39 protein-coding genes, 1 tRNA gene, 1 other RNA gene and 2 pseudogenes are annotated in these 44,021 nt (G+C 64.3%); 19 read left to right on the forward strand and 24 right to left on the reverse strand.

Annotated features, from left to right (window positions below; all coding sequences use genetic code 11):
- Window positions 1-711 precede the first annotated feature (711 nt).
- The 10 genes and pseudogenes from IV498_RS11575 to IV498_RS11620 form a co-directional block, all read right to left on the reverse strand.
- Window positions 712-1,584, reverse strand: coding sequence for a triose-phosphate isomerase family protein (locus tag IV498_RS11575; RefSeq protein WP_269046766.1), 873 nt, complete (start codon window positions 1,582-1,584; stop codon window positions 712-714).
- A 26-nt stretch (window positions 1,585-1,610) separates the two neighbouring features.
- The gene (locus IV498_RS11580; protein ID WP_269046767.1) at window positions 1,611-2,948 is read right to left on the reverse strand and encodes an MFS transporter; all 1,338 of its coding nucleotides are present in this window, start codon (window positions 2,946-2,948) and stop codon (window positions 1,611-1,613) included.
- Between the two features lie 230 nt (window positions 2,949-3,178).
- Window positions 3,179-3,946 carry an SDR family NAD(P)-dependent oxidoreductase gene (locus IV498_RS11585; RefSeq protein ID WP_269046769.1) on the reverse strand — a complete coding sequence of 256 codons (768 nt, stop codon included), beginning with the start codon at window positions 3,944-3,946 and terminating at the stop codon, window positions 3,179-3,181.
- A gap of 87 nt (window positions 3,947-4,033) precedes the next feature.
- Window positions 4,034-4,984 carry a 3-hydroxyacyl-CoA dehydrogenase family protein gene (locus IV498_RS11590; RefSeq protein WP_269046771.1) on the reverse strand — a complete coding sequence of 317 codons (951 nt, stop codon included), beginning with the start codon at window positions 4,982-4,984 and terminating at the stop codon, window positions 4,034-4,036.
- A gap of 4 nt (window positions 4,985-4,988) precedes the next feature.
- Window positions 4,989-5,501, reverse strand: coding sequence for a ribose-5-phosphate isomerase (locus tag IV498_RS11595; RefSeq protein ID WP_269046773.1), 513 nt, complete (start codon window positions 5,499-5,501; stop codon window positions 4,989-4,991).
- Window positions 5,498-7,225 (reverse strand): dihydroxyacetone kinase family protein, encoded by a 1,728-nt coding sequence (locus IV498_RS11600; RefSeq protein WP_269046775.1) that lies wholly within the window; start codon window positions 7,223-7,225, stop codon window positions 5,498-5,500. Before IV498_RS11600 ends, IV498_RS11595 begins: the two co-directional genes overlap by 4 nt.
- 40 nt (window positions 7,226-7,265) lie before the next feature.
- On the reverse strand, window positions 7,266-8,282 hold the full coding sequence (locus IV498_RS11605) for a sugar phosphate isomerase/epimerase family protein (RefSeq protein ID WP_269046777.1): 1,017 nt from the start codon (window positions 8,280-8,282) through the stop codon (window positions 7,266-7,268).
- Between the two features lie 132 nt (window positions 8,283-8,414).
- Window positions 8,415-9,104, reverse strand: a complete 690-nt coding sequence (locus IV498_RS11610; protein WP_269046779.1) for a GntR family transcriptional regulator — start codon at window positions 9,102-9,104, stop codon at window positions 8,415-8,417.
- Between the two features lie 179 nt (window positions 9,105-9,283).
- A complete protein-coding gene (locus IV498_RS11615) occupies window positions 9,284-10,249 on the reverse strand; it encodes an NAD(P)-dependent oxidoreductase (RefSeq protein WP_269046781.1) in 966 nt (321 codons plus the stop codon).
- A gap of 25 nt (window positions 10,250-10,274) precedes the next feature.
- Window positions 10,275-11,714, reverse strand: a pseudogene (locus tag IV498_RS11620) (four-carbon acid sugar kinase family protein).
- Window positions 11,715-11,879: 165 nt separating this feature from the next.
- Here IV498_RS11620 and IV498_RS11625 point away from each other — a divergent pair.
- Window positions 11,880-12,581 carry a FadR/GntR family transcriptional regulator gene (locus IV498_RS11625; RefSeq protein ID WP_269046782.1) on the forward strand — a complete coding sequence of 234 codons (702 nt, stop codon included), beginning with the start codon at window positions 11,880-11,882 and terminating at the stop codon, window positions 12,579-12,581.
- A 59-nt stretch (window positions 12,582-12,640) separates the two neighbouring features.
- Here the strand turns inward: IV498_RS11625 and IV498_RS11630 are convergent, their stop codons facing one another.
- The gene (locus IV498_RS11630; RefSeq protein ID WP_269046784.1) at window positions 12,641-12,835 is read right to left on the reverse strand and encodes a hypothetical protein; all 195 of its coding nucleotides are present in this window, start codon (window positions 12,833-12,835) and stop codon (window positions 12,641-12,643) included.
- A gap of 117 nt (window positions 12,836-12,952) precedes the next feature.
- Window positions 12,953-15,502: an ATP-dependent DNA ligase gene (locus tag IV498_RS11635; RefSeq protein WP_269046786.1), complete on the reverse strand. Its 2,550-nt coding sequence runs from the start codon at window positions 15,500-15,502 to the stop codon at window positions 12,953-12,955.
- A 70-nt stretch (window positions 15,503-15,572) separates the two neighbouring features.
- Between IV498_RS11635 and ku the strand changes: the two genes are divergently transcribed.
- The 3 genes from ku to IV498_RS11650 all read left to right on the forward strand — a co-directional run bounded on the left by ku (window position 15,573) and on the right by IV498_RS11650 (window position 17,872).
- The gene (gene ku, locus IV498_RS11640) at window positions 15,573-16,442 is read left to right on the forward strand and encodes a non-homologous end joining protein Ku (RefSeq protein WP_269046788.1); all 870 of its coding nucleotides are present in this window, start codon (window positions 15,573-15,575) and stop codon (window positions 16,440-16,442) included.
- Between the two features lie 64 nt (window positions 16,443-16,506).
- Entirely contained in the window at window positions 16,507-16,719 is a 213-nt protein-coding gene (locus IV498_RS11645) for a hypothetical protein (protein WP_269046790.1), read from the forward strand.
- Window position 16,720: 1 nt separating this feature from the next.
- The gene (locus IV498_RS11650) at window positions 16,721-17,872 is read left to right on the forward strand and encodes a baeRF2 domain-containing protein (RefSeq protein WP_269046792.1); all 1,152 of its coding nucleotides are present in this window, start codon (window positions 16,721-16,723) and stop codon (window positions 17,870-17,872) included.
- Between the two features lie 29 nt (window positions 17,873-17,901).
- On the opposite strand, the gene IV498_RS11655 is transcribed toward IV498_RS11650, so the two are convergent.
- The 3 genes from IV498_RS11655 to IV498_RS11665 are packed head-to-tail and all read right to left on the reverse strand — an operon-like array spanning window position 17,902 to window position 20,342.
- A complete protein-coding gene (locus tag IV498_RS11655) occupies window positions 17,902-18,153 on the reverse strand; it encodes a hypothetical protein (RefSeq protein ID WP_269046794.1) in 252 nt (83 codons plus the stop codon).
- 58 nt (window positions 18,154-18,211) lie between these two features.
- Window positions 18,212-19,162 (reverse strand): glycosyltransferase family 9 protein, encoded by a 951-nt coding sequence (locus tag IV498_RS11660; protein ID WP_269046796.1) that lies wholly within the window; start codon window positions 19,160-19,162, stop codon window positions 18,212-18,214.
- A gap of 10 nt (window positions 19,163-19,172) precedes the next feature.
- A complete protein-coding gene (locus IV498_RS11665; RefSeq protein WP_269046798.1) occupies window positions 19,173-20,342 on the reverse strand; it encodes a glycosyltransferase family 9 protein in 1,170 nt (389 codons plus the stop codon).
- A gap of 161 nt (window positions 20,343-20,503) precedes the next feature.
- Here IV498_RS11665 and IV498_RS11670 point away from each other — a divergent pair, with 161 nt between their 5' ends.
- Window positions 20,504-21,469, forward strand: a complete 966-nt coding sequence (locus IV498_RS11670; RefSeq protein ID WP_269046800.1) for a glycosyltransferase — start codon at window positions 20,504-20,506, stop codon at window positions 21,467-21,469.
- Window positions 21,470-21,684: 215 nt separating this feature from the next.
- On the opposite strand, the gene mptB (IV498_RS11675) is transcribed toward IV498_RS11670, so the two are convergent.
- Window positions 21,685-23,433: a polyprenol phosphomannose-dependent alpha 1,6 mannosyltransferase MptB gene (gene mptB / locus IV498_RS11675; protein ID WP_269046802.1), complete on the reverse strand. Its 1,749-nt coding sequence runs from the start codon at window positions 23,431-23,433 to the stop codon at window positions 21,685-21,687.
- A 321-nt stretch (window positions 23,434-23,754) separates the two neighbouring features.
- Here mptB (IV498_RS11675) and IV498_RS11680 point away from each other — a divergent pair, with 321 nt between their 5' ends.
- Both IV498_RS11680 and IV498_RS11685 read left to right on the forward strand, forming a co-directional pair.
- On the forward strand, window positions 23,755-25,062 hold the full coding sequence (locus IV498_RS11680) for a glycosyltransferase 87 family protein (RefSeq protein WP_269046831.1): 1,308 nt from the start codon (window positions 23,755-23,757) through the stop codon (window positions 25,060-25,062).
- Between the two features lie 28 nt (window positions 25,063-25,090).
- Window positions 25,091-26,350 (forward strand): annotated as a pseudogene (locus tag IV498_RS11685) (glycosyltransferase 87 family protein); the annotation flags it as partial.
- Here the strand turns inward: IV498_RS11685 and mptB (IV498_RS11690) are convergent.
- The gene (gene mptB / locus IV498_RS11690; RefSeq protein WP_269046804.1) at window positions 26,237-27,961 is read right to left on the reverse strand and encodes a polyprenol phosphomannose-dependent alpha 1,6 mannosyltransferase MptB; all 1,725 of its coding nucleotides are present in this window, start codon (window positions 27,959-27,961) and stop codon (window positions 26,237-26,239) included. The pseudogene IV498_RS11685 and the gene mptB (IV498_RS11690) overlap by 114 nt on opposite strands.
- A gap of 137 nt (window positions 27,962-28,098) precedes the next feature.
- Here mptB (IV498_RS11690) and orn point away from each other — a divergent pair, with 137 nt between their 5' ends.
- The 8 genes from orn (at window position 28,099) to IV498_RS11725 (ending at window position 34,269) form a co-directional block, all read left to right on the forward strand.
- On the forward strand, window positions 28,099-28,701 hold the full coding sequence (gene orn, locus IV498_RS11695; protein WP_269046806.1) for an oligoribonuclease: 603 nt from the start codon (window positions 28,099-28,101) through the stop codon (window positions 28,699-28,701).
- Between the two features lie 115 nt (window positions 28,702-28,816).
- Window positions 28,817-28,889, forward strand: a tRNA-His gene (locus IV498_RS11700).
- 183 nt (window positions 28,890-29,072) lie between these two features.
- Window positions 29,073-30,227: an acyl-CoA dehydrogenase family protein gene (locus IV498_RS11705; RefSeq protein ID WP_269046807.1), complete on the forward strand. Its 1,155-nt coding sequence runs from the start codon at window positions 29,073-29,075 to the stop codon at window positions 30,225-30,227.
- Between the two features lie 32 nt (window positions 30,228-30,259).
- On the forward strand, window positions 30,260-30,832 hold the full coding sequence (def, locus tag IV498_RS11710) for a peptide deformylase (protein ID WP_269046808.1): 573 nt from the start codon (window positions 30,260-30,262) through the stop codon (window positions 30,830-30,832).
- A gap of 146 nt (window positions 30,833-30,978) precedes the next feature.
- Window positions 30,979-31,290 carry a hypothetical protein gene (locus IV498_RS18915; RefSeq protein WP_330059528.1) on the forward strand — a complete coding sequence of 104 codons (312 nt, stop codon included), beginning with the start codon at window positions 30,979-30,981 and terminating at the stop codon, window positions 31,288-31,290.
- Between the two features lie 12 nt (window positions 31,291-31,302).
- Window positions 31,303-31,551 (forward strand): dienelactone hydrolase family protein, encoded by a 249-nt coding sequence (locus IV498_RS18920; RefSeq protein WP_330059530.1) that lies wholly within the window; start codon window positions 31,303-31,305, stop codon window positions 31,549-31,551.
- A gap of 66 nt (window positions 31,552-31,617) precedes the next feature.
- Window positions 31,618-32,466 (forward strand): acyltransferase domain-containing protein, encoded by an 849-nt coding sequence (locus IV498_RS11720; RefSeq protein WP_269046810.1) that lies wholly within the window; start codon window positions 31,618-31,620, stop codon window positions 32,464-32,466.
- Between the two features lie 180 nt (window positions 32,467-32,646).
- A complete protein-coding gene (locus tag IV498_RS11725) occupies window positions 32,647-34,269 on the forward strand; it encodes a peptide chain release factor 3 (RefSeq protein ID WP_269046811.1) in 1,623 nt (540 codons plus the stop codon).
- 29 nt (window positions 34,270-34,298) lie between these two features.
- Here the strand turns inward: IV498_RS11725 and IV498_RS11730 are convergent, their stop codons facing one another.
- From IV498_RS11730 to IV498_RS11745, 4 genes are all read right to left on the reverse strand, one after another.
- Window positions 34,299-34,487, reverse strand: coding sequence for a hypothetical protein (locus IV498_RS11730; RefSeq protein WP_269046813.1), 189 nt, complete (start codon window positions 34,485-34,487; stop codon window positions 34,299-34,301).
- Between the two features lie 59 nt (window positions 34,488-34,546).
- Entirely contained in the window at window positions 34,547-35,320 is a 774-nt protein-coding gene (locus tag IV498_RS11735; protein ID WP_269046815.1) for an HNH endonuclease family protein, read from the reverse strand.
- Window positions 35,321-35,996: 676 nt separating this feature from the next.
- Window positions 35,997-36,387, reverse strand: an RNA gene (gene rnpB / locus IV498_RS11740) — RNase P RNA component class A.
- Window positions 36,388-36,502: 115 nt separating this feature from the next.
- A complete protein-coding gene (locus IV498_RS11745; protein ID WP_269046817.1) occupies window positions 36,503-38,005 on the reverse strand; it encodes a glyceraldehyde-3-phosphate dehydrogenase in 1,503 nt (500 codons plus the stop codon).
- 423 nt (window positions 38,006-38,428) lie between these two features.
- Here IV498_RS11745 and IV498_RS11750 point away from each other — a divergent pair, with 423 nt between their 5' ends.
- Complete coding sequence (locus tag IV498_RS11750; protein WP_269046819.1) at window positions 38,429-39,193, forward strand: YaaA family protein; 765 nt, start codon at window positions 38,429-38,431, stop codon at window positions 39,191-39,193.
- On the opposite strand, the gene IV498_RS11755 is transcribed toward IV498_RS11750, so the two are convergent.
- The 3 genes from IV498_RS11755 to IV498_RS11765 all read right to left on the reverse strand — a co-directional run bounded on the left by IV498_RS11755 (window position 39,190) and on the right by IV498_RS11765 (window position 41,579).
- The gene (locus tag IV498_RS11755; RefSeq protein ID WP_269046821.1) at window positions 39,190-39,657 is read right to left on the reverse strand and encodes a VOC family protein; all 468 of its coding nucleotides are present in this window, start codon (window positions 39,655-39,657) and stop codon (window positions 39,190-39,192) included. The two genes, IV498_RS11750 and IV498_RS11755, sit on opposite strands and share 4 nt — an antisense overlap.
- Window positions 39,648-40,385 carry a zinc ribbon domain-containing protein gene (locus IV498_RS11760; RefSeq protein ID WP_269046822.1) on the reverse strand — a complete coding sequence of 246 codons (738 nt, stop codon included), beginning with the start codon at window positions 40,383-40,385 and terminating at the stop codon, window positions 39,648-39,650. Before IV498_RS11760 ends, IV498_RS11755 begins: the two co-directional genes overlap by 10 nt.
- 81 nt (window positions 40,386-40,466) lie before the next feature.
- Window positions 40,467-41,579 carry a Nif3-like dinuclear metal center hexameric protein gene (locus IV498_RS11765; protein WP_269046823.1) on the reverse strand — a complete coding sequence of 371 codons (1,113 nt, stop codon included), beginning with the start codon at window positions 41,577-41,579 and terminating at the stop codon, window positions 40,467-40,469.
- 101 nt (window positions 41,580-41,680) lie between these two features.
- Here IV498_RS11765 and msrA point away from each other — a divergent pair, with 101 nt between their 5' ends.
- The 3 genes from msrA to epsC all read left to right on the forward strand — a co-directional run bounded on the left by msrA (window position 41,681) and on the right by epsC (window position 43,963).
- Window positions 41,681-42,205, forward strand: a complete 525-nt coding sequence (msrA, locus tag IV498_RS11770; RefSeq protein ID WP_269046825.1) for a peptide-methionine (S)-S-oxide reductase MsrA — start codon at window positions 41,681-41,683, stop codon at window positions 42,203-42,205.
- A gap of 72 nt (window positions 42,206-42,277) precedes the next feature.
- Window positions 42,278-43,213 (forward strand): cysteine synthase A, encoded by a 936-nt coding sequence (gene cysK / locus IV498_RS11775; protein ID WP_269046827.1) that lies wholly within the window; start codon window positions 42,278-42,280, stop codon window positions 43,211-43,213.
- 117 nt (window positions 43,214-43,330) lie between these two features.
- Window positions 43,331-43,963, forward strand: a complete 633-nt coding sequence (gene epsC / locus IV498_RS11780; protein ID WP_269046829.1) for a serine O-acetyltransferase EpsC — start codon at window positions 43,331-43,333, stop codon at window positions 43,961-43,963.
- The last annotated feature ends 58 nt before the right edge of the window (window positions 43,964-44,021 follow it).

A 44,021-nucleotide genomic window follows, 5' to 3' on the forward strand; every position in this document is an offset into this window, starting at 1 on the left:
CGTATAACCACCATCGGTAATCAACGCAACAGCATCGCGCTTGTACTCCTCGGTAAAGCTCCTGCGGGTGGAACCCATAAAAGTAGTCTCCTACACTCGGGAACCCGGACAAACCCAACCGTGTCCACTAAACCGGGGACGCTCCAGCGAAGCCTGCAACCAAGCAAAAGAAGCCCCCGGCTGGTCAGCCCAACCCCAACCCGGCCCCCGACACACCATCCAAACCCGCACCCCCACCGGACACACCTACCAATCCACCGCACCACCCCCACCCGGCACACCCCTGACCAACAACCCGAGAGAGGTCTTCGAAGCAGTCGGCGAAAGAGCCGCCGGTGACTCGAAAGCGGTTCGCTTGCACGAACACCACAGCAGAGCTGTTCGCAGCCGGCGCGCGCACCAAAACGCCCTCCGCAAACGGGCAGCGAATGTCACGCACAACGCCACGGCCAGATACAAGTCCGTGGAGTGAACGCCGAGCTGGTTCCGTGCACAGGCCAGAGACACGCTCGATGTCAGGAGACTGGAGCCGTGCCCAGGAGCCCGAAATGGCAGTCAATTCTGGTGAACACCGGGCCAACACTCAGCTTTGCCGTCAGGTGCCGGCAGTCGAATCTGGCAAACATTGGGCCAGCATTCATCTCGCCTGGCGGCCAAGTGCCAGCCATCGATCACCCTGCGCGCCAGTCAGACGTACCCGCAGGATCCGATTCAATGACTGGCCAGCGCCTCGTCAAGAACCTTTGCAAAATTGGCCGGATCGTGGGCAAACCGCCCGAGGAAGAGCCCATCCGTCTCTCCGAGTTGTGGCAGGAGCCCGGGTCCGGCACTTCCGCCGTAGATGATGACCGCATCAGTGCCTGTCTGCTCCTGGAGGAGTGCGCGCAGGGCCTTGACGGTCTCGTTAACGTAGACCGGATCCGCGGGGGCGGTTGCCCCGATGGCCCAAATGGGCTCGTACGCCAGCAGCATCGAACCGAGCTGTGCGGTTCGGGAAAGGGGCTTCGGCACTGTTGGCTGGGGCTCTGGCGGCTGGGGCTCCGGTGATTGGGGCTTTGGTGGCTGAGGCTCTGCTGGCTGCTGGTATTCCAAGGCGGACAGCACCTGAGCGGTGCAATATCGGGCCGCGTCCGGCGGCGTCATTCGTTCCGGCTCGCCGATGCACAGCAGCGGCGTAATGCCGGAGTCGAGGGCAGCCGTTGTTTTTCGGGCGATGACGGCGTCATCCTCACCGAACAGTTCCCGCCGTTCTGCATGGCCGATTTCGACCAGCTGCACGCCCATCTCGGCCAGCATGCTGGCGCTGGTCTCGCCGGTGAATGGACCGGCACTCCAACCGCAGTTTTGCGCGCCCAAGAGTACCGGCACCCCATCCAGGATGCGGTGGGCGCTTTCCAGCACGGGAAATGATGGAATCACGAAGACCCGCACAGGCCCGCCCGCCACGAGGGCGGGACGGGCCTGGACGATGCTCCGTATCTCTTGCAGCCACCGCAGGCTGGCCTGGTATCCGAGATACATCTTGGTGCTGACGCCGATGTAGCGGGTTCCGGTCCGGCCTGCGGCGGCGGAGCTGGGGAGCATATCTCTTCAATTTCCTTAGATCGGCGTCAGAGCAGTTCGTCAGCCTTGTTCCTGAACTTTTTGGTAAGGAACATCATCAGTGCCGCCACGAAGGGCAGTACCCCAAGGGCATAGACACCGGCTGATCCGGTGGGCGAATTGGCGATGTCGTTGACCGCGGTGCGCAGGATCGGGGCCACGAAGCCGCCCAAGTTACCGAGGGAGTTGATCAGGCCAATGCCAGCGGCGGCTGCCGTACCCGTCAGGAATGCCGTGGGATAGGACCAGGTAATCGGTCCCACGGCCAGGAAGCTGCAGACGGCCAGGGTGATGAAAATCAGTCCCAGGACCGGCAGGTGGTTGGTGCCGGCCCAGGCTGATCCAAAGATGCACACACCGGTGGAGATGAACAGCGCGGTGCCGAGGTTCCGGCGCCGGGTGACTGTATGGGCGGCACGGCCGAGGTAGTAGCAGGCAAAGATGCCGAAGAACCAGGGGATGCCGACCAGCAGACCCACCTGGATACCGACTTTTTGCCCGGTCAGCTCCGCTACCTGCTGCGGCAGGTAGAAGGTGACGCCGTAGACAGCAACCTGCAGGCAGAAGTAGATGATGGTGAAGTACCAGACCTTGGCGTTGGACATCGCGGCCAGGATGCCCCGCGGCCCGGTCTCCTCCTTGACGTTGTCCTCCAGCGCCATGACTTCCTTCAGGGCGTACTTTTCGTCCTTGCTGAGGAATTTGGCGTTCTCGGGTCCGTTGATCAGGAAGAACAGGCAGGCAATGCCCGCCAGCACAGCCAGGACGCCCTCCACGAAGAACATGACCTGCCAGCCGTGGACGCCGGGAATCTGGTCGCCGATGTTGATCAGCCAGCCGGAGAGCGGGCCGCCGATCATCTGCGAGAACGGCTGGGCGAGGTAGAAGATGGCGAACATCTGCACGCGTACTTTATTGGGGAACCACTCGGCCAGGTACATGATGATGCCGGGGAAGAGGCCCGCCTCGGTCACGCCCAGCAGGAAGCGCAGCAGTACGAAGGAGGTCTCTCCTTGGATGAAGGCAAAGCAGGCGGCAACAATTCCCCAGGTAATGGCGATGCGGGCCAGCCAGATCTTGGCGCCGACCTTGCGCAGCAGCAGGTTGCTGGGAATTTCGAAAATGGCGTAGCCGATGAAGAAGATCCCGGCGCCCAGGGCGAAAGCGCCGGCGCCTACGCCCTTGTCCGCATGTAGTGCCGCCTGTGCAAAACCGACGTTGGTGCGGTCCAGGAATGACACGACATACAGGATGACGATCATCGGCATGAGCCGGCGCGCCGCCTTGGAGATGGCCGACTTGAGCACGGGCCGGGCCAACAACTCCTTGGATGTTGGAATGGACATCAAAACTCCTCTTTGAGTGATTGCGGGGGGTGATGCATGGAAAATCGCCTGCACCTGCAGGCAAGGTGTGCCACAGCCCCATTGACAGCGCTGGTCAAGCGGGAGAATAACGCTTAGTGCGATCCGGCGATCAGGTAGATGCCGAAGGCGCACACCACTATGCCAAGTGCTAGGTACAGCAGGCGGGTGCGGCTCCATTTTGGTGCTGGTTCGGGTGCCATAGCTGGTCCTTAATGCATGTAGAGTCCGCCGTCGACATTAAGCGTCTGGCCGGTTATGTAGCCTGTGTCTTCGCTGATCAGGAAGGCGATGGCGGCGGCGATGTCCCGCGTCGAGCCCACCCGGTTGACCACCAGGTCTTTAACCAGGTCATCCTTGCGTTCCTGGCTGAGCGTTCCGCCCATAATGTCGGTGTCAATGGGCCCAGGCGAGATGGCGTTCACGGTGACATTGAAGGGACCGAGCTCGCGGGCCACGGAACGGGTCAGGCCAATGACGCCGGCCTTAGCCACCGAGTACGGTGTCTTGCTGAACGTGCCGCCACCGCGCTGGGCGGACACAGAGGAGATGTTCACAATCCGCCCAATGCCGTTTTTGACCATACTTTCGGCCACGCGTCGGGTGGCATAGTGCACGCCATTGAGATTGATGTTCAGCACCCGGTCCCATTCGGCCGCGTCCAGCTCCAGATAAGGCACCGGCGAACTGACGCCCGCGACATTGGCCAGCGCCACGATCTGTGGCAGGGCTGCTTCCAACTGGTCGACGGCGGCACGAACGGATGCTTCGTCCCCCACGTTGGCGCCGGCGCCAGCGGCCTTAATGCTGTACTTGTCGCTCAACTCGCCGGCCAGTTCCTTACTTGCAGCATCATCAAGATCGATGATGCCGATGTTCCAGCCCTGTTCGGCCAGAAAGTTCACGGTGGCGCGGCCGATGCCGCGGGGAGACACGGCTCCGGTGACGATAACGGTGCGTTCGGTGGGAAATTCACCCATTGTGGTTCCTTCTCCAATTGCTCGGTTCATGTTGGTTGGTTCATGCCGAATGATTTTTCGCGGCGAAGCGGGCCGGGTCGCAGCGGGCTATTTGATGGGTGCTGGGCCCAGATCTTCGATGAGCTTCTGCATCAGTACGTAAGCCTTGTTCCGGTAGGCAATCAGTTCCGGGATCCTCTCGGCCGGCACATCGAGGAAACCGGAACCGGTCTTGGTCCCGAGCTTTCCTTCGGAGACGAGATCGGTGAGGATCTTCGGCGTGGCGAACCGCTCCGGGAATCCGGTTTGCAGTGACTTGTAGCAGAAGTCGTAAACGTCCAGGCCGGCCATGTCCGCTATCGCGAAGGGGCCAAAGAACGGCAGCCTGAATCCGAAGGTGGTGCGCACCAGGGTGTCGATGTCCTCCGCTGAGGCGGTGCCGTCTTCCACCAGCTGGGTGGCCTCGTGGAACAGCGCATACTGCAGCCGGTTGAGTACGAATCCAGTGACATCCTTCACGACGGCTGTGGACTTACCGGCTTCGTGCACCAGTTCGCAGGCGGCGGTGATGGTTGCGGCATCGGTGCCGGCGTGTGGAATGACTTCCACGCCGGGAATGAAGGGCGATGGGTTGGAAAAATGCACGCCCAGGAAGCGTCCCGGGTTGGCCACTGCGTCTGCCATGTCCCCGATCGAAATGGTGGAGGTGTTCGAGCCGATAATGGCATCGGGGCGTGCGGCGGCGCTGATTTGCGCGAGCGTGTCCCGCTTAATGGCCAGCACCTCAGGCACGGCCTCTTCGATGAATTCGGCGCCGGCCACGGCTTCGGCCAGACTTGCAGCGGGCCACAGGTTCTTTTCCAGCGTTTCGGTGGCTCCTTCCGGAAACAGGCCGTCCCGCACAAAGTCCCTCGACTCGGCAATGAGCCGGTTGAAGTTTTGCTCGGCCACCTCGGCGCTGACGTCGGCCAGGGCCACCCGGGCACCGGCCAAGGCAAGCACCTGGGCAATGCCGCCGCCCATGTAGCCTGAACCGATTACTGCAATATTCCTGCTCATTGTCTTAGCTCTCTTTCGATGCTGTCGGCGGCTGCGTGCTGGTCATGTCCGGCTCATAGGAGCAGATCGCGTCCACTTTGGCCGCGGAGGATGAGCTGGGGTCGAAGCGGTATCCGAGCCATTCGTGGACCAGCCGCTTGGCCAGTTCGAGGCCGATCACGCGCTGTCCCATGGTGAGCACCTGGGCGTCATTGCTGAGTACGGAGCGCTCAACCGAGTAGCTGTCGTGGGCGGTCACCGCCCTGATGCCGGGTACCTTGTTGGCCGAGATGGCCACACCCAGTCCGGTGCCGCAGATCAGCACGGCGCGGTCGGCTTCGCCGGCAGCTATTTTGCGAGCCGCCGCGACAGCCAGGTGCGGGTAGGCGGTTGAATCGTTGGCCGCTACGCCGATGTCCTGCACGGAGGCGACCCGTTCGTCCGCCTGCAGGAGGGCCAGCAGTGCGGTCTTGTACTCCACCCCGGCCTCGTCGTTGCCGATGACGATGCGCCATCCGGGCGTGCTGACTGCGGTCATAGTGATGCTCCTGTTTCAGTTACTTCCGATTCAAAGGTGGCGGCGACGCCCTCGGCGATCAGGCCAAAGGACACCGCGCCGGGGTCCGGGTGGCCAAGGCTTTTTGCCGCCAAAGGCCGTGCGCGGCCCTTTTTGGGACTCAATTCCGCCGTATTGCCTGCGGCCTCGGTGGCGGCCTGCGCGGCCTTCGTCAGCGCATGTGCCGCGTCCGCCCCGCCGTCGAGCTCGCTGCGGAAGCTGCGCGCGAAGGGCAGCAGCGCATCGACCATGGTTTTGTCCCCGAGCTCGGCCCGGCCCAGTTCGGTGACGGCCATGGCGAACGCCTCGACGCCTGCGGCGGCATCGGCGGAGGTGTAGCTGTCCTTGTTGCCGAGGGCATTGCCGGCGGCAATCACGGCCGTCCCCCACAGCGCACCCGAGGTGCCGCCAGCCTTTTCGCTCCAGGCCTCACCGGCGCGGGTGAGTATGTTGCGCACGCCCGTACCCGCTGCGGCACACGCCGCATCAGCGGCCGCATCGGCGCCACGGCGCATGCCGATCCCGTGATCACCGTCGCCGGCAATGGCGTCCAGCTTGCCCAGCGCGTCCTCATGCTCGACGACGACAGCCCGCACGGTCTCGAGGGCCTGCACGGCTAGATGGCCCACCCGGATGGCGTCCTCCGTGCCTTGCTCCGCGGCTTCGGCAGCCTCGCTCAGCTGCCGGGTGTCCCGCTGGGCCCGCGCCGTGAGGTTGCCCTTGCGGTAAGCGGGACTATCCGCCGGCGCTGCCCAGAAACCGGCAATTTCCTGGTCCAGCCACAGCAAGGTCAACGAGAGTCCGGACATGTCCAGACTGGTTACCAGCTCCCCGCATTCGGGTTCCACGACATCCAGTCCGGCGGCGATCAGCAGTTTTTCGATTTTTCCGTACAGCAGGAACAACTCGTCATACTTGACCGTTCCCAGGCCATTGAGGATCGGCACTACGCGGGTGCCGGCGTCGTCGGGCTTATCTTGGAGCAGCTTGTCGACCAGCAGCTGCGCCAGCTCGGAGGCGGAGGGCAGGTCGTGCTCAGAAATGCCGGGCTCACCGTGGATGCCCAGTCCCAGCGACATCTTTCCCTCCGGAACGGTGAAGAGCGGTTCGGATGCCCCCGGCAAGGTGCAGCCGGCGAAGGCAACTCCCAGCGAACGCGTCCGGTAGTTGGTCCGAATGGCCAGCCGCTCCACCTCACCCAGCGGCAGGCCTGCCTCAGCTGCCGCCCCGGCGACTTTAAACACCGTCAGGTCGCCAGCGATGCCCCGGCGCTGGTCCAATCGGTCGATCGGCGCGCTGGCGATGTCATCGCTCACCACCACCGTGCGGGTCTCGATGCCCGCGGCGTTGAGCCGCTGCTGTGCCTGGCCAAAGTGCAGCACGTCGCCGGCGTAGTTGCCGAAGCACAGCAGCACTCCCCCGCCCAGCTGTGCGGCTTTGGCCACTCGGTAGACCTGGCCGGCCGCCGGCGAGGCAAACAAGTTGCCGCAGGCGGCGGCCGCCGCGAGACCGGTACCCACCAGACCGGCGAAGGCCGGGTAGTGCCCGGAACCTCCACCAATGACCAGGGCGACCTGGCCGGCGTCCATCTCGGTTGAGCGGATCACGCCGCCGTCCACTCGTGCCACGTAGGCCCGATTGGCCGCGACGAAGCCGTCAAGTGCCTCATCGGAGAAGGCGGCGGGATCATCAAATATTGACGTCATAATTCCTCAAAAGTCCTGATGCGGAGTCAGTGCCGGGTTCTCACACGGAATGCGCTGCGGGAACAGGCTGCTGCCGGCGTTGGGCGACTTTGCTGGTGCCCAGGGCGTAGTCACTGGTCTTGGGCAGCACCCTGTTACGCAGATAGGCCTGGTTGCTGGCCGAGACGCTGAGGCCGTCGCCGCCATAGTGCTCGGTGCAGATGATGCCCTGGAATCCGACCGAGATGGCGGTCCGGAAGGCCTCGCGGTAATTAATCAGACCACTTTCCATCGGCGCCGGGACGGCGGTGTAGTGCCCGCGCGCCTGATCTTCATCCCGGGAGTAGTTCTTCACATGCCAGTAATTGGCGTACGGCAGCGTCTTGTTGACCACATCCTGCCAAGCCTCGATGGGACGATGCAGCCGGATCAGGTTCCCCACGTCCGGATTCAGACCCACGTTGGCCATGTCGATGTCCTGCACCAAATGGACGGACGAATCGGCGCTGCCAAGGTAAGTATCCTCGTACAGTTCCAGCGACATCAGCAGGCCAATTTCCGCCGCATGCTTGCCCAGTTCCTGCAGCCGGGAGACGGCCTTACCCCAAACCTCTTTGTCTCCAATCGGGTCCTTGTGTCCTTCGACGGTCCAGAACCACAGCTGTTTGCGTTGCTCGGCGGTCAGCGCCTGATGCAGTCCGAAGGAAACGACCTCGCAGCCCAACCGCGCCGCGGCATCCAGCGTGCGGTGGCTGTAGGCCAGGTTCTCCTCCCAGTTCTGCACGTCGATCACGCTGCGGCGGATCGCCGAGATAACCGGAATGCCGGTTCCGGCGTTGTCGGCGGCCAGCTTGAGCTCGTCACGCCGCTCCTCGGACAAATCGCCGGGCCTGACCCAGCTGTCCGTCAGGTCGGCGTTGGCGAAGCCGGCATCCGCAACTTCAGCGAACACGGCCTGCCAGTGGGATGCCTCGGAATCGTTGACCGGCCTGCCCTGCGGATCGGTGCCGGGGAACTGCAGCAAGGCCGCCGAAATGGGCCAATCCCCCGCCGTGTACTTGGAAACGATCTCAGACATACTTCACTCCATCGCGTTGATCCTCTTTCCTATAGGATTCACCGATATGAGGCATGTGTCAAGAGTCACTGGTTATTCATTGCCGGCGGCGGACGGCGGCTCCGCGTTCCGCCGGGGCGGCTCAGGCGATGGTTAGGCGTGCTCCACCACGTCGAGCAGTGCGCGCTTCTTGACCCCGGTCAGGTGTGCGACCATCGCTTCCTGGGCGAGGGCCGGGTTTCCCGCGGCGAAGGCCTGCAGGATCGCGGCGTGTTCCTCGATGGCGCATTCGGCATCTGTCACGCCCAGGCCGCTGAAAAATCTGAACCGCTGGATCTGCCCGCCCAGCGAGTTGAAGGCGGACAGGATGAACTGGTTGCCGGCGTTTTCCGCGATCAGCTGATGGAAGCGTTCATCGGCTTCCCAGTAGTCACGGAACTCGGCGAAGGACGCCCCGCGGGGAGCATTCTTCAGGTCAGTGATGGACTGTTCCAATGCCTGGTTCAGTTCCGGTGTACGACGCTCGCAGGCACGCAGGGCGTTGACCGGCTCGATTACCAGACGCGCATCCATCAGCTCGGCGAGATCCTCGGAACTGAACAATGGCGCCACCCGGTAGCCCTTCAGAGCCACGCGGCGGACCATTCCGGTCGCCTCCAGCCGGGCCAGAGCCTCGCGGACCGGAGTCGGGGAGACATCGAGATCCCTTGCCAGACCGTCAATGCTGATGCCGCGGCCAGCCTCCAACCGCCCGTCCATCAGGGCAACAAGAACCTCTTGGTACACGTGGTCGGCCAGGACCTGGCGGCTGATGACTGGCGGCTTTCCGGTTTTTGCAGGCATGAGTAAATCCTATAGGGTTCCGATCCGCCCGCTCCGGTTTCAGCCACCCGAACCATTGGCGCCGGTTTCAGCCACCCGAACCATTGGCGCCGGTTTCAGCCACCCGAACCAGTGGCGCCGGTTTCAGCCACCCGAACCAGTGGCGCCGGTTTCAGCCACCCGAACCAGTGGCGCCGGTTTCAGCCACCCGAACCAGTGGCGCCGGTTTGGGGTGTCCGTGCTGTGGGGGCCAGCACCCGGATCACCGCCGAGTCGTCGGCCGCAGCTAATCCCTGGCTCTGGCCCAGCAGATACAGCTGTTCGGCGGCTGCCGCCACCGGAGACGGAAGCCCGGCCGCGCGGGTCGCCCGGCCCACGATGCCCATGTCCTTGACGAAGATGTCCAGCCGGCTCAGCACCTCGGCTCCGTCCTCGCTGTACGCTTGCAGCATTCGTGGACCGCGGTTGGAGAGCATGAAGGACCCGGCGGCCCCGGCTTCAAGGGCTTCCAGCGTGCGGGCAGCATCCAACCCCAGTGCATCCGCCAGCGCCAGAGCCTCGGCGCCGGCGGCGATGTGGATGCCGCACAGCAGCTGATTGACCGTCTTGAGCGCCTGGCCGTCCCCGGCGCGCTCTCCCACCACTGTCAGGGTGGACGCGAGCCGCTCCAGCACCGGCCGCGCGCGGGCCAGCGCCTGCGGTTCTGCACCCACCACTATCAGCAGGTCACCGTTCCCGGCCCGGACTGGTCCGCCGGACAGCGGAGCGTCCACCAGATCCACGCCGAATTCAGCCAGGCGCTGCACCGTGGCTGGGATAGCCTCGGTCCCGACGGTGCTGGTCAGCACCACGACGGCGCCCTGGGACAACACCGGGGCGACGCCGTCGGGTCCGAAGAGCACGTCCTGCAACTGCTCGCCGTTTCGCACCGCGAGCAGCACGGCGTCCGCTCCCTCCGCCGCGGCGCGGGAGGTATCGAAGCAGCGCACGCCGGCAGCAGCCGCCAGGTCCAGGCGATTTTGGGCAATATCGAAGCCATGAACGGCGAGCGCGCCGGTCAGGCGGGTGGCCATTGGCAGACCCATGGCGCCCAGTCCCAGGACGGCTACGGTATAGCCCGCCTGGCGTCCGATGGCCCCGGCTGGTTGTTCTGAAATATCCGACATGTCGGTTCCTCCGCTGTTTGCAGGGTTAAAAGTTGCTGAGTTTGCTGAATACCTCGGCGAGGGATCCGTCGTCGCCCACGTTGCCGGCGAAAACCACATAAGGAATTCCCTTCGCCGGCCCGTCCACGGGTTCCCACAGCGAGACAATTCCGGGCAGCATGGGGCCGCGGACCATGCCATGCCGTATCTCCAGCCCGGAAGCTGCGACGTCGGAGGAGGTAATGCCTCCCTTGGCGATGACAAAGCGCGGCGGCCGTTGCGCCAGCGTCCGGCGGACCACATCGACGACGGCGGCTGAGACGGTGCGGGCGATCCGCAGGCTTTCGGCGGCGTCCCCGGCGCTGATCAGCAGCCGACTGGTGTGCAGGATGACGTCCCGGTCCGCGAGCGCCTCCACCACCCTGGCCACGATGGCGGCGACGTGCGCGGCCGAGCGGATGGGATCCAGCAGCGCCTCAACCTGGATCTCGACGGTTTGCGCCCGCGCCTGCTGGTCCGTCAGCACCTTCAGCTGGCGGCTGGTCAGGCCAACGTGAGAGCCGACGACGACGAGGCCACCACCGGGAGCGGGCGTAATTTCGGCAAATGCCTCCGTCCCGGTCAGGGGTGCACGCTCCTGTTGACCTATGCGGGCACGTACGAACGGTGGGCCCACCCGATACAGCAGCTTCTTGCCCCGGCGTTCGGCTTCGGCCAAGCCCAGCGCGAGTGCCCGCAGGTCGTTTTCGGTGACAATGTCGACCACGATCGGCCCGCTGTCCGACACCTCATCCAGCGCATCCGCGATGCCGGCGGCTCTCCCGCGCACGATGGACAGATCGAGAACTGTCACATCGGCGGCTTTAAACCGGCCGGCCGATTTTTCTTCGACGTACCGGGCCAGCTCTGAGTTCACAAAGCCGAAGCTGGCGTCCTTGGCGAACTCCGTCTCCGCCACCGGCATCAGTCCGGTTGGGGTGCGCATGTAATGCACGCCGCCGATGGTGATCCGTCCGGCGTCCGGAAAGGCGGGGACAATCACCACCCCATCCGTGTCCTGGCCGGCCACCTCGCGTAGGGTTGCTGCGATCACGTCCGGCTCAAGCGGGTAGTGTCCGCGCAGCGTGGAATCACTGCGGCTGACGAACGCGAGCACCGTTCCGGTCTCGTCGGCGGCGGCGAGCGCGCTGCTGACCACCTCCCGGTTCCGGGTCGCGGCCTCCGCAGGGTCGAGGCTGCGGCTGTTGGTCAGCACCTAGACCGCCGGGGCGGTTCGGCCGTCAACCTCATGGGTGAAGGCCCACCGGAAGTCCTCGGCCTCCCAGCGGGTGAGCACCGGAAGGTCCGCGACGGACTGCGTGCCGGTGGGGTCGTCGTCGAGCACCACCAACACCCGTTCAGCCGCGGCCACGGAGGCGGCGACGGCCGCCGGATCTACGGCGGTTTCGGCTGGAAAACGCGCCAGCAGGTCTGTTTCAACTTCCACGGGAACTTCCGATCTCAGAGCGGCGTCGAAATGATGCGTCAAGGGCGATGTCGGGATGAGCTGGACATCGCGTCGAGGGGCGAAAAGGTCAGACGTCTTATGTCTGACTGCTAGTGTTGCAGTTCAGTGCAGGAAGCGTCAACGCAAGCCAGGAGGAGAGAGCCGGTGGTCCGTCAATCGCTGGCCAGCAGAGTGGCCGAGGACCTGCTGGCAAGCATCATCGGCGGCGAGTTTCCGCCCGGGGCGCTGCTGCCAGGGGAAGCAGAACTGACCGCCCGGCACCAGGTCAGCCGGATGACCCTCCGCGAGGCGATCAAGACCTTGGAAGCCCAGCAGGTGCTCAGCGTCGAGCAGGGCCGGGGTACCTTCGTGAACCCGGTTGCGCGCTGGACTTCCCTGGAGGCTGTGCTGCGCGCATCGTCGGCGCGCGGGAATGATGCGAGCGCTGCCATCCAACTCATCGAACTTCGCCGGATGCTCGAAACCGGTGCGGCGGAACTGGCAGGCGAGCGCATCTCCAAGGCCGAACTGGACGATCTGCGCGAACAGCTGACGGCAATGACCGACGCGCACCGAAACAACGACGTCGACAGCTTCGTACGGGCGGATCTGGCCTTCCACGACATCATCCTGCATGCCTCCGGCAATGTGTTTGTGGCAGTCCTGTTCGAACCGCTGTCGCGCGTTCTTGCCGCACGACGGGCCCAGACCTCCGCCGTCGTGCAGATCCAAAGTCACGCCATCGCCGCGCACGCAGACATTGTCCGGGCCTTAGCCGAGGCCAATGCGGAAAGCGCCCGCCGAGCCATGGACGACCATATGACCGAGACGTTAAACGACCTACGGAGCTACCTGCTGCACCCCTAGTTTCCGGCAAACCGCTTTAGGCAACTTGATTCTGGAGCACAGCACTTTAAGACGGGATCTTAACTGCCTCCGGAAGGCTCCGGGCCGGACACCGACGGACCCTCGTCCGCTGTCTCGGTGCCGTCGTCGTCCTCACCCTCGGCCGGCGACTGGGGATGGGAGCGGCTGTTGCCCGGCTCCTGATCGCCATTGCCCTCTGCCGGCGCCTCGCTGTGCCGCCGTTCCTGCTCGCCGGACTCGTTCTCCGTTTCCATCAATTCACCCTTCCTCAAGCTGTTCCAGTGCTGACTTTACTGATCGTGCGCTGTACTGATCGTGCGCCGTACTGATCGTGCACCGAACTGATCGTGCGCTGTCCCTTTCCTGGGCCGCTATTCGGGAACCACGTCGGCCGGTTTCTTGTCCGGCCGCCAGCCCCGCCACACCGGGTGCCGCAGCCGTCCGCTGCCCGTTCGCTCCGCGTAGCTGACCTCACCCACGAGGTTGGGGGTGATCCAGTGGACCCCGCGGGCATCCGCAGCCGAGATATCGGCCAGCGGACTCGTCTGCCGCTGCAGCCGCTGGAACTGCCCAGTCATCTGCTCCAGGTCGCGGTCTGTGAAGCCCGACCCCACATTGCCCAGATACTGCAGTTTGCCGTCCACGGGGACGCCAAGCAGCAGCGATCCCACCGACCCGGAGCGGCGTCCCTGACCGTCCTTCCAACCCGCAACCACGACCTCCTGGGTCTGCTGGTTCTTGATCTTGATCCACGCCGCCGAACGCCGGCCCGGTGTGTAGGTGCTGCCGCGCTTCTTGGCCATTACCCCTTCCAGTTCCAGCTCCACACTGGTGGCCACTGCCTCGTCCACATTGCCCTCGAACAGGGGAGAGAGCTGGATCCGGGCGTTCGTGTGCGCCGTCAGGACCTCTTCAAGGGTGGATCTGCGGTCCTGGAAACTCCGTCGAAGCAGTGAATGTCCGTTGTGTTCCAACAGGTCGAAGACCATAAGCGCCACCGGTGCGGATTTCTGCGCTGCCTCGACTTCGGCGGGTTTGGTCAGTTTCATCCGGGACTGCAGCAGCCGAAAATCCGGCCGGCCGGACTTATTCAGAGCGACAATCTCGCCATCGAAGACGGCGCGAGTAGTTCCGCCGGCCGCAGCGGCTTCCGCCAGCACCGCCAATTCCGGATATGCCGCCGTCACATCGTTGCCGTTGCGGCTGACCAGCCGGAGCGAACCGTCGGCCACCATGGCGATGGCCCGCATGCCGTCCCACTTCATTTCGAAGTCCCAGTCCTGCTCCTGATCAATGTCCCGTTCGCTCCCCAGCGTCGCCAGCATGGGAGTCGGGGCAGCCGGGCTGCGACCGGCGGAGGATTCCGCCGGTACCTGGTCCGTCGGCAACCTGTCCTTCGCCGCCTTTGCCGCCGGGGCAGCCTTTGCTGGGTCCGGCGTTCCGTCCCGGCCGGCGTCCGCCTTGGCATCGAACTGAGGCTGGTCCTTCATCAGATGCATCAGCCAGTTTTTCTCTGACTTTGGATCGTCCCCTCCGGTATGGATTAGGGCGACCTTGCGGACTGCACCCAAGCCGCCGTCGTCCCTGCCGTGCAGCGTGACGATTACTTCGTTGCCGTCGCGCCATTTTTCGAGTTCATAGCTGCCGGCATCCCAGATCAGCACGTCGCCGGCACCGTATTCGCCCTTGGGTATGGTGCCCGCGAAGCTGCCGTACTCCAGTGGATGGTCCTCGGTCTGGACGGCCAGATGGTTCTTTTTTGGCTCGGTCGGCACGCCTTTGGGAACGGCCCAGGAGACCAGGACACCGCCGCGTTCAAGCCGGAAGTCGTAGTGCAGCCGCCGGGCGTGGTGTTCCTGGATGACGAAGCTGCGGCCTTCGCTCCGGGCGGGCCGCGCGGCTGGAACCGGCTCGGGAGTTTTTCCCGCATCACGCATGCTGCGGTATTTGTGCAGCCGATCCGTTCCGTCGCCGCCGTCGTCGTCGCCGTCTTCCTTGTTCGTCCCGGCATCGGCTGCGGGCCGCGCCACCTCCTCCCCCGGCGTAATCCCCGCCTGCACCCGCGCGGTCACGGCTTCGAAGTCAAGGTGCGTAAGGTCCGGATCGTCCAGTTCTTCCCAGCTCCTCGGTGCCGCCACCATGGGACGGAACCTGCCGCGCAGTGAGTAAGGGCAGATGGTGGTTTTGGCCCAGTTGTTCTGACTCCAGTCCACCAGCACCTTGTCCTGCCGCAGGACCTTCTTCATGTCGCTGACCACCAGGTCTGGATGGTCCGCCTCCAGCGCCCGGGCCAACTCGTGTGCGAACGCGTTCACGTCCTCCGAGCTTTGGGACCCGTCCAACGCTGCGTATAGGTGGATTCCCTTGCTCCCGCTGGTGACAGGCACCGCCGTCAGGCCCATGTCCGCCAAAATCGCCTTCGCGAGGCGTGCCACTTCCGCGCACTCCGCCAGCCCGGCTCCCTCGCCGGGGTCCAGGTCCAGCACCAGCCGGTCCGGATTGCGAACCGTTCCGGCCCGGCCGAAGCGCCATTGCGGAACATGGATCTCCAGCGAGGCGATCTGGCCCAGCCAGGTCAGGGTGGCAATGTCGTCCACCAGCGGATAGACGTTGGTGCGCTCCTTGTGCACAATCTCCGCCCGCTTCACCCACGAGGGTGCCGACTTGTCCAGGTTCTTCTGGAAGAACACCTGACCCGGGTTCTCGGGAGTCCCCACGCCGTGAACCCAGCGTTTGCGGGTGGCAGGACGGCCCTGCGCAAACGGGATCATCATCGGTGCCACGACGGCCAGATATGCCAGCACGTCCCCCTTGGTGGTGCCGGTCTGCGGGTACAGAATCTTGTCCAGATTGGTGAGCGTCAGGCGGTGGCCACCGACGCTGACCAGCTGTTTGCTGTCGTTGCTGTTCCGGCCCGCCATGAGCCCAGTCTGATTGAAATTTCCCGTATTTACCAGAGCGGCTAAGCATGCTTAGTGTTAGCGTTTAGCCATGCGGTCCATCTGGAAAGGCGTCATAGCATTCGGTCTGGTGAACGTTCCCGTCAAGCTGTACAGCGCCACGGAGGACCACGACATAGCACTGCATCAGGTGCACGACAAAGACGGCGGGCGCATCCGCTACCAGCGCCGCTGCGAGATCTGCGGCGAGAAGGTCGACTACGAGCACATCGATAAAGCGTACGACGACGGCGAACACACCGTAGTGCTGACGGGCGATGATCTGTCCTCGCTTCCGGTGGAGAAATCACGCGAGATCGAAGTTGTTGAATTTGTCCCCAGTGCACAGATAGATCCGATCATGCTGGAGCGCAGCTACTTTCTGGAACCCGATTCAAAGTCAACCAAGGCATATGTGCTGCTGCGGCGCACCCTCGAGGAGACGGACCGGACCGCCGTCGTGCAGTTTTCGCTGCGGCAGAAGTCCCGCTTGGGCGCCCTGCGGGTGCGCGGAGACGTGCTGCTCCTGCAGGGCATGCTGTGGAATGACGAAGTTCGTGAGGCCCGGTTCCCGCTGCTGGACCAGGAGGTAAAGATCACGGCCAAGGAACGCCAGATGTCCGCGGCGCTTGTGGACTCGTTCTCCGAGGACTTCACGCCGGAGAAGTTTACCGACGACTATCAGGAGCAGCTGCGCCAGCTCATCGACGCGAAGCTGGAAAAGGGTGACACGCTGGCCACGGAAGAGACCTTTGGCGGGACCGGCGGGGAGGACGCCGACGGTGAAGAGGGCGGCAAGGTACTGGATCTGATGGAGGCACTTCGGCGCAGCGTGGAAAAGAACCGAAGCTCCAAGGAGAAGCCAAAGTCCACGAAGCCGGAGGCGGCCGCGGCAAAAACCCGGCGGAAAAAGGGTGCCTGAGTAAGCCGGCACTCGGACCAACCGATCACGTATGGAGACGGAACCAACGGATAAGGAGATCATCATGGCTGAGCGGGGCAATACGACCCATAGTCCGCAGCTGGACGACAAGATGAAACAGGAAACCCAGGCGATGACTCAGGGGAACCAACCCGGCCATGTGGAGGAATGGCGGGAGACCGAGCCCATGCCGGACGACACCGATCCCGAGGAGGTCCGCCAGGCCATGTCCGGAACGCCCGACCAGGAGGCGGAGCAGGAAGAGGGGACGCAGTGAGATGAACGGCAACCAGAATTATGCCTACCGGAAGTACGCTCAGCTGTACCGCAAGCCAGGTCCGTGGTGCACGGTCTATGCGAAAGTCAGTACAGGTACAGTGGACAGCCTGCGATCCAGCGAGCTGCTCCCGGACCATATCGAGAATTTCCTGCACAAGGCGGGCGCGTCCAAAACGGATATGGCGGCGCTGAAGGACGTGGTGTGGCCGGTGGAGGGCGAGCCCTCCCCCGTCAGCCGGTTCCTGCTGGTGAGGCAGGGGAACATTGAATTGGACGAGGTACTGCCTGGAGCCGCCGGCCAGGAGGAAACCAAAGTGGCGGCTGTCCCGGACCTGCTGCCGCTGCTGAAGCATCGGGGGAAGGATTTTCCCTATGTCGTGGCCGAGGTGGACCGCAGCGGCGGCGAAATCAGTTTCCACTTGGCCAACCGGCGCACAGCCGTGTCGGCCAACGCTGTGGAGGGATCCAGGGAAAACATCACCAAACTGCCCGGTGGTGGCTGGGCACAGGGTAAATACCAGCACCGGACCGAAGAGATTTGGCGCCGCAACGCCGATGAGGTGGCAGGGCAGATCGACCGCATCGTGGAAGCCAGCAATGCTCGCCTGCTGGTGGTGGCCGGGGACATGCGGGCGCGCGATTTGGTGATCAACCAGCTCGCGGACCGCAGCCGCAGCGTTGTGGTGGTGGTCGATGCCAACACCCGGGGCGGCGGCGCCGATCCCAAAAGCCTTCGGGAGAAGGTGGACGAGCGCATTGCCGAGGTGGTGGCGCGCCGGCAGCAGGAAATTCTGGACAAACTCGCCGAACAGGACGGGCAGCCAAATGCCCTGGCCGTAACTGGCCTTGGAGCCGCGGTGCACGCATTGCAGCAGGCCCAAGTCGAAATTTTGCTGCTGGATGACACCGCCCTGACGGAGCGGACGCTGCTTGCCCTGGACGCGGAACCATGGGTTGCCACCGCACCCGAGGAGGCGCTCGACGCTGCTGTGCTGGGCGAGGTTCCCGCGGCGACCGCGCTGCTGCGCGCCGCCATGCTCACCGATGCCGAGATCGCCGTCGTGCCTCCCGGTGCCCTGCCCGGCGGGGGTGCACTGGCTGCGCTGCTGCGCTGGCCCACCGGTCCACGGGTGCCCAGCGCCCGCACCTGACGCGGGATGGGTGGCAGGTAGGGGCCGGGTCAGTGCTTGGACCCGGTCTCGTCGGTGCCCGCTCCCTGGTCGGCCGAAATATCGTCCTGATCGCGATCCGGCTCGTCTGGGTCTTGCCGCGCGGATCCGGTCCGCTCCGGAATGTCCTTTTGTGGCGACAGGGGAGTTTCCGGATCGCTGGGATAGCCGGCAACAGGGCGCTGGTCCGAGTCCGATAAGTGCTGGGAATCCGCGTCGGTGTCCTGCCGCCGTCGCTCCTGATTTTCCTTGCTTGAAGTCATGATTAATATCCCTTCCGCAGCTTGGAATGGCTTCCAGCGCCAACGTACCACACCCGTTTCAGTGCTCCGGCTGCAGCTGTCCCAGGCGTTGCAGAGCCCGCAGAACGTCGTCCGGCTGGACCGCCAGCATCGCCGGATCGGCCGCGTCGCCAAAGGTGTCGCCCCGCCGGAGGGCCTGATTAGATAACACGATGTGCGGACCCGGCGGAGGACCCCATTCCTGCGGCGGAGCTGGACCGAACAGGACCACGGAGGGAATCCGAAAGGCCGACGCGAGATGAGCGGCGCCGGTGTCTGCCGAAACAACGAGCCGGGCGGCGGCGACAGCGGCCGCGAAATCGCCCAGTGAAAGGGCACCGGCAACCACCTCGCTGCCGTCAAAACCTGCCAGCCGCCCGACCGCTTCGGCGCGGGGACGCTCTGCAGCGGACCCCGTAAGCAGTACCCGATGCCCCCGTTCCGCCAGTTGCGCCGCCACGGCCGCGAATCGATCCACCGGCCAGCGGCGGCTGCCATAAAAGGCGCCCACATGGACAATTGAGGCGCCGCGGAATGGGCTGGCCGGATCTGGCTGCTGCAGATGCAGGTCCTCGGGATCTGCCGGAATCGAATGCCACTGCAGCAGCCGTGCCCAGCGCTGCCGTTCATGGATGCCGTCCTTCCAGTCCGGGCCGGTCCAACCCGGCGCCTTATGGCCGATCCGACGATGCGGCTGCAGCAGTTCGAGCCTGCCCCGGCTTTCCGGACCGGAGCCGTGCAGGTTGACCGCGATATCAACGCTGCCGGGATCCACGTGCAGCTGCTGGTCCAATCCGGCAGTGGGCAGCAGCTCATCCACTTCGGGAAGCAGGGAGACAATCGGCGCCAGCCACCCCGGCGCCGCATAGACCAGCCGATGCTCCGGAAAAGCGCTCTTGAGCGCCCGCAGGGCCGGAACGGCCACCAGGAAATCCCCCAGCTTCAGGGTGCGCAGGGCCAGCAGCACCGGTTGTGATTGCGGGTCAACCATCCTGAACCTCCTAGGTGTTGGGGTCGCGCCCGTTCGACTCAGCCAACAGCGACAGCAGATCCCGCTGCACAGCGTCCGGCCGCACATCGCCGACAAACGACTCGTCATGGCCACAGCGCTCGGTCGCCTCACCTGCGGCCGCGACACCACACACCGGGCACTGAACCAACCAACCGACCTGGATCCGGTGTTTGGCTCTGCTCAAAGGACCAGCATTGATGACATTGCCGCACCAATAGATCGACGCCGTGCGGGCGCCGACGGCCTGGGCCAGGTGCCTGGGCCCGCTGTCATTGCCCAAAAACACCTGGCATTCGGCAAGCAACCCCGCCAGCACCGGCAGCTGGATCTTCCCCGCCACCGAGCTGATGAGCTGCCGCGCGGCCGGGGTGCCGGCCGTGCATTGGGCCTGGCCCACCACGGAAGCCGCCAGGTCAACCTCATCGACATCGCCAATGACCAAGACCTGGTATCCCTCCTGTGCCAGGAGGGCAGCCATTTGGGCAAAATTCCCGGCCGGCCAGCAGCGCCGTGGATCGGACGCACCAGGATGGATGACCGCCATACCCCGCGTCCCCGGCTCACCCCAGGCCAGCGCGGCCAACCGTTCCGCCGCGGACACCTCCAGCAGCGGTTCAAGGCAGACCGCGGGAGCACCGGCCAGGGAAGCAACTTCAAGCCAGCGCAGCGCTTCATGCTGGTAAAAACGGAACGGCAGGTTCCGCTCCAGCGGCACAGCCTTCGGCGCCGCGCACCCCACCGTGTGACGCGCTTCGAGCCGATGCACGAAAGGATTGGAGTTGGCGCCGCCGCCGTGCAGCTGGACCGCCAGATCGAAATGCTGCAATCTCATCCGGTCCATGAACTCATCGGCCGCAGCGGTGTCGGCGCGTGAATCTCCCGGCACATCCCGGATCCCCGGTATTGCGGGAAGGACTTCCACCGCGGCAATGGGGCCGGCACGATCCTGCAGCAGGGCACGGTGCCCCGGAGAACCCAGCAGCGTCACGGCGGCGTCGGGATAGGCGGCGGCCAGCGAACAGATGGCCGGCAGCGCGAAAAACAGATCTCCGAGTCCGCCCCCGCGCAGCACAGCGATGCGCTCAACCCGATTGAACCGGCTGCCGAGCGTCGCAGGCAAACGAAACCGGGACATCTCCGGTGATTCCTCCACCAGCATTCTTTGTTCCTCTGTCCGAAGGTCCAATGTTGCCGGCCCCCGGCGGACGGTGCTGGCGGGCAAGCTTGAAGCCACTCTAGTGGCAGGCGCGGGTTTTGGTTCGAGCCAGGATTGGATCTCCCCGGTGTGTAGCAGGAAGCAGAAACGGGTACGGCACAAATGTGGAAGAAACTTCCGGCGCCGCTCCACGGGCGGCCGCAGCTGCAAGCGATGCCATGTCCCGGCGCATTTCGGCGCAGTGGGCCGACGACGTGCCGCCGGTGCCGGCCGTCATGGATGTCCTGATTCCGGGCTGTGAAAGGCCGGCGGAGCTGGCGGTGACGCTGGCCGGACTGGCCGGCCAGGATGGCCCTGCCTTCAGCGTGGTGGTCAGTGATCAATCCGCGGACGGTGCGGACTGGAAGCATCCGGCGGTTGCGGCCATGGTGCGCGTGCTTCGTGTGCAGGGCCGGAAGGTTACCTTGACCCAACACCTGCCCCGCCGGGGAATGGCCGAGCATCGGCAGCACCTGCTGGACCTGGCCCAGGCGGCCCAGGTCCTTTTCCTGGATAACGATATCTGGCTGGAGCCCGGTGCGCTGGCGCGGATGAGCGGCGCACTGACATCGCTGGGCTGCGGCTTCGTGGGGATGGCCGTCCAGGGGCTGTCCTATCTGCACGACGACCGGCCCGGGGAGCGCGCCACTTTTGAGCCATGGAGCGGCCCAGTCACGCCCGAACGGGTCCGCCGGGACGAACCGGGATTCGCGCGCTGGCCGTTGCACAACGCGGCGAATCCAACCCATCTGGGCGCCGGCCTGGAGCTGAACGAGGACCAGTGGCTGGCCTATCGGGTCGCCTGGCTTGGCGGCTGCGTCCTATTCGACCGGGCATCCCTGCAATCCTGCGGTGGCTTTGATTTCTGGGCCCAGCTGCCCCAGGCACATTCCGGCGAGGATGTGGCCGCGCAATGGCGGGTGATGGAACGCTTCGGCGGTGCAGGCCTGCTGCCCTCCGGTGCGGTTCATCTGGAGTCGCCCACTACAGTGCGGGAGAGAGACGTCGACGCCTTCGATATTGTCTTTCCCGACGCGGCCGCACAAGGCGCCGCTGATCAGAAGACCGCAGTTCAGAACAGGAGCACATGATGCACGCTGGAATGGAAAACCCCCAAGACCGTGGTCCCCGCGAGGAACCGCTCGAACCGTATCCGGGGCCACCGACGCCCGATCCGGCTCCCGCGCCGGGTCCCGGTCGGCCGGACGGATCCCCCGAGGTCAGCCCGGATGCGATTCCCGACACGATCCCGGACCCCCGCAATCCCGGCCGGCCTACCGGCCCGGGCATGCCCTAGGGTCCCCGCTCACCTGCGAAGCCAACGGAAACGCTGCGCTACTGAACGCTGCGCTGCTGAACTCTGGGTTCCTGAACGCTGCGCCGCTGCGCCCTGAGCAGACCCCGGCGCTCCTGAGCCCTCTGCAGCTGCATCCTTTGCGGCCGGGGGCCAGAGAAGAGCCGTCGGTCGGCCGAAAACACCCTTTGTCTTACGGTCGATGAAAATCATATGCAGGGCAAACGACACTCCGACGGCGATGGCCACGCCGCGCACGATGGCAATTGGAATCCACTGGAACACGCTCAACTGGTCCGTCAGGGCAATCAGGGTAAAGAAGGTAGTCAGGCACAGCACGGTTCGCAGTTGCCAGGTCGCTTCGATGCCCGTCACCGCAAAGAACGCCAACAACCAGAGCATGTACCACGGTTGGATCATTGGTGCCAGCAGAACGACGGCGGCAAAAGCCCATGCCATCCGCCGCACCACGACGGCTCCGTACGCTGGCCCGTCCACCCTGCGCACGGCGAGCCAGACGACGACGGCCACGGACAGCGCCTTCCCGATCAGGTGCACCACGTTGGTAACAATATCGCCGGAAACACCAATCTGGTCGGCCAGCCATCCCAAGACCGCACCGGTTGTGCCAACCGGCGCATACCAGATCCACAGCTTGCCTGGCGTGTTCAGGGCTCCAATCCAACCAAACCCCAGGCCGTTGGCCAGGCCGCAGATCCACAGCAGTCCGAAGGAGACGAGGGCGGTCAGCAGCCAGCACCACACCTTGCGGCCCCAGCCGGCTTTCGAGCCGGCCCACAGCAGCCCGACAAAAGGCAGCGCGATCAGGGTGATTGGCTTGACCGCGATCGAAGCTGTGACCAGCACAATGGCCAGCCAGGGTTTGCGCGTGGAGGCACAATACACGCCGGCCACCACCAGCCCCAGCATGAGGGAATCGTTGTGCGCACTGGCAATGAAGTTAAGCAGCAGCACCGGATTGAGCACCATCAGCCACAGCGCCCGCTGTGGGTTGATGCCATGGACCGCCGCCAGTTTCGGAATGAAGATGGCGCACAGTGCAACACCCGCCAGCGCCACCAGGCGGAAGGGAATGATGCTCAATTCGGGAACGCCAAATCCCACCCAGACAGCAAACTGCTCAATCCAGAGAAACAGCGGACCGTACGGCGTGGGAGCCTCGGTCCAGAGCGTGTCCGGGCCGAGTGAGTAGTAGTTGTTCAACGCCGAAATCCCGTTGGTGTAGGGGTTCAGGCCCTGCACCATGAGCCGACCCTGGCCAATGTAGGCGTACACATCCCGGCTGAACAACGGCAGCGCGAGGGCCAGCGGAAGCCCCCACAACAGCAGTGCCTTGATCAGGATCGGATGCGCGCTCGAGTCCCATTGACCGATGCGCTGGGCCAGCCGCAGCCAGGAGCGCACCAGCAGGAGTGCCCCAAAGCACAGCATTACCGTGGCAGTGATGACCCCTGCCGGGGACGTGCGGGCCAGGATGAACAGCGGGTTACGGATCAGGGCCGAACTGCCGGCCAGCCAGCCGACGCCAACCGAACCGGCCAGCATCAGCAAGGAAGCGACAAATCCCTGCAGCAGTGCGATGTTAAGCGTCTTGGCCGCATCGGCTGCAGCCGGTCCGGCTGCGGGTTCGGCGTCTGTCCCCCACAGGACGGCCGTAGCTCCACCGCCGTCATCCCGCCGACCATCTCCAAGCCGCGCGGGCTTCGCTGCGCCACCCCGGCGGGGCTTGGAGGTCAACATGGTGAGCAGTTCCTTTTGATTAAGGAGATTGTTCAGGAGCGACAGGACGCCAAGCGTCGGGATGGCCATTTCCGGTCACGGACAGATGGGAAAGTTGGAGAGGTGCAGTGCAATGATTCTAACACCGCGGCTCCCTCCCTCCGGCGTCCGATGATGCCGCTGCGATACCATCGAAGGGTTGCGGAATTGTTTCCGCAGGCAAGGTTGTTTCGCCTCACGCTGCTGCGTTCCATCCTGCTGCGTTCCATCCTGCTGCGTGCCGTCGATGCATCTTCTAAAACTGCTGGCCAAGCCGGTGAATATCTGACAAGGACTGCTCACATCTCTACCGACTCATTTTTCGGCAACCTTACCCGGCTGCGCAACCGCGTCCTGCCCGCCAAGGCGCAGGCCCGGCTCAACACCCCGCGCGGACTGCTCTGGGGTTTCGTCGCCGTGCACCTGTTCTTCGTGCTGTTCATGATGATCTGGGTGCTTCAGGGCCAGGCCTTCAGCGACACCAACATTTACCGGGACTGGGCGCTGGGTGGTTTCCGGGAGGAAAACCTGGTGGGTCTGCCCAGCCCTTGGGTTTACCCGATCCTGGCCCTGCTGCCTATCGCCATCGCCGGTTTGGCCGGGCCCGGTCCCTTCCTGCTGATCTGGGTGCTGATGATCACGGCACTCAATGCCGTGGCGGTGGGCAAGCTCACTGCATGGGGCCGCAACGCTGCGGCGATCAAGGCCGCCTGGTGGTGGATGGGTTTCGTGTTTTTGATGGGCTGGCTGGGTTTCGCCCGGGTGGACGGACTGACCGCCCCGATCGTTTTGATTGCGCTGGCCTACGGCGTCTCGCATCCGTTCGTCGCCTCCCTGCTGCTCAGCGCGGCGACCTGGGTCAAAGTCTGGCCTGCCGCCGTCGTGCTGTCACTGCTGACCGTGGTCAAGCAGCGCGTGCGGGTCATCGCCGCCGGCGTCCTCGTCACCGCCGTCGTGACGATCGCCGCGTTCGCTCTGGGGGTTGCGCCGAAACTGCTGAACTTCCTCACCGCCCAGGGCGACCGTGGTATGCAGCTCGAGGCCACCTTCACGACGCCGTGGCTGTGGCTTTCCGTGCTGCACATCGACGGCTCCCGGATGTACATGAACACGGACATTAACTCCATGCAGGTGGACGGTCCCGGCACCGAGGTGATGTCCTTTTTGATGCAGCCGCTGCTGATCCTGGCCGCGCTGGTCGTGGTGGTCCTGATTTTCTGGGCGCTGCACAACGGCAAACGCAATGGCGGCACCGACCGCACCGAACTGCTGCTGGCGGGATCACTGACCATGGTGACGGCCTTCGTCGTCTTCAATAAGGTGGGATCCCCGCAGTTCATGGTGTGGCTGGCTCCTGCCGTGGCCGTGGGACTGGCGCACAGCTGGAAGGAATGGCGCGTGCCGGCCACCATGCTGATCGGCATTGCGCTGGCCACCTTCTTTGTCGATCCGCTGTTCTACGATGCGCTGAGCCACAACAATCCGGTGATGGCACTGGTGCTGACCATCCGCAACGTGCTGCTCGTGGTGCTGTTCTGCTGGTGCGTCCGCCGGCTGTACCTGCTGGGCCGAAGGTCACCATCCGCCATTTCCCTGGCCAAGGAGTCCTGACATTTCCGCCGCATTCTTCGCCCTGCTGCTGCGGATCCGGCAGGCGGTTCTGCCACCGGCCGCGGTGGCCTGGTTCGCCCGCCCCGCCAGCGTCTGGTGGGGCTTTGCCGCCGTTCACCTCTACTTCCTGGCTTGGATGATGTCCTTTGTGATCCACGGCGAGGCCTTCAGCGACACGGCTCAGTACAGGCAGTGGGCGGTGGCGGGTTTCCAGCCGGACGACGGCGGCCCCCCCATCAGCGTGTGGGTTTATCCGGTGCTCGCACAGGTTCCGATTTTCTTTGCCAACATTTTAGGTCCAGGCCTGTATCTGGTGGTTTGGACGCTGATGATCAGCGCCCTGAATGCGGCCGCGCTGCTCTACCTCACCCGCGCCGGCAAACGGCCCGAGGGCATCGCACCGGCCTGGTGGTGGCTGATCTTCACGGTCTTCATGGGTTACCTCAGCTTTGCCAGGGTGGAAGGCATCACCGCACCGATTGTCCTGGTGGCCCTGCTGCTCGCCGCCAGCAGGCCGCTGCTGGCCACGGTGCTGCTGAGCATTGCAACCTGGATCAAAGTCTGGCCCGCAGCCGTTGTGGTGCCCATCGTGATCGCCAGCCGCAGGCGCTGGCAGATCATTGGCACCGGCATCCTGGTCAGTGTCCTGGTGGTGGTGGGCACCTACTTCGCCGGCGGCATCCGGCATCTCTTCGACTTCCTGACGAACCAGGGCCAGCGGGGCATGCAGCTGGAGGCTACCTTCTCCACGCCTTGGGTCTGGCTGAGCGTGCTCCACCTGGGCGGCGCCAAAATTGCGGACAACGTGGCCATCAACTCCACCGAGGTCTACGGGCCGGGTACCCCCGTGGCGGCCTTCCTGATGCAGCCACTTTTTCTGCTGGCCGCCGCCATCGGCGCCGGGCTGCTGATCTGGGCCCTGCGCCGCGGTGCCGAGCGCGAGGAGCTGTTCCTGGAAGGTGCGCTGATGATGACGACCGCCTTCGTGGTCTTCAACAAAGTGGGCTCCCCGCAGTTCATCATCTGGCTGGCGCCGGTGGTCACCGCCGGCCTGACTCACTCCTGGCATCGGTGGAGGGTTCCCGCTGCGCTGCTGATGGCCATTGCCGTCACGACTTTTGTGATTTATCCACTGTTCTACACGCCGCTGATCCACGCCAATCCGATCATGGCGTCAGTGCTCACCATCCGCAATGTGCTGCTTGTGCTCCTGATGTACTGGTCCGTCCGGCGAACCATCGACCTGGCCCGCAAATCCGGACCGGCGGCGGCGCTGCCAGCCCCCGCGGAACCAGCCGGCAAGGGAACCCAGCCGGCTGTCCGGCAACAGCTTCCGGGTGTTGGCGTCGATGATGAGCAGATACACGACGAAGGCCACCGCCACCGCGAAGGCCAGCGTTGAGGCCTGGAAGTCCAAATGAACGAATGACCACACCGAAAGCTGATCCTGCGCGCCGAAAACGACGAAAAAGGTGATCACCACGTACAGCGATTTGATCTGCCAGTCATCGCGCAGGCCGCTGACGGCCAGGAATGGAATAAACCAGAGCACGTACCAGGGCTGGATGATCGGAGAGAGCACCACGATGGCGGCGAAGGCAAGGGCCAGGCGCCGGATCAGTTTCGGATAGCTGCCGCGGAACATCAGCAGCACCACCAGGGCCACCCCTGCCCATTTGAGGACCGAACGCAGGATGGTCGCCAGCAGCCCCCCGTTGAGCCCAAGCACATTGGCCAAACCCTCCACCAGCTGGCCCAGGAACCCCGACGGGGCGTATCCGGTGTAGCCGGGAGTGGGGTCGGCGATGGCCCAGACCCAACCGGAGCCAAGGTGGTACGGCAGCCCACTGAGCAGCAGGATGCCGAAGCTGAGCATCGCCGTCGCGCCCCAATAGCAAAATCTTCGGGCCAGGGAGGCCCCCGGACCCGCCCACAACAGCCCGACGAAGGGCAGCAGCACGATGGTGATGGGCTTAACGCCGATTGAAGCCGTCACCAGCAGGACGCCCAGCAATCCGCGCCGGGTGGCAGCGAGGTAGACCCCGGCCACCGCCAATCCCACCATTAGCGCGTCATTGTGGGCACTGGCAACGAAACTGATCAGGAACAGCGGATTCGCCACTGCAATCCAGAGCGCGCGTGCGCCGCTGAGGTTGTGCAGCCGGGCCAGCTTGGGCACAAACACTACGCACAACGCCACACCGGCGACGGCGAGCAGCCGAAACAGAAAAACCGAGAAGTCGGGTTGGGCATCGGTGATCTGGACGACGCCGCGTTCCAGCCAGAGGAAGTATGGCCCATACGGCGTCTTCGCCTCCGCCCAAGCTGGGTCCGCGCCGAGCGAAAACCAGTTGCTCAGAGCCGAGATGCCCGTCTTGTAGGGGTTGAGTCCTTCCAGGACCAGCCTGCCCTGACCTGTGTAGGCATAGACATCACGGGAGAAAATGGGCACGGCGAACAGCAGCGGTGCCGTCCAGGCGGCGATGGCCAGCACCACCGAGCGCAGCGAACCCGGGCCCCAGTGCTTCAACCGCTGTCCCAGCCGGAGCCAGGACCGGACCAGGACCATAGCGCCGACGGTGAGCAGCAGCGTGGAGGTGGTGACCCCTGCGCCCTCCGTCCGCAGCGCAATCACCAGCGGATGCCGCACCATGGGTGAACCGTTAGCGATCCAGCCGGCCCCGATCGAGCCAACGAACACCATGAAGGAGCCGACAAAGCCCTGCAGTATGGCCCAATACGCCTTCGGCGGTAGACCGTTCAGGCCGCCCTGGTGGTCAGTGGCCGGCGGTGGAAAGGCGGACGACGACGGTGCCATCCAGCGTGCCGCAGGCGGCGGGACCGACGCGGCAGGCTCCGGCCGTGTTCCCGGTCCCGCCGGCGGATCGCCTGCCGTCATTTTAGGAAATTCCTCTGCTGGCTGAAGATGGAAGGCGAAGCCTGCTGAAAAGCCGTGCACCGGCGATCATGAATCGTCCCATTTTAGCATCGAGGCATGGCCCCATTGGGGAGGTCTCCGGGCGGTACATTGGTCTGGTGCCTATATCTAATGAACGCATTGTGTGGATCGATTGTGAAATGACGGGGCTGGACCTTCAGGCTGACGCGCTGATTGAAGTGGCCGCCTTGGTCACCGACTCAGAGCTGAACATCCTCGGTGAGGGAATCGACGTCGTCATCAAGCCCGACCCAACGGCGTTGGCCCAGATGGGCGACTTTGTGCGTGAAATGCACACCACTTCCAAATTGCTCGACGAGCTGGAAAATGGCATCTCAATGGAAGAGGCCCAAGCGGCGGTGCTGGCCTACATTAAAGAACACGTTCCGGACCCTAAAAAGGCACCCCTGGGCGGCAACTCCGTGGGCACGGACCGGATGTTCCTGGCCCGCGACATGCCGGACATCGTGGAGCACCTTCACTATCGTGTGATCGATGTCTCAACCATCAAGGAGCTCTCCCGCCGCTGGTACGCCCGCAGTTATTTCCAGGCGCCAGTCAAGCACGGTGGTCACCGCGCCCTGGGCGATATCCGGGACTCCATCAACGAACTAAAGTACTACCGCGAGGCCGTTTTCGTCCCGGCCCCGGGGCCTGACTCGGTGACCGCCAAGCAGATTTCCGGCAAATATTCGCTCTGATCCGCGTCTCCGGTCGAAAGCACCCCCGGAGAGCAGGTAGACTATTTGTCGCTGCCGTTTCCGCCGCGGACGCGAACTCCGGTTCGTCGTTTCGCCGGCCAAGTCAGGGCACATGGTGGGATTAGCTCAGTTGGCAGAGCGCCTGGTTGTGGTCCAGGAGGTCGCGGGTTCAACCCCCGTATCTCACCCAGAGATAGGCAGGACTTCACGTCGGGTCCTGCCGAAACACGAAGGCCGCTCCGGATTCATCCGGGTGCGGCCTTCGGCATGTAATACCGTATGTTCGGCATGTAATACCGTTTGGAAGGGACTCCGCCGCGCGGGATCCCTCGTCGACCGCAGGGAAACCGCAGGGAAGAGGAGCCGCAACGATGAAGCGCAATCTCTACGACGAAGACCACGAACTCTTCCGTGAAGTCGCTCAGGAGTTCAATTCCCGCGAGGTCGCCCCGCACTACGCGCAGTGGGATGCCGATCACCTGATTCCGCGCAGCCTGTGGACCGCGGCCGGCGGGCAGGGGCTGCTGGGCCTGGCCGTTCCGGAAGACCTGGGCGGAATGGGGATGACCGACTACCGCTTCCGTGCAGTTCTCGATGAGGAGTTCGCCGCCAGCAATCATCTGGCCGTGGGCCTGGCACTGCATCTGCACGACGATATGGTGCTCCCCCACCTGCTGGCGTACGCCTCCGAGGACCTGAAACAGCGCTGGCTCCCCGGTATGGCCGCCGGTACCACTGTCACCTCGATTGCCATGACCGAGCCGGGCGCCGGCAGCGATCTGCGGGGTATCCGCACCAAGGCAGTCCGGGACGGAGACGACTGGTTGCTGTCCGGCCAAAAGACCTTCATCGGCAACGGCCTTTCCGGGGACGCGGCCCTGGTGCTGGCCCGCACCGACGGTTCAACCGGGCGCGGCAACAAGGACTCGTTCTCGCTGTTCATGGTTGCCAAGGGTGAGGGTTACAGCACCGGCAAGCAACTGGACAAGATGGGACTCAAGGCCTCGGACACCACCGAGCTCTTCTTCGACAATGTCCGCGTCCCCGGCGCGGATCTGGTGGGTGAGGCCGGCAGTGGCCTGGAATACGCCGCCGGGCAGCTCCCACAGGGCCGGCTGGCAATAGCGGTGGCCTCCTCCGCCCTCGCCCGTGCCGTCTACGAGGCCACGGTGACATACGCCAAGGACCGGAACGCCTTTGGTGAACGGGTCATCGATTTCCAGAACAGCCGGTTTGTGCTGGCCGATGTGCTCACCGAAGTGCAGGTCACCGAGACCTACGTCGACGCCGCCATGCTCGCCTTCAACCGCGGTGAGCTGGACGCGGTCGATGCTGCGCAAGCCAAGTTGTGGGCCAGTGAGCGGGTCAAGTCCATCACGGACCGCTGCCTGCAGCTGCACGGCGGTTATGGCTACATTCTGGAATATCCGGTGGCGCAGGCCTTCCTCGCGTCCCGGCTGCTGACGATCTTCGGCGGCACCAGCGAGATCATGCGCGACATCGTTGGCCGCAGCATCGCCCGCTGAATACCCCTTCCCCCAGCCGCAAGGATTCCTTCATGACCATCCACCCGATCACCATTCTGGGCGACCCCGTCCTGCACCAGCGCGCCGCCCGGGTGGAGAACTTCGATGACCAGCTGCGCACACTGATCGCCGACATGTTTGAAACGATGGACGCCGCCAACGGCGTAGGTCTGGCCGCGCCACAGATTGGTGTGGCGCTGCGCATTTTTACCTATCATCTGGAGAACGACGACGACGTTCCCGACCGCGGCGTGCTGGTGAACCCCTCGCTGATGCCGGGAAAGATTTCCGGCAAGGCACCGGATCCGGACGAGGAGGTGGAGGGTTGCCTGTCTGTCCCGGGCGCCAACTTTCCGCTCAAACGCGCCGAATGGGTGAGGGTTTCCGGTTTCGACGGTCAGGGCCAGCGGCTGGAGTTTGAGGCGACCGGATGGTTTGCCCGCTGCATGCAGCACGAATACGACCATCTGGACGGCCGGCTGTACGTGGACCGACTCAATGAGCGTTACAAGCGCAAGGCGAAGCGGACCGCGCGGGACCGGGGCTGGGGCGTTCCGGGGTTGACCTGGCTGCCCGGCGTGGACGCGGATCCCTTCGGGCACTGATCCTGCAACTGGTTCACGGGAGGCACTGCCCGGGGCGCTGAAAGCTGTTTCACCTTCCTGTCCGCTGCAGTACATTGATCGAAAGCGCTGGAGCGCATGCCCCTGCTGCACATTTGGGAAATAATCGGGAAACAGGAGTGTCACGGATGGCCGAAGTACTGCTCTTCCACCATGCACAGGGGCTGACTCCCGGCGTCGCCGCCTTCGCCGAGGAGCTGCGAACGGCCGGGCACACCGTGCACACGCCCGATCTCTACGATGGGCGCACCTTTGCAACGTTGGCGGAGGGGCTGGCCTATGCCGAGGAGATCGGCTTCGATGAGGTTATGGAGCGCGGCATCCGGGCGGCACAGGAACTACCGTCCGAGCTTGTCTACGCCGGCTTCTCCCTTGGCGTGCTGCCGGCCCAGCGGCTGGCACAGACGCGGCCTGGTGCACACGGGGCCCTGCTGTTCTAGTCCTGTGTGCCGGTGTCCGAATTCGGTCCGGGCTGGCCGGCAGCCGTTCCGGTCCAAGTGCATGGGATGGACGCGGATCCGATCTTCGTCGGTGAAGGTGATATTGACGCGGCCCGGGCGCTTGTCGAGGAGGCTGACGACGCCGAACTCTTCCTGTACCCCGGCGACCAGCACTACTTCGCCGACAGTTCACTGCCGTCCTTCGATCCGGACGCCGCCGCGCTGCTGACCCAGCGGGTGCTGGCTTTCCTCAGCCGGTAACAGGCCTCCCTAACGACCGCGCTCTGTTTAGGGGCTTTGCGCCACGGGCTGGATAGGGTGGATGACATGGCATCCGTTCCTATTCCCGACCCCGCTCCTGCCGACGTCCTTGACTGGCTGGGCGTAGAGCCCGCAGACCGTGCCGACTGCGCACATCTGCTGGCAGGTGAACCCGACCCGTCGGTCGTCGGCATCCTGGAGGAGCTTGGACGACGGCTCGGCTCCGATGCCGAGCAGGGCGGCGGCCACGTCAACGACGAACTCGCCTGGGTTGAAGGCTATCTCCGGTTCGCCCCGACTATCATCCGCTGGCACCTCCAGCGCGGCATCCCCGAGGACATCAGCCGCGCCACGCTTGCCGATTTCGGCCGTAACCTTGGCATCAACCGCCGCGTTCACGGCCGATTTGGACTTGACGCCTGGCCCTGGCTCAGCAGCCACTTCGCCGGTCAAATCCATCAGTTGGGGCGGCTGCAGTATCTGCTGCACCGCAGTTCGGATGCCATCCCCGGCGTAAAGGACGGGGAATGGGTGCTCGGCATCCACATTCCCGAGGCGGGTTCACTGGCCCCCAACGCAGTGGCCCGCAGCCTGGCTGCGGCCCGGCCCTTCTTTCGCCAGTACTTCCCGGACCAGCCGGTGCAGACCGCCAACTGCGCGTCCTGGCTGCTGGATCCTTACCTCGGCTCGCACCTGGATGCCGATTCGAACATTGTGCGCTTTGCCCGGCTTTTCACCCCTTACGGTGACCCCGTGGACACACCCTCGGACGCCGTCTACTTCACCTTCCGCACCCGCAGCATGGAAGGGCTGGATACCCTGCCGCGCCGCAGCTCGCTGCAGCGGGTGGTGCTGGAGCGGATCGAAGCAGGTGGATGCTGGCAACTTGGACATGGCTGTTTGCGGCTCCCTTAATCACATGGCGCTCCCGCAGCCGAAGGCTATTCCAACGCGGGCCTTACCAAGGCGGATGAACCGGCGCCGGTTCATCCGCGCCGCCTTGACCAGCGGCTCGGCGACCTGCGGTAAACTTGGGTCTTTGGCCAAGAGTGCCTTTGACCGGATACGGTCACTCCAGTTCAGGAAAGAAGCACAGTGTCCCAGGACGTCCTCTCCCCCGCCCGTGCCAACGAGATCACGGGCCAGGCGTCCCGCCGTCGTACGTTTGCCGTAATCTCGCACCCGGATGCCGGCAAGTCGACGCTAACGGAGGCCCTGGCCCTGCACGCCAGAGTGATCGGGACGGCGGGAGCCACCAACGGCAAATCCAACCGAAAGGAAACGATTTCCGACTGGATGCAGATGGAGAAAGACCGCGGCATCTCGATCAGCTCCGCCGCGCTGCAGTTTTCCTATCGAGACACCGTGATCAACCTGCTGGACACCCCCGGCCACGCTGACTTCTCCGAGGACACCTACCGAGTACTGGCCGCCGTGGACTGCGCAGTCATGCTGGTCGACGCCGCCAAAGGCCTGGAAACGCAGACCATGAAACTGTTCGAGGTCTGCCGCCAGCGTGGTCTGCCCATCATCACGGTCATCAATAAATGGGACCGACCGGGCCTGGATGCACTGGCGCTGATGGATGAAATAACCGAACGGACCGGCTTGATACCGGCTCCGCTGACATGGGCGGTCGGGATTGCCGGCGACTTCCGCGGTGTCTGGGACCTGCAGCGGGACCGTTTCGTCCACTTCAGCCGCAATAACAGCGGTGCAAGCATCGCGCTGACCGAGTATTTCACTCCGCAGGAGGCCGCGGCCAAGGAAGGTGATGCCTGGACGGAGGCCGTCGATGAGGCCGGGCTGCTGGCCGAAGCGGATGCGGGGCTGGACCGGGAAAGTTTCTACGCGGGCCGGACCACACCGATCTTGTTCTCCTCCGCCGCCTTGAATTTCGGCGTCAAGGAACTGCTGGACGCACTGGTGGACTACGCCCCGGCAGCGGCCGCGCGCCCCGATGTGGAGGGTGGGGCCCGACCGGTGGAGGCCCCGTTCTCCGGATTCGTGTTCAAGGTCCAGGCCGGAATGAACCAGGCTCACCGCGACCACGTAGCCTTCGTACGGGTCTGCTCCGGGGTTTTTGAACGCGGAATGGTGGTCACCCAGACACGCACCGGAAAGTCCTTTGCCACCAAGTACGCCCAGCAGGTGTTCGGACGCGAACGTGAGGTGATCGACCAGGCCTATCCTGGCGACGTCGTCGGGCTGGTCAACGCGTCGGCGTTACGGGTAGGAGACAGCCTCTATGTGCAAAGTCCGGTGGAATATCCCGCCATCCCGCTCTTTGCGCCGGAACATTTTCAGGTGGCGCGGTCCAAGGACCCCAGCCGCTACAAGCAGTTCCGCCGCGGCATTGACCAGCTGGAGCATGAGGGCGTGATCCAGGTGCTCCGCTCAGATCTGCGTGGCGACCAGGCACCCGTGCTCGCTGCCGTGGGACCGATGCAGTTTGAGGTGGTGGAGGATCGCATGACACACGATTTTGGTGCGCCGATGCGGTTGGAAAAACTGCCGTATTCACTCGCGCGGTTAACCACGTCGGATGCGATGCAGACCCTGAGTACAGTCCACGGCGCCGAGGTGCTGGTCCGTTCCGATGGGGAAATCCTGGCACTGTTCAACGACATCTGGGCCTTGCGCCGGGTGCAGAAAAACCATCCCGACCTGCTGCTGGAGCCGATCGGCACGCAGTCCCGCAGCGGCTCGGCCGGCTAACCCCGCAAAGAACCCGCCCCGGCTGAGGGTCAATTCTCCCGGAGCACCCTTTGCAGATCCAGCGCGGCAGTGTCTTTCAGGCTCTCCAGCTGGGCGAACCGCTCGGGGGAAATGTCCCCCGCGGCAAAGTCCCGCTTTGCATGTTCAAACTGCCGATTGGCCTCCTCCAGGTTTTCCTGGGCCAACTTCACGGAGTTCACGTAATGGATTTCGTTCATACTTGCATCATCGCAAACATTCACCCTCGTCACCAGCGGCGCGCCAACGACGGAGCGTATCACGGAGGATATCCCGATTCCAGCGTCTGCTGGCCCGGGCAACGGTCCAGAACACGCTTCATGGCTTCCTTCTCCGCCGGCGTTATCCACAGCCGGTAGGCGGCCTTCACCGAGACTTGGCGCGCCACGTACTGGCAGCGGAAAGCCTTGTTGGGCGGCAGCCATGCCGCTGTATCGCCGTCGCTCTTGTCCACGTTCGTTGGTCCATCCACCGCGATGAGGTTCAACGGGTCATTGGCGAGATTCTGCCGCTGCAATGCAGTGAGCTGCTGGGCGCCGCTGCGCCAGGCATCCCCGAGCGCAACTACGTGGTCAATTTGAATGGCCTTGCTTGAATCCGGGCCACGGCTGAAATCCATGACCCGGCCCGTGTACGGCTCTGAAAGCCTTCCGGCGGCCACCAGGCAGCGCGAGCCCTTGACCAACTGCACGTCCGTCAGGTCACGGCGCAGGACATCATCGCGGGTATCGCAGCTGTTCCGGTCGACATCCAGCCAGGGCTCCCCGAAAGCCTGTCGGTCATAGTTGTTGCGCGCGTCCGCGACCCGGACCGTCAGGATTTCCACCACACTCAGCGCAGGCGCCGCATGCACCCGCAGCACCGGTCCGACGGCCCCGGGCCGGTTTGTCTCCACCACCGGTGGGGAGAATCCATGACCCGGACCGGCGGGATCCATTGCAAGGTTGGTGTGCAGCCAGCCCAGCACGGCGGCCACGAGCGCCAGAACGAGTATCAGCATGGCCAGCACCCTGCCCTGGGGCCTGACGCTCAAGCCGAACCCTACGCCGCGCAAAGGGCCACGCCGGGACCGCAGACCGCCGCGTGGCAGGAGGCGACGCCGGGACCGCAGACCGCGCGCGTCGTTACCCATTTCTTCGCCTCCATCGGTCGCAGCGGCGCGCACTCCTGATGACGGAGGCGGAGCCTGTAACGCCGAGTGTAGGCCGCCGGACAGACAGCCCGGGAGATATCCACAGTCCATCAGAACTGCTAAGAGGTCACGGCTAAGAGGGGACGGCTAAGAGGGGACGGCTAAGAGGGGACGTCGAGGATGGCACTGACGGCCAGCGCCGATAGCTGGCTCATCAGCCAATCACCAGAAATTCCCCAGAGCGCACCCTGATTGGTTCCCTACCGTGGAGATATGGACAAGCTGCAGGGAAGAGTCAGCAGGTGGATCGGTCTGGACCTGCTGGAGTATGAGGTTCCTGAAATGGATGAGATGGAACAGACTGATTGGGGAGGCACGAAACTATGCCCTGCCCCAAGGACGCTGTTCTGGCCTAGGCAGCGCCTCGTGCTCCGCTCCAAACTCGGGCGCCAACCCAGCGGCGGGCATCGAAGCTTCCTCCACAACCATCACCTACCGGCCTGATTCCTCACGGAATGTCATCTGGCGGCCCGATTCCCGCCGGCCGGATTGCTGACACGACACTTGTTATTGGAGTTGGATGGGTTGGCCGATACGCCGGGTTCTGTTCTCCTGGCCCGTTGCCAGTCCAGGAGCGGTAGCCATCCATCTACGAACGCCGTTGCCGACGCCCTCCAGCAGCCTACCCGGACACTCGGACGAGCAGTCCTCGAACATGCCCTGTCTGGCCTTGCTCCCAGTGGGGTTTACCTAGCTTCCCCGGTCACCCGGGGAACTGGTGGTCTCTTACACCGCCGTTTCACCCTTACCTGCATCCTCGGTGCGTTGCCGCACCGCAACCAGGCGGTCTATTTTCTGTGGCACTTTCCTGCGGGTTACCCCGAGTGGGCGTTACCCACCACCGTGCTCTGCGGAGCCCGGACGTTCCTCGAGCCACTTTCGTGACGCGCGGCCACCTGGCCAACCCATCCAACGTCTCAGTCTAGCCGCTATCCGTCATGCGCCATTCAGCTGTGCCGGGCCGGGCTGGGCAGAACCAAACCGGGCCAGACCATCACCAAGCGGCCAGCCCGACCTCCGCGCTCATACCTGTGCACCTACTGCCGTCTCGGCACCGGCGCGCACCGCCGTCTCCGGCAGTTCGGACGGGAAGGCCAGCGGGTGGACCCCCGCCATTTCCTCCATCACCCGGATCACCTGGCAGCTGTAACCAAATTCGTTGTCGTACCAGAGATAGAGCACCAGATTCTTTTCGCTGGCAATGGTGGCCAAGCCGTCGACAATGCCGGCGCGGCGCGAGCCAACAAAATCGGTCGAGACAACCTCCGGCGAGTCGACGTAGTCAATCTGCTTGTGCAGTTCGGAGTGCAGCGACATGGTGCGCAGGTAGTCGTTGACCTCTTCCTTGCAGGTGTCCCTCTCCACCGTGAGGTTCAGGATCGCCATAGACACGTCTGGAGTGGGGACCCGAATCGAGTTTCCCGTCAGTTTGCCGGCCAGTTCGGGCAGCGCCTTGGCCACCGCTTTGGCGGCCCCTGTCTCCGTGAGCACCATATTCAGCGCGGCGGATCGGCCCCGGCGGTCACCCTTGTGGAAGTTGTCCGTCAGGTTCTGGTCGTTCGTAAAGGAGTGCACCGTCTCCACGTGCCCATGCACTATCGAGTACTTGTCGTTGATGGCCTTCAGCACGGGAGTTATGGCATTGGTGGTGCAGGAGGCGGCCGTAACAATGCGGTCCGAGTCGGTGATGGTGTTGTGGTTGATGCCGTGGACGATATTCTTCAGCTCGCCCTTGCCGGGTGCAGTCAGCAGCACGCGTCCCACGCCGCGGCTGAGCAGGTGCTGGGAGAGACCTTCGGCATCGCGCCAGCGCCCGGTGTTGTCCACCACGAGGGCGTCACTGATGCCGTAAGCGGTGTAGTCGATGGTGGCCGGATTATCCGAGTAAATAACCTGCATGAGTGTTCCGTTGGCTAGAATCGTGTTGTTTTCCTCATCGACGGTGATCGTTCCGTCGAACGGGCCGTGCACGGAATCACGGCGCAGCAGGCTGGCCCGCTTGATCAGATCCTGGTCGGAGCCGCGGCGAACCACAACGGCGCGCAACCGCAGCCCGTGGCCACCACCAGCGTGCTCAATCAGGATCCGGGCCAGCAGCCGACCGATCCGGCCAAAGCCGTACAGCACGACGTCGGTGCTGGTGCGTTCGTCGATGCCTTGCCGGCCGACGACGTCGGCGAGTTCGGCACGCAGGTACTCCTCCAGCGGCTTGGCATCCCCGGCCTGGTGCTTGAAGCCCAAGCTGAGCCGGGCCAGATCGATGGAAGCGGCACCAAGTTTGAGCCCGACGAGCGCCTGCAGCAGCGGCAGGGTTTCCTCCAGCGGCAGCTCGACATTGTCGATCTGCCGGGCGAAACGATGCGTCTTCAACAGCCCGACGACGGACTGGTTGATCAGGCTGCGTCCGTAAACCGAGGTAACCACGTTGTTTTCCCGGTATAAACGGCCGATCAGCGGGATCATGGCCTCGGCGAGAGCCTCACGCCTGATCCAAGAGTCCAAGGCAATATCAGCACTCTGCGTCACAATAATCTATCCTTCCCAACCGGAATCGCCGTCGACTCCGGCCGTACACCGGGTTCCGTTCGAATGGCCCCGGGCCCCGAAAACGCGGCGCGGATTGCCTCGGTTCCGGGAAGATGTGCTTTCCTTTTCAGGCTGCTGCCACCGAGAGGCTGTTCTCCCTCGAAGGCGTCGCAGGGGCGATGGCTTACCGGGGTGCCCTGCCCCGCTAACTATTCTAAAGTCCGCAGGCCCGCGCTGCCGCACTGAGTGAACAGAATCACGTTCGGTCCGGGCACTACCTGCGGACCGCGCCCGGGAACAACCTGGAAGGCGCTTCACGGAACGGGCTGCGGAGCCGCCTGTGCGCGCGCTGCGGAGCGGCCGCGGAAACGATCCGGAGCACCACCGGCGCGTGGCCGCGGTCCAACCCGTTAGGCTTCTGGGGTGCGCATTCTGCTCCCGCCCTCAGAAGGTAAAACCGCGGCCGTCAAGGGGTGCCCGCTCGTTCTGAACGAGCTCTCGTTTCCCGAGCTATCAACGGCCCGGCGCGAGGTGATCTCTGCCCTGCAGCAGGTCTCCGGCAGTGCGGATGCGCTGCGCCAATTGGGGGTGGGTGCTTCGCTTGCGGCGGAGGTGCTCCGCAATACCCGCCTGCAGAGCGAACCGGCCGCCCCGGCTCACCTGATTTATTCCGGTGTCCTTTACGACGCGCTCGGTTATCGAAGCCTGACACCCATCCAACGGCGCAAGGCGGACGCCGCCGTCGTCGTCCTCTCCGGGCTGTGGGGTGCCATCGGTTTCGCGGACCGCATCCCGGCCTACCGGCTGGGTATGTCTGTGGGTCTGCCCGGACTTGGGCGGCTCGGGGCCTATTGGAAGCCTCGGCTTGGCGCCGCGCTGACCGCTTACGCGGTTGGTCACCTGCTGGTGGACTGCCGCTCCAGCAGCTACGCCGCGGCGTGGACCCCACCGGCGGAGCAGACGGTGGCCGTGAACGTTTTCCGCCAGGCCAACGGCAAACGGACTGTGGTGTCGCATTTCGCCAAGCACACGCGCGGAGAAGTCGCCGGACATCTGCTCACGCGGCGCGGCAATGCACCCGGCACGCCCGCGCAGCTGCACAAGGCGGTGGCGGAAAGGTGGGACGCCGAGCTGGTGCCGGCAACGGCCCGGAAAGCGCATCAGCTCAACCTGATCCTGCCCGGCTAAAACTCCGGGAGGCCTTGGTCCGGCTGACCGGAGGCGGCTACCAACTCCACTTCAAAGCCCTCCCGGTTTTCCAGATACGCCGCATAGTTGCCCGCTCCCCCAGCGAACGGGTGCCGGTCTCCGAAGAGCAGACTCCAACCGTGGGCTGCGGCGGTTCGGGCCAGCCGTTCGACGTTTTCCTCGCTGCCGGCGCGGAAGGCCAGGTGATTCAACCCTGGCCGGAGCCGGTCGTGACCGCCGGGACGCACATCAGGTCCCGACTCCAGCACAATGTACTCCGCTCCGCCCTGCCAGGAGCCACCAGCCGGTCCGGTTCCCCATTCATCGCGCAGTACGTAGCCAAGCTGCTCAAGCATCCAGCCCAGCGATTCCTTGGCCTGCGCGTAATCGGGCACCCAGATTTCCAGATGGTGCAGGATGCCGGCCGGCGTGCGGTCGGGATGGCCGGGTAGCTCTAGGTCCACTCGGGATTACGGACCAGAATGGCACCCGAGTCGGGGCAGAAAACAATGTCATCGTCGGCGGCCTTGCGGATATCCGCCAGATCGCCCGGACTCAGCTGCATGCCTGACCCTTCGGAGGTGCCGTGGAACAGTCGGGCCGCCCCCACGCCGCGCTTGGTCAGGGTCCGTTCGTAGACGGCCAGCAATGCGGGATCGAAGGAGCCGGCGAGCTCGCCACGATCACCCACGGTGGCCTCGCGCTCAGCCGCCACCTCAACCAGCTGACCATCCAGCTCGGCCCGGATCCCGTCGAGGGAACCTTTGATATCGTCGACCACACCCTGCTGCTTGGCTGCCTTGGCCGTGGCCGCCTCGAGCCGCTCCATGACCTCAAGTTCGGTGTCCTCCAGGCTGGACCGGCGTTTTGCCAGCGACGCCAGGTCATTCTGCAGGGCCATCAGGTCCTTGGACAGGCCACTGCCACTGTTAAGTTTGGCTTCGTCCCGGGCAATCCGAGTGGCAACCTGTTCAACATCGGCTTCGGCGCGGGAGAGCTGCCGCTGGACGTCCGCCACCTCCGTGTTCAGGACCACTAGGTCGCTGTTTGCCACCGACAGGCCAGCCTGGAGGTCGGACAGCCGCGGATCCTGCCGCAGGGTCCGCGTGCGGTGGTCCAGCTGCTTAATTTTCGCGTCCAGCGCCTGCAGTTCAAGTAAACGTAGCTGCTCCGCTGCTGCTGCCTTCGCCATTCATTTCCTTCCAAGGTGCGGGCGCCGGCTTCGCTGTGACCGTCCGGCTATGTCTTAGATTACGTGGTCTGAGATTAAGTGCTAACCGCCCAAACCTGGGGTCAGAATGAAGTCCCAGGGATCGGTGTTGGTCTGACTGACGCAGAGCTCGACGCCGAACTGCTGGTCCGTCAGCATATTTCCCAAAGCCTTCGCGGCCTCCGGCAACCACAGCCACTCGCTGGCAAAATGTGACATGTCCACCAGGTACGGCCGCCCCTGGGCCGCCGACTCCCTCGCCTCGGACGCGGGATGATGGCGCAGGTCCGCTGTGACATAAACATCCGCCGCGCTGTTCCGCACCGCATCAAAGAGGCTGTCACCCGCGCCGCCGCACACGGCCACCCGCCGGATCAGCGCCCGCCGGTCGCCCGAGACCCGGACACCCCCGGCAACCGCGGGCAATAGATTGAAGACCCGTTCGGCAAAATCCCCCAGGCTCACGACTGTGGCAAGCTGGCCGACCCGCCCAATGCCTTCTTCCGGCAGCCCGCGCGCCGCCGGGGCCAGCGGCACCACATCCGTCAGTCCCAGAGCATCAGCGAGCACGTCCGAAACGCCGCCTACGGCGCTGTCGCCGTTGGTGTGGACCGTCAACAGGGCGCAGCCGCCCTCGATCAGCCGGTGCACGGCCTGACCCTTGCCGCTCGTCGCGGCCACCGAGTGCACTCCCTTCATCAGCAAGGGGTGGTGGCTGATCAGCAACTGGGCACCCCAGTCCAGGGCCTCCTCGATCACTTCCAGTGTCGGATCGACGGCGAACATGATCCGGGACACCGTTGCGGTCGGTCGGCCGGCCACCAGTCCGACGGCGTCCCAATCCTCGGCCAGCGAGGCCGGCCACAATTCCTCCACGGCCAACAGGACGTCGGCCAGGGTTGGAGCCGGCCGCTGCGCGGCCGGAGCGCTGCGGTCCTCGTCCCTGCCGCCGGCGCTGCCCGCGGCGCTGCCGTCGTAGCTGTTCCCGCTGACCCCTGCGTTCCCGCCGTCGCCCGCGTTCCTCCTGCCGCCGCCGTCGCCCGCGTTCCTGCCGCCGCCGTCGCCCGCGTTCCTGCCGCCGCCGTCGTTCCTGCCGCCGATCCCGCCGCCGCCGTCGTGGTCCACGATTTCGCCGTCGTTCCCGCCGCCGTCGCCCCTACGTTCAACCGGTTCCATATCTCCAGTTGTACCCTATCGGCGGCGCGGGCCGGGCGGCGTAAGGCCTTCGTAAGAAGTGGTCGGGAATCTTCTGGCCAACTCCGACATTGATACAAAGCATGAAGACTTTTGTACTGGGCGGCGGTTGTTTCTGGTGTTTGGATGCGGTTTATCAGCAGACCAAGGGGGTCGCGGAGGTGCTCTCCGGCTATACCGGCGGGCAGGTGCACAACCCGAGCTACGATGAAATCTGCTCCGGCACCACGGGGCATGCCGAGGTTGTGGCGGTGACCTTCGATGAAACGGTGGTCCCCGAGAACGTGATCCTGGACATGTTCTTCGTCTCGCACGATCCGACCACTCTGAACCGGCAGGGCTACGACGTCGGCACCCAATACCGCTCCTCCATGTTTTACACCGAACCTTCCCAGCAGGAGGCGTTCGAGGCGGCCATCGTTCGGAACCAGGAACACTGGAGCAAGCCAATCGTCACCGAAGTGGCACCGCTGCCGAAGTTCTACCCCGCGGAGAAGTATCATCAGGACTTCTACGCCAAGTACCCCGAACAGGGCTACTGCCAGGTGATCATCAATCCGAAACTTGCGAAGGCCCGCAAATATTACTCTGAATGGCTAACCGCCTAACGTTGCTGGTTGAGTGCTTCAGCGCTGGGTAGGCTGGCACGGGTTTGTTCTTTCACAGATAGGTAGCAATTCATGGGACGCATATACGACGACGTCACCCAGCTGGTGGGCTTCACTCCACTGGTCCGGCTCAACCGCATGACCGAGGGACTGCCGGCGACGGTGGCGGTCAAGCTTGAGTTCTATAACCCGGCCAACAGTGTCAAGGACCGGATCGGCGTTGCCATCGTGGACGCCGCGGAAAAGGCCGGTGCGCTCAAGCCCGGCGGAACCATCGTGGAGGGCACCTCGGGTAACACCGGCATTGCGCTGGCGATGGTGGGCGCCGCCCGCGGTTACCGGGTGCTGCTGACCATGCCGGAGACCATGTCCACCGAACGGCGCGTCATGCTGCGGGCGTACGGCGCCGAGATTGTGCTGACCCCGGGTTCGGAGGGCATGAGCGGCGCGGTGCAGAAGGCCAAGGATATTGTCGCCAGCACGGAAAATTCGATTTGGGCTCAGCAGTTCGCCAACCCCGCGAACGTGGAAATCCACCGCACCAGCACCGCGGAAGAAGTCTGGGAAGACACCAATGGCGAGGTGGACATTTTTGTTGCGGGCATCGGCACTGGCGGAACCATTACGGGTGTGGGCCAGGTGCTCAAGAAGCGCAAGCCGGGCGTGCAGATTGTCGCCGTCGAACCCAAGGACTCCGCGATCCTCAACGGCGGCGCTCCGGGACCACACAAAATCCAGGGCCTCGGCGCCAACTTCATCCCCGAAATCCTGGACCGTGAGATCTACGACGAGGTCATGGACGCCACACTGGAGGACTCCGTGGCAACGGCGCGCGCCCTGGGCAACCAGGAGGGCATTCTGGGCGGAATCTCGGCCGGCGCTGCCGTATGGGCCGCGCTGGAACTGGCCAAGCGGCCGGAAAACGCGGGCAAGCTTATTGTTGCAGTGGTTCCGGACTTCGGTGAACGCTACATTTCCACCGTCCTGTACGACGACATCCGCAACTGAGAGTTCCCGCGGTGCCGGTGGCCGCGACGGCAACGCCCGCGCTGCGGCGCACCAATCGCCGTGCTGGCACTCCCCGCGCCGGAGCGTACCAAGTGGCCGCTTCAGTAATCCCTTACCATGGCGGCCCCGAAGCACAATGGAAAGAAGCCTGTGAGCTCATTTGTCCGGTCCTTCGCCCGGCTGCGCGAAGATCTTGAGGCCGCCCGGTCGCATGACCCCGCCGCACGCGGTTCGGTGGAAAACTTTTTCGTCTACTCCGGCCTGCACGCCATCTGGTTCCACCGGCTGACACACCGGATGTGGGCCAATCCGGGGCTGCGTTTCCCGGCCCGGCTGCTGTCGCAGTTTGCGCGCCTGGTCACAGGCATCGAGATCCATCCCGGCGCCACCGTGGGCCGGCGCTTCTTCATCGACCACGGAATGGGAGTGGTGATCGGTGAAACCGCCCAGATCGGCGATGACGTGATGATCTACCATGGCGTGACCCTGGGCGGGCGTTCACTGGCCAAAATTAAGCGGCATCCAACCATCGGGGACCGCGTGACCATCGGTTCGGGCGCCAAGGTCCTGGGGCCCATCACGATAGGTGCGGACAGCGCCATTGGCGCCAACGCCGTCGTCGTCAAGGATGCTCCGGCAGAGTCCATCATCACCGGCGTTCCGGCGCGCTGGCGGCACCGCGACGCTCGGCGGGAAAGTGCGCCGGCCGTCGACCCGGCTGAATACATCGATCCCGCCATGTACATCTGAGCCAGTCAAAACTGAGCAAGTCAAAACTGAGCCGGGGCCCCCGTTCTGCGGAACGGGG

Origin of the sequence: Paenarthrobacter sp. Z7-10 (assembly GCF_026932795.1) — a bacterium.
GTDB lineage: Bacteria > Actinomycetota > Actinomycetes > Actinomycetales > Micrococcaceae > Arthrobacter_M.

Excerpts from the sequence above, each read along its gene's own strand:
- IV498_RS11585 (WP_269046769.1), bottom strand. The coding sequence starts at position 3,946 with ATGGGTGAATTTCCCACCGAACGCACCGTTATCGTCACCGGAGCCGTG.
- mptB (WP_269046802.1), bottom strand. The coding sequence starts at position 23,433 with ATGTTGACCTCCAAGCCCCGCCGGGGTGGCGCAGCGAAGCCCGCGCGG.
- IV498_RS11730 (WP_269046813.1), bottom strand. The coding sequence starts at position 34,487 with ATGAACGAAATCCATTACGTGAACTCCGTGAAGTTGGCCCAGGAAAAC.
- IV498_RS11610 (WP_269046779.1), bottom strand. The coding sequence starts at position 9,104 with ATGCCTGCAAAAACCGGAAAGCCGCCAGTCATCAGCCGCCAGGTCCTG.
- IV498_RS11645 (WP_269046790.1), top strand. The coding sequence starts at position 16,507 with ATGGCTGAGCGGGGCAATACGACCCATAGTCCGCAGCTGGACGACAAG.
- IV498_RS11660 (WP_269046796.1), bottom strand. The coding sequence starts at position 19,162 with ATGGTTGACCCGCAATCACAACCGGTGCTGCTGGCCCTGCGCACCCTG.
- IV498_RS11705 (WP_269046807.1), top strand. The coding sequence starts at position 29,073 with ATGAAGCGCAATCTCTACGACGAAGACCACGAACTCTTCCGTGAAGTC.
- ku (WP_269046788.1), top strand. The coding sequence starts at position 15,573 with ATGCGGTCCATCTGGAAAGGCGTCATAGCATTCGGTCTGGTGAACGTT.
- IV498_RS11720 (WP_269046810.1), top strand. The coding sequence starts at position 31,618 with ATGGCATCCGTTCCTATTCCCGACCCCGCTCCTGCCGACGTCCTTGAC.
- IV498_RS11760 (WP_269046822.1), bottom strand. The coding sequence starts at position 40,385 with ATGGCGAAGGCAGCAGCAGCGGAGCAGCTACGTTTACTTGAACTGCAG.
- IV498_RS11580 (WP_269046767.1), bottom strand. The coding sequence starts at position 2,948 with ATGTCCATTCCAACATCCAAGGAGTTGTTGGCCCGGCCCGTGCTCAAG.
- IV498_RS11765 (WP_269046823.1), bottom strand. The coding sequence starts at position 41,579 with ATGGAACCGGTTGAACGTAGGGGCGACGGCGGCGGGAACGACGGCGAA.
- IV498_RS11655 (WP_269046794.1), bottom strand. The coding sequence starts at position 18,153 with ATGACTTCAAGCAAGGAAAATCAGGAGCGACGGCGGCAGGACACCGAC.
- IV498_RS18915 (WP_330059528.1), top strand. The coding sequence starts at position 30,979 with ATGGCCGAAGTACTGCTCTTCCACCATGCACAGGGGCTGACTCCCGGC.
- IV498_RS11630 (WP_269046784.1), bottom strand. The coding sequence starts at position 12,835 with ATGGAAACGGAGAACGAGTCCGGCGAGCAGGAACGGCGGCACAGCGAG.
- IV498_RS11635 (WP_269046786.1), bottom strand. The coding sequence starts at position 15,502 with ATGGCGGGCCGGAACAGCAACGACAGCAAACAGCTGGTCAGCGTCGGT.
- IV498_RS11650 (WP_269046792.1), top strand. The coding sequence starts at position 16,721 with ATGAACGGCAACCAGAATTATGCCTACCGGAAGTACGCTCAGCTGTAC.
- epsC (WP_269046829.1), top strand. The coding sequence starts at position 43,331 with ATGGCGGCCCCGAAGCACAATGGAAAGAAGCCTGTGAGCTCATTTGTC.
- IV498_RS11605 (WP_269046777.1), bottom strand. The coding sequence starts at position 8,282 with ATGTCTGAGATCGTTTCCAAGTACACGGCGGGGGATTGGCCCATTTCG.
- IV498_RS11615 (WP_269046781.1), bottom strand. The coding sequence starts at position 10,249 with ATGTCGGATATTTCAGAACAACCAGCCGGGGCCATCGGACGCCAGGCG.
- IV498_RS11575 (WP_269046766.1), bottom strand. The coding sequence starts at position 1,584 with ATGCTCCCCAGCTCCGCCGCCGCAGGCCGGACCGGAACCCGCTACATC.
- IV498_RS11665 (WP_269046798.1), bottom strand. The coding sequence starts at position 20,342 with ATGCTGGTGGAGGAATCACCGGAGATGTCCCGGTTTCGTTTGCCTGCG.
- mptB (WP_269046804.1), bottom strand. The coding sequence starts at position 27,961 with ATGACGGCAGGCGATCCGCCGGCGGGACCGGGAACACGGCCGGAGCCT.
- cysK (WP_269046827.1), top strand. The coding sequence starts at position 42,278 with ATGGGACGCATATACGACGACGTCACCCAGCTGGTGGGCTTCACTCCA.
- IV498_RS11595 (WP_269046773.1), bottom strand. The coding sequence starts at position 5,501 with ATGACCGCAGTCAGCACGCCCGGATGGCGCATCGTCATCGGCAACGAC.
- def (WP_269046808.1), top strand. The coding sequence starts at position 30,260 with ATGACCATCCACCCGATCACCATTCTGGGCGACCCCGTCCTGCACCAG.
- msrA (WP_269046825.1), top strand. The coding sequence starts at position 41,681 with ATGAAGACTTTTGTACTGGGCGGCGGTTGTTTCTGGTGTTTGGATGCG.
- IV498_RS11600 (WP_269046775.1), bottom strand. The coding sequence starts at position 7,225 with ATGACGTCAATATTTGATGATCCCGCCGCCTTCTCCGATGAGGCACTT.
- IV498_RS11590 (WP_269046771.1), bottom strand. The coding sequence starts at position 4,984 with ATGAGCAGGAATATTGCAGTAATCGGTTCAGGCTACATGGGCGGCGGC.